This is a genomic window from Streptomyces sp. NPDC054813, from assembly GCF_053611365.1.
The window spans coordinates 143084-199270 of sequence record NZ_JBSHAF010000011.1; the positions used below are offsets into that span (position 1 = coordinate 143084).

50 protein-coding genes and 2 pseudogenes (1 of these 52 running past the window's edge) are annotated in these 56187 nt (G+C 70.7%); 30 read left to right on the forward strand and 22 right to left on the reverse strand.

The genetic code is table 11. The features are described 5' to 3' along the window. Positions 1-133 precede the first annotated feature (133 nt). Positions 134-430 (reverse strand): (2Fe-2S)-binding protein, encoded by a 297-nt coding sequence (locus ACWGJB_RS23445; RefSeq protein ID WP_351317863.1) that lies wholly within the window; start codon positions 428-430, stop codon positions 134-136. 302 nt (positions 431-732) lie between these two features. On the opposite strand from ACWGJB_RS23445, the gene ACWGJB_RS23450 reads away from it, so the two are divergent. From ACWGJB_RS23450 to ACWGJB_RS23465, 4 genes are read left to right on the forward strand one after another with little or no spacing between them, the layout of a single operon-like run. After that, a complete protein-coding gene (locus ACWGJB_RS23450) occupies positions 733-1770 on the forward strand; it encodes a helix-turn-helix transcriptional regulator (protein WP_453382071.1) in 1038 nt (345 codons plus the stop codon). Beyond that, entirely contained in the window at positions 1767-2024 is a 258-nt protein-coding gene (locus ACWGJB_RS23455) for a hypothetical protein (protein ID WP_453382072.1), read from the forward strand. The genes ACWGJB_RS23450 and ACWGJB_RS23455 overlap by 4 nt, the downstream gene beginning before the upstream one ends. Next, positions 2024-2209 (forward strand): hypothetical protein, encoded by a 186-nt coding sequence (locus tag ACWGJB_RS23460; RefSeq protein WP_453382073.1) that lies wholly within the window; start codon positions 2024-2026, stop codon positions 2207-2209. The genes ACWGJB_RS23455 and ACWGJB_RS23460 overlap by 1 nt, the downstream gene beginning before the upstream one ends. Further along, the gene (locus ACWGJB_RS23465; protein WP_453382074.1) at positions 2206-3186 is read left to right on the forward strand and encodes a LuxR C-terminal-related transcriptional regulator; all 981 of its coding nucleotides are present in this window, start codon (positions 2206-2208) and stop codon (positions 3184-3186) included. The genes ACWGJB_RS23460 and ACWGJB_RS23465 overlap by 4 nt, the downstream gene beginning before the upstream one ends. On the opposite strand, the gene ACWGJB_RS23470 is transcribed toward ACWGJB_RS23465, so the two are convergent. Continuing rightward, positions 3149-4201, reverse strand: a complete 1053-nt coding sequence (locus tag ACWGJB_RS23470) for a LuxR C-terminal-related transcriptional regulator (RefSeq protein WP_453382075.1) — start codon at positions 4199-4201, stop codon at positions 3149-3151. The two genes, ACWGJB_RS23465 and ACWGJB_RS23470, sit on opposite strands and share 38 nt — an antisense overlap. Positions 4202-4594: 393 nt before the next feature. Between ACWGJB_RS23470 and ACWGJB_RS23475 the strand changes: the two genes are divergently transcribed. The 3 genes from ACWGJB_RS23475 to ACWGJB_RS23485 are packed head-to-tail and all read left to right on the forward strand — an operon-like array spanning position 4595 to position 7915. Then, a complete protein-coding gene (locus ACWGJB_RS23475; protein ID WP_453382076.1) occupies positions 4595-6142 on the forward strand; it encodes a circularly permuted type 2 ATP-grasp protein in 1548 nt (515 codons plus the stop codon). After that, complete coding sequence (locus tag ACWGJB_RS23480; RefSeq protein ID WP_453382077.1) at positions 6139-7071, forward strand: alpha-E domain-containing protein; 933 nt, start codon at positions 6139-6141, stop codon at positions 7069-7071. The genes ACWGJB_RS23475 and ACWGJB_RS23480 overlap by 4 nt, the downstream gene beginning before the upstream one ends. 1 nt (position 7072) lies before the next feature. After that, entirely contained in the window at positions 7073-7915 is an 843-nt protein-coding gene (locus ACWGJB_RS23485) for a transglutaminase family protein (protein WP_453382078.1), read from the forward strand. 60 nt (positions 7916-7975) lie between these two features. On the opposite strand, the gene ACWGJB_RS23490 is transcribed toward ACWGJB_RS23485, so the two are convergent. Continuing rightward, positions 7976-9088, reverse strand: a complete 1113-nt coding sequence (locus ACWGJB_RS23490; protein ID WP_453382079.1) for a sugar ABC transporter substrate-binding protein — start codon at positions 9086-9088, stop codon at positions 7976-7978. Between the two features lie 294 nt (positions 9089-9382). On the opposite strand from ACWGJB_RS23490, the gene ACWGJB_RS23495 reads away from it, so the two are divergent. Then, complete coding sequence (locus ACWGJB_RS23495; RefSeq protein WP_453382080.1) at positions 9383-11800, forward strand: PA14 domain-containing protein; 2418 nt, start codon at positions 9383-9385, stop codon at positions 11798-11800. Positions 11801-11858: 58 nt separating this feature from the next. Here ACWGJB_RS23495 and ACWGJB_RS23500 read toward each other — a convergent pair whose 3' ends face one another. From ACWGJB_RS23500 to ACWGJB_RS23520, 5 genes are all read right to left on the reverse strand, one after another. Next, complete coding sequence (locus tag ACWGJB_RS23500; RefSeq protein WP_362574813.1) at positions 11859-12320, reverse strand: heat shock protein transcriptional repressor HspR; 462 nt, start codon at positions 12318-12320, stop codon at positions 11859-11861. A gap of 5 nt (positions 12321-12325) precedes the next feature. Next, positions 12326-13501: a molecular chaperone DnaJ gene (gene dnaJ / locus ACWGJB_RS23505; RefSeq protein ID WP_453382081.1), complete on the reverse strand. Its 1176-nt coding sequence runs from the start codon at positions 13499-13501 to the stop codon at positions 12326-12328. Between the two features lie 36 nt (positions 13502-13537). Further along, on the reverse strand, positions 13538-14194 hold the full coding sequence (gene grpE, locus ACWGJB_RS23510) for a nucleotide exchange factor GrpE (protein ID WP_453382082.1): 657 nt from the start codon (positions 14192-14194) through the stop codon (positions 13538-13540). After that, complete coding sequence (dnaK, locus tag ACWGJB_RS23515) at positions 14191-16032, reverse strand: molecular chaperone DnaK (protein WP_453382083.1); 1842 nt, start codon at positions 16030-16032, stop codon at positions 14191-14193. Before dnaK ends, grpE begins: the two co-directional genes overlap by 4 nt. A gap of 94 nt (positions 16033-16126) precedes the next feature. After that, a complete protein-coding gene (locus tag ACWGJB_RS23520) occupies positions 16127-17146 on the reverse strand; it encodes an MraY family glycosyltransferase (RefSeq protein WP_453382084.1) in 1020 nt (339 codons plus the stop codon). A 244-nt stretch (positions 17147-17390) separates the two neighbouring features. Here ACWGJB_RS23520 and ACWGJB_RS23525 point away from each other — a divergent pair, with 244 nt between their 5' ends. Continuing rightward, on the forward strand, positions 17391-19673 hold the full coding sequence (locus ACWGJB_RS23525) for a (Fe-S)-binding protein (protein ID WP_453382085.1): 2283 nt from the start codon (positions 17391-17393) through the stop codon (positions 19671-19673). 70 nt (positions 19674-19743) lie between these two features. Here the strand turns inward: ACWGJB_RS23525 and ACWGJB_RS23530 are convergent, their stop codons facing one another. Next, positions 19744-19959, reverse strand: a complete 216-nt coding sequence (locus ACWGJB_RS23530) for a DUF4177 domain-containing protein (protein ID WP_352222334.1) — start codon at positions 19957-19959, stop codon at positions 19744-19746. 117 nt (positions 19960-20076) lie between these two features. Continuing rightward, positions 20077-20508, reverse strand: a complete 432-nt coding sequence (locus ACWGJB_RS23535; RefSeq protein ID WP_453382086.1) for an organic hydroperoxide resistance protein — start codon at positions 20506-20508, stop codon at positions 20077-20079. Between the two features lie 198 nt (positions 20509-20706). Between ACWGJB_RS23535 and ACWGJB_RS23540 the strand changes: the two genes are divergently transcribed. After that, the gene (locus ACWGJB_RS23540; RefSeq protein WP_453382087.1) at positions 20707-20940 is read left to right on the forward strand and encodes a hypothetical protein; all 234 of its coding nucleotides are present in this window, start codon (positions 20707-20709) and stop codon (positions 20938-20940) included. A gap of 44 nt (positions 20941-20984) precedes the next feature. Then, entirely contained in the window at positions 20985-21554 is a 570-nt protein-coding gene (locus ACWGJB_RS23545; RefSeq protein WP_453382088.1) for a CGNR zinc finger domain-containing protein, read from the forward strand. On the opposite strand, the gene ACWGJB_RS23550 is transcribed toward ACWGJB_RS23545, so the two are convergent. Next, entirely contained in the window at positions 21499-22140 is a 642-nt protein-coding gene (locus ACWGJB_RS23550) for a TetR/AcrR family transcriptional regulator (RefSeq protein ID WP_453382089.1), read from the reverse strand. The two genes, ACWGJB_RS23545 and ACWGJB_RS23550, sit on opposite strands and share 56 nt — an antisense overlap. A gap of 137 nt (positions 22141-22277) precedes the next feature. Here ACWGJB_RS23550 and ACWGJB_RS23555 point away from each other — a divergent pair, with 137 nt between their 5' ends. After that, positions 22278-23048 carry an SDR family NAD(P)-dependent oxidoreductase gene (locus ACWGJB_RS23555; RefSeq protein WP_453382090.1) on the forward strand — a complete coding sequence of 257 codons (771 nt, stop codon included), beginning with the start codon at positions 22278-22280 and terminating at the stop codon, positions 23046-23048. Between the two features lie 13 nt (positions 23049-23061). On the opposite strand, the gene ACWGJB_RS23560 is transcribed toward ACWGJB_RS23555, so the two are convergent. The 3 genes from ACWGJB_RS23560 to ACWGJB_RS23570 all read right to left on the reverse strand — a co-directional run bounded on the left by ACWGJB_RS23560 (position 23062) and on the right by ACWGJB_RS23570 (position 26321). After that, positions 23062-24198: a sugar ABC transporter substrate-binding protein gene (locus ACWGJB_RS23560; RefSeq protein WP_453382091.1), complete on the reverse strand. Its 1137-nt coding sequence runs from the start codon at positions 24196-24198 to the stop codon at positions 23062-23064. 334 nt (positions 24199-24532) lie between these two features. Beyond that, on the reverse strand, positions 24533-25450 hold the full coding sequence (locus ACWGJB_RS23565; protein ID WP_453382092.1) for an AraC family transcriptional regulator: 918 nt from the start codon (positions 25448-25450) through the stop codon (positions 24533-24535). A gap of 4 nt (positions 25451-25454) precedes the next feature. Further along, entirely contained in the window at positions 25455-26321 is an 867-nt protein-coding gene (locus ACWGJB_RS23570; RefSeq protein WP_453382093.1) for a phytanoyl-CoA dioxygenase family protein, read from the reverse strand. Positions 26322-26567: 246 nt separating this feature from the next. Between ACWGJB_RS23570 and ACWGJB_RS23575 the strand changes: the two genes are divergently transcribed. The 10 genes from ACWGJB_RS23575 to ACWGJB_RS23620 all read left to right on the forward strand — a co-directional run bounded on the left by ACWGJB_RS23575 (position 26568) and on the right by ACWGJB_RS23620 (position 39950). Further along, a complete protein-coding gene (locus tag ACWGJB_RS23575) occupies positions 26568-27674 on the forward strand; it encodes a LacI family DNA-binding transcriptional regulator (RefSeq protein WP_453382094.1) in 1107 nt (368 codons plus the stop codon). Beyond that, on the forward strand, positions 27671-28597 hold the full coding sequence (locus ACWGJB_RS23580; protein ID WP_453382095.1) for an ABC transporter permease: 927 nt from the start codon (positions 27671-27673) through the stop codon (positions 28595-28597). The genes ACWGJB_RS23575 and ACWGJB_RS23580 overlap by 4 nt, the downstream gene beginning before the upstream one ends. Then, positions 28597-29478 carry an ABC transporter permease gene (locus tag ACWGJB_RS23585; protein ID WP_453382096.1) on the forward strand — a complete coding sequence of 294 codons (882 nt, stop codon included), beginning with the start codon at positions 28597-28599 and terminating at the stop codon, positions 29476-29478. Before ACWGJB_RS23580 ends, ACWGJB_RS23585 begins: the two co-directional genes overlap by 1 nt. A 49-nt stretch (positions 29479-29527) precedes the next feature. Beyond that, positions 29528-31066, forward strand: a complete 1539-nt coding sequence (locus ACWGJB_RS23590; RefSeq protein WP_453382097.1) for an ABC transporter substrate-binding protein — start codon at positions 29528-29530, stop codon at positions 31064-31066. Next, on the forward strand, positions 31063-32097 hold the full coding sequence (locus ACWGJB_RS23595) for an ABC transporter ATP-binding protein (protein WP_453382098.1): 1035 nt from the start codon (positions 31063-31065) through the stop codon (positions 32095-32097). The genes ACWGJB_RS23590 and ACWGJB_RS23595 overlap by 4 nt, the downstream gene beginning before the upstream one ends. Then, positions 32094-32930, forward strand: a complete 837-nt coding sequence (locus ACWGJB_RS23600) for an ATP-binding cassette domain-containing protein (protein ID WP_453382099.1) — start codon at positions 32094-32096, stop codon at positions 32928-32930. Before ACWGJB_RS23595 ends, ACWGJB_RS23600 begins: the two co-directional genes overlap by 4 nt. Then, entirely contained in the window at positions 32927-35086 is a 2160-nt protein-coding gene (locus ACWGJB_RS23605) for an MGH1-like glycoside hydrolase domain-containing protein (RefSeq protein ID WP_453382100.1), read from the forward strand. The genes ACWGJB_RS23600 and ACWGJB_RS23605 overlap by 4 nt, the downstream gene beginning before the upstream one ends. Then, a complete protein-coding gene (locus ACWGJB_RS23610; protein ID WP_453382101.1) occupies positions 35083-36696 on the forward strand; it encodes an FAD-dependent oxidoreductase in 1614 nt (537 codons plus the stop codon). Before ACWGJB_RS23605 ends, ACWGJB_RS23610 begins: the two co-directional genes overlap by 4 nt. 134 nt (positions 36697-36830) lie before the next feature. Next, positions 36831-37727 carry a dihydrodipicolinate synthase family protein gene (locus tag ACWGJB_RS23615; RefSeq protein WP_453382102.1) on the forward strand — a complete coding sequence of 299 codons (897 nt, stop codon included), beginning with the start codon at positions 36831-36833 and terminating at the stop codon, positions 37725-37727. Between the two features lie 90 nt (positions 37728-37817). Next, on the forward strand, positions 37818-39950 hold the full coding sequence (locus ACWGJB_RS23620) for a golvesin C-terminal-like domain-containing protein (protein ID WP_453382103.1): 2133 nt from the start codon (positions 37818-37820) through the stop codon (positions 39948-39950). 24 nt (positions 39951-39974) lie between these two features. Here ACWGJB_RS23620 and ACWGJB_RS23625 read toward each other — a convergent pair whose 3' ends face one another. Next, on the reverse strand, positions 39975-41126 hold the full coding sequence (locus ACWGJB_RS23625) for a lactonase family protein (protein ID WP_453382104.1): 1152 nt from the start codon (positions 41124-41126) through the stop codon (positions 39975-39977). Between the two features lie 139 nt (positions 41127-41265). After that, on the reverse strand, positions 41266-42108 hold the full coding sequence (locus tag ACWGJB_RS23630) for an alpha/beta fold hydrolase (RefSeq protein WP_453382105.1): 843 nt from the start codon (positions 42106-42108) through the stop codon (positions 41266-41268). Positions 42109-42394: 286 nt separating this feature from the next. Here ACWGJB_RS23630 and ACWGJB_RS23635 point away from each other — a divergent pair, with 286 nt between their 5' ends. The 3 genes and pseudogenes from ACWGJB_RS23635 (at position 42395) to ACWGJB_RS23645 (ending at position 45314) form a co-directional block, all read left to right on the forward strand. After that, a complete protein-coding gene (locus ACWGJB_RS23635; protein ID WP_453382106.1) occupies positions 42395-43102 on the forward strand; it encodes a type 1 glutamine amidotransferase domain-containing protein in 708 nt (235 codons plus the stop codon). A gap of 7 nt (positions 43103-43109) precedes the next feature. Beyond that, a pseudogene (locus ACWGJB_RS23640) lies at positions 43110-44490 on the forward strand (NADP-dependent succinic semialdehyde dehydrogenase). 20 nt (positions 44491-44510) lie between these two features. Beyond that, positions 44511-45314, forward strand: coding sequence for a maleylpyruvate isomerase family mycothiol-dependent enzyme (locus ACWGJB_RS23645; RefSeq protein WP_453382107.1), 804 nt, complete (start codon positions 44511-44513; stop codon positions 45312-45314). Positions 45315-45337: 23 nt separating this feature from the next. On the opposite strand, the gene ACWGJB_RS23650 is transcribed toward ACWGJB_RS23645, so the two are convergent. Both ACWGJB_RS23650 and ACWGJB_RS23655 read right to left on the reverse strand, forming a co-directional pair. Next, positions 45338-45583, reverse strand: coding sequence for a hypothetical protein (locus ACWGJB_RS23650; RefSeq protein ID WP_453382108.1), 246 nt, complete (start codon positions 45581-45583; stop codon positions 45338-45340). A 43-nt stretch (positions 45584-45626) separates the two neighbouring features. Further along, positions 45627-46136: a DinB family protein gene (locus ACWGJB_RS23655; RefSeq protein WP_453382238.1), complete on the reverse strand. Its 510-nt coding sequence runs from the start codon at positions 46134-46136 to the stop codon at positions 45627-45629. A gap of 476 nt (positions 46137-46612) precedes the next feature. Between ACWGJB_RS23655 and ACWGJB_RS23660 the strand changes: the two genes are divergently transcribed. Beyond that, a complete protein-coding gene (locus tag ACWGJB_RS23660) occupies positions 46613-48343 on the forward strand; it encodes an eCIS core domain-containing protein (protein WP_453382109.1) in 1731 nt (576 codons plus the stop codon). A gap of 109 nt (positions 48344-48452) precedes the next feature. Here the strand turns inward: ACWGJB_RS23660 and ACWGJB_RS23665 are convergent, their stop codons facing one another. Beyond that, positions 48453-49292: a DUF1206 domain-containing protein gene (locus ACWGJB_RS23665; protein WP_453382110.1), complete on the reverse strand. Its 840-nt coding sequence runs from the start codon at positions 49290-49292 to the stop codon at positions 48453-48455. A 179-nt stretch (positions 49293-49471) separates the two neighbouring features. Between ACWGJB_RS23665 and ACWGJB_RS23670 the strand changes: the two genes are divergently transcribed. Beyond that, entirely contained in the window at positions 49472-50308 is an 837-nt protein-coding gene (locus ACWGJB_RS23670; RefSeq protein WP_453382111.1) for an RNA polymerase sigma factor SigF, read from the forward strand. Positions 50309-50530: 222 nt separating this feature from the next. Here ACWGJB_RS23670 and ACWGJB_RS23675 read toward each other — a convergent pair whose 3' ends face one another. Continuing rightward, positions 50531-50686: a DUF6131 family protein gene (locus ACWGJB_RS23675; protein WP_453382112.1), complete on the reverse strand. Its 156-nt coding sequence runs from the start codon at positions 50684-50686 to the stop codon at positions 50531-50533. Positions 50687-50777: 91 nt separating this feature from the next. Next, positions 50778-52928, reverse strand: a complete 2151-nt coding sequence (locus tag ACWGJB_RS23680) for a protein kinase domain-containing protein (RefSeq protein WP_453382113.1) — start codon at positions 52926-52928, stop codon at positions 50778-50780. 442 nt (positions 52929-53370) lie between these two features. Between ACWGJB_RS23680 and ACWGJB_RS23685 the strand changes: the two genes are divergently transcribed. Beyond that, complete coding sequence (locus ACWGJB_RS23685) at positions 53371-53919, forward strand: DUF4232 domain-containing protein (RefSeq protein WP_453382114.1); 549 nt, start codon at positions 53371-53373, stop codon at positions 53917-53919. A 175-nt stretch (positions 53920-54094) separates the two neighbouring features. Here ACWGJB_RS23685 and ACWGJB_RS23690 read toward each other — a convergent pair whose 3' ends face one another. Further along, the gene (locus ACWGJB_RS23690; protein WP_360492481.1) at positions 54095-54448 is read right to left on the reverse strand and encodes a PRC-barrel domain-containing protein; all 354 of its coding nucleotides are present in this window, start codon (positions 54446-54448) and stop codon (positions 54095-54097) included. Positions 54449-55449: 1001 nt separating this feature from the next. On the opposite strand from ACWGJB_RS23690, the pseudogene ACWGJB_RS23695 reads away from it, so the two are divergent. Beyond that, positions 55450-56042 (forward strand): annotated as a pseudogene (locus ACWGJB_RS23695) (TIGR03557 family F420-dependent LLM class oxidoreductase); the annotation flags it as partial. Next, positions 56037-56187 carry the 5' portion of an HAD family hydrolase gene (locus tag ACWGJB_RS23700; RefSeq protein WP_453382239.1) on the forward strand. 35 nt of this gene lie beyond the right edge of the window, so only the first 151 of its 186 coding nucleotides appear in the window; it begins with the start codon at positions 56037-56039; the stop codon falls past the right edge of the window. The pseudogene ACWGJB_RS23695 and the gene ACWGJB_RS23700, both read left to right, overlap by 6 nt.

The following is a 56187-nucleotide window of genomic DNA, read 5'->3' on the forward strand; positions in this document are numbered from 1 at the left end:
TTTATTGTCCCCCCCCCTCCCCCCCCCACCCACTCACCCCACCACGCCGCGGCCGCTCCCGTTTTGTCTGTGCCCCCGCCCACCAGCTGCGGGGGGAAGTACCTGAGCGATCTTTTACGACGGGGGAATCGCGTCAGGCACTGCGGGGGGTGGCCGAGATGGTCCTCACGTCCGGGACGTCCGGCTCAGCCAGCCGGTGGTCCCGTTGGTCCAGATTCACAAAAATCATTCCGTACCGGACGGCGCACCGCACGGGCTGCGGCGCACCCCGGGGCTTGCGCAGGCACCGGTAGGCCCGTACGTCCTCGTCCTCGTCCCGCGTGACGACGACCGGCTCACCGAAGACGGTCACCATCAGCGAGTCACCGCTGTGGGGGATGGCGGTGACCAGGTCGATGAAGTGCCAGCCGGAGCGGTAGGCGGTGGCCATTTCACGCCGGAAGGATCGGTCGTCGGGTGGGGTGGTCACGTCAGCTCCCGGTTCCTTCCACGGTGTCCACTGCAACACTCGGCCAGCTGGTATTTGCCCGAACGTCACCCTTCGCGTCGACAGCACCACTCCACGCAACAAGGGCCGCGACGATGGAGCAGGCGGCGACAAGCACCGACCGAAGCAATTTCCCGCGCATGTTCGGCTTCGTCCTCACTTGAAGGTCCCTGCTCCTTCGTCTTGTACGACGATGGCTCATTCGGGCACGTCGTGGCCACACAATCAATGCATCATGTTCCTGCATGTTCAGGACCCTGGGGGGTGGAGATTTGATAACGAATCAGACAAAGGAGACGCATCCCCACGCAGTGACAGAACTGTGTGAGGACGGTGCCCGCATCTACTCCACAGCTCTGCGCGCGGGACGCGTCGCGCGTAGGGATGTGGAGGCTGTCCCCTGCCTGATGGAGTTCGCCCTGCTCCACCCGGATCCGGACGACCCCGACTGGCTGCGTCCGGTGCCCCCTGCGGTGGCTCTGGCAAGGCGGCTCGGCCCTCTCGAACACGAGATCTCCGAGCGTCGGCGTCTGTCGACCGAGTTGGCCGAGACATTCGAGCCCTTCATGACGCTCAGCACACAGGTCATGGCGACCAGCGACTCGATCGCCGTCCTCGAAGGCGGCGAACGTATCAACGCGGCGCTCAACCTGGCGACAGCACAGTGCCAGACGGAGGTGCTCAGCGTCCATCCGAGCGAACGCGTCTCCGAGCGCAACGTGCTGCGCGGAATGGAGCGTGACCGGCCTCTCATCGAGCGAGGGGTCCGTATCCGCACCCTGTACCAGCACACGGCCAGGCACAACCCGGAAAAGCTGGCCTACGCCGCCTATCTCGCGGACGGCAAGGCGGAGTACCGCACGATCGACGAAGTCGTGGAGCGCCTGATCATCTGCGACGAGACGGTCGCCTTCATCCCCATCCGGGACGACCAGCAGGTCGCACTCGAAGTACGCCACCCCGGCCTCGTTCGCTATCTGATCAAGGTCTTCGAGTTCATGTGGAGCCGCGCGGTGCCCCTGAACATCGACGGGCCGTACGAAGCGGCACCCGACGGCATCACAGAGATTCAGCATTCCATCGCGAAGCTGCTGGTGGAGGGCCATGTCGACGAGGCCATCGCCCGCCGGCTCGGCATGAACGTCCGCACCTGCCGCGCCCATATCGCCAAGCTGGCCCAGGCACTGGGCAGTGGCAGCCGTGCCCAACTCGGGTACCTGATCGCACAGTCGGGGATTCTGAACAGTGGCAGCCCTCCCGCCGGTCCGGAGGGCGATCGGTGACCCCGGAGGCAACTCCCCCGCCACCGCATCCGAATCACGCCGTCGCCAAGTTGGGCGAGGCCGGTGCCGGGCTGTACGAGCAGGCGCTACGCCAGGGCCACATGGACGCCGCCACGTCCGCCAGGTCTTCCTGCCTGGTCGAGACCGGGCTCGCGGATGCCCACCGCCGCGACAGCCTCCTGGTGGACACGTTCGAGCCCCTGCTCCGGCTGGACCACAACCCGATCGCCGACACCGGCACCGGCTTCCGCTGATGCGGCTCCACACCGGCACGGCGCGCATCAACGACGCCCTCACCAGCGCCATGTCCGAGGGGGACCAGGAACTGCTCTGCCTCCACCTGGCCAAGCTCGCCACCACCCTCGGCTGCGACAGCCACGCCCAGCTCTGCTGCCTCATCGGCCGGTCAGGAATCCTCAAGCCGGAGGCAGGTCCATGACCCACTACGAACACAGTGTCGAGGAGCTGTGCCCGACCGGGACGAAGCTGTACGAACGCGCCGTGCGCGTGGGCGGCATCAGCACCGCGGATGCCGTGGACGCGCCCTGCCTCACCGACTTCGGCCTCCTCCACCCGGCCCTGGACGACCCCGGCCGGCTGGAGCCCGTCGCCCCCGCCGCAGCCCTCACCCGGCTCCTGCGCGGCGCCCGCGCCCGCGTCGCCGCCGAATGGCGACTGGAGGAGCGGCTGGTGGATCTGTTCGAACCACTGACGCACATCGAAGGCCAGACCGGCGCGACGACGGACTCCCCAGCGCTACGCCTGCTCAGCGGCACCCGGCGGATCAACGAGGCCATCGGCGAGGCCATGCCGGACGCCCAGCGGGAGGTCCGCTGCGTCCAGCCCCACGCGGGTATGGTCGGCGAGCGCGGCGAGATCGCCAACTCGACCTCCTTCGCACGCGACCAGGCCTTCCTCGAGCGAGGGGGCAGCATCCGGGTCCTCATCCAGCACTCCATGGTCCATCTGCCGGGTGTCCTGGCCTACAACGAGATACTGACCGGCGACAACGAGGTACGCGGTCTGGACGAGTCCCCGGACCGGCTGATCGTCATCGACCGCACCGTCGCCTTCATCCCGGCGGGCGAAGACGGCAGCCTCGCCCTCGAAATCCGCCAGCCCTCCCTGGTCACCTACCTGGCCACGGTCTTCGATCGCCTCTGGCGACTGGCCGCCCCCGTCTACCCGCACCGCGAACAACGCCCCACCGTCAACGGCATCACCCCCCGCCAGCAGGCCATCGCCGCCCTGCTCGTCGAAGGCCACACCGACGCCGTCATCGCCGAACGCCTCGGCATGAACATCCGCACCGCCCGCGTCCACATCGCCAAGCTCGCCACCACCCTCGGCAGCGAAAGCCGCGCCCAGCTCGGCTACCTCATCGGACGCTCGGGGATCCTTGATCAGGAAGGCTGACCCCGGCCGGCGCCCCGCTCGCCCCACCCGGCGGCCGGTCCAGACCCACCTGCGCTATCCGCACGCCCAGTTGGGTACGGCTGGCCGCGCCCAGCGTCTCGGAGAGGCGGGCGATGTGGGCACGGCAGGTACGGACGCTGATGCCCAGGCGTTCGGCGATCACCGCATCCTGGTGGCCCTCCGCAAGGAGCGCAGCAATGGATTGCTCCCTGTGCGAGATGCCCTCGATACCGGTGTCGGGAAGCGGGGCGGTGAGGGGGATCGCGAGGCGCCACAGGCGTTCGAAGACGGTGACGAAGTACTCGACCAGGGCGGGGTGGCGCAGCTCCAGGGCCATCGTGCGGTCGGCGTTGGCGGGGATGAAGGCGACCGTGCGGTCGAAGAGGATGAGGCGGTCGATGACCTCGTCGAGCGTCCGGGCCTCCACCGCGTCGCCCATCAGCTCCAGGTAGTTGAGCAGGCCCTGGCCGTGCCGGGCGACATGGGTGTACAGGTCCCGCATGCGCACGCCCCGGCCGCGCAGGGCGACCGCCCGGTGCAGTCCCTCGGTCAGCTCCGACTCACGGCGGATACCGCCCGGCTGCACGGTCAGCACCTCACTGGTGCACGCCTCCGTCGCCTCGTCCATCGCCGCCTGGATCCGTGACAGCCCGTCCAGGACCCGGATCGCCGCCGTGCCCTCGGCGGAGGCCGACGCGACCTGCAACTGCCGTCCCAGACCGGCGTACCACTCGAAGGCCGCGACCGCCGAGCCCACCCGCCGCTGGCTGTCGGTGACCTCGTCGTAGACCCCGCGCAGCAGCCGGGTCATGACCTCCTGCGGGGAGGTCGGCACCAGCCAGTCCATGTCGTCGGGGTCCGGGTGCAGCAGCGCCAGCTCCAGCAGACAGGGCACCGCGTCGGCGTCCGTGCGCGGTACCCGGCCCCGGCGCACGGCACGGGAATACACGCGATCCCCGGCGGCGCACAGTCGGTCGGCACCGTGTGGATGCTTGTCCGTCCCGTGCCCGGCCATCGCCCATTCCACCCCCGGTTTGCTGCCTCTTCCGCAGCGCAACTATGAGCGGTCCGGACCGGGTCCGCAACACGGCTCTCCTCGCACCGGGCGTCGTAATCCACGCATACGCCCCGCTATCTCCCGGCCTCCGCAGCCCGCACTGCAACAAGATGACGGTGTTGATGGAGGGGCCGGAGGGGCATCGTGGACACCGCTTCCCACGGGTGTTCGCCGGACACCCGGAGGGGCCCCGGTCCGGCCGCCCCCGATCGGCTCCGGGGCCCCCGCAACGCGCCCACGGGGGAGGCGCGTTGCGGGAGGGCCGCTCGCGGGCACGTACGCGGAGGACCTGGCGAATCCCCGAAATCCGCCGGTGATCACCGCGTTACGTGCCCGCTCTAACGTCCCTTCATGGCGGACATATTTGACGCGTACGCGTTGGCCGACGCGTGGGACGAGATGTTTGTGCGGCCGGGTGAGGTCAGGACCGCCTACGAGCCGGTACTGGCGGCACTCCAGCCGATCGAGCCGAGTGAACTGCGCTTCCGGGCCGACCAGATGGCCCGTGCCTTCACCGACCGCGGTGTGACCTACGCCTTCGCGGGCGAGGAGCGGCCCTGGCCGCTGGACCTGGTGCCCAGGATCCTCGACGCCCTGGAATGGGATCTCGTACGAAGAGGCGTCGCCCAGCGTGTCAGAGCCCTGGAAGCCTACCTCGCGGACGCCTACGGGCACGCCCGGGCCTTCGAGGACGGGGTGGTGCCCTGGCGACTGCTGCTGTCCTCGCCCCACTTCCACCGGGCGGCGCACGCGGTGGAACCCCCCGGCGGGGTACGCATCCACGTGGCCGGAATCGACCTGGTGCGGGACGAGGCCGGCGAGTTCCGGGTCCTCGAGGACAACGTACGGGTGCCGAGCGGGGTGTCGTACGTCATCGAGAACCGGCGGGCGATGACCCGGATCCTCCCCTCGCTCTTCGCCGAGCAGCACGTGCTGCCGGTCGACGGGTACGCCGGTCGACTGCTCGCCGCGCTGCGCGCCGCCGCGCCCGGCGGGGCGGCGAGCGACCCCCGGGTCGTGGTGCTCACCCCGGGGCCCGGCAACGCGGCCTACTTCGAACACGCCCTGCTGGCCCGCCTGATGGGCGTGCAGCTGGTCGAGGGCCACGACCTGGTGTGCCGCAACAACCGGGTGTGGATGCGGACGACCCGCGGCGAGGTGCCCGTGCACGTCGTATACCGGCGCCTCGACGACGACTTCCTCGACCCGCTCCATTTCCGCCCCGACTCGGTGATCGGCTGCCCCGGCATCCTGAACGCCGCCATCGCCGGTCACGTCACACTCGCGAACGCCGTGGGCAACGGCATCGCGGACGACAAACTGCTCTACACATACGTCCCCGACCTCATCCGCTACTACCTCGGCGAGGAACCGATTCTCCCCAATGTGGAGTCCTACCGACCTGATGAACCGGGCCAGTTGGCGGCGGTCCTGGACCAGCTCGACCAGCTGGTCGTGAAGCCCGTCGACGGCGCCGGCGGACAGGGCATCGTGATCGGGCCGAAGGCCGACGCCGAGACCCTGGAACGCACTCGCAAAGCCGTCATCGCCGACCCGCGCGGCTTCATCGCCCAGCGTCCGGTCGCCCTCTCCACCTCCCCCACCCTCGCGGGTGAACGCATGGCACCCCGCCACATTGACCTGCGCCCGTTCGCCGTGAACGACGGCGACGACATCTGGGTGCTGCCCGGCGGACTGACCCGGGTCGCCCTCCAGGAGGGCAACCTGATCGTCAACTCCAGCCAGGGCGGCGGCTCCAAGGACACCTGGGTGCTGGCCGAGGGCCCCGCCGAGCGGCCCGCGCCCGCCCCGGCCGGCGCGGTCCCGGAGATCGCCCCGCGCCGCCTGGGCCCCGACGGCACCCGTCCCGACGTACCGGAAGGAGCGCACCAGCAGTGAGCGACGTGATCCTGTCCCGTATCGCCGAGGCACTGACCTGGACCGGACGGTACGTCGAGCGCGCCGACGCCACCGGCCGCATCCTCGACGCCTACCTGCACCGGATGCTGGAGGACCCCTGGCGCGACGAGGACACCGCCTGCCGGTCGCTGTACGCGATCCTCGGTGTCGACGCCGGCCCGGAGCCCGTGGACATGCAGCAGGTCCTGGAGCAACTCGCCTTCGACGCCCGCTCGACGGGCGCGATCGAGGGGGCCCTGGGCGGCGCCCGCCGGAACGCGCGCAGCGCCCGTGAGGCCGTCTCCTCCGAGATGTGGGAGTGCCTCAACTCCACCTGGCACGCCCTGGCCGGGCAGCGCCTGGCGGCCCGCCGCACCGGCCCGTACTCCTACCTGGAGCTGGTACGGCGCCGGGCCGCCCTCTTCTTCGGCCTCGCCGACTCCACCATGAGCCGCGACGACAGCTGGCGGTTCGTCGTCCTCGGCCGCAGCCTGGAGCGGGTGGACATGACCGTACGGCTGCTGTCGGTGCGCGTGCTGGACGCGGCGCACGCGCCGGACTGGCCGACGCTGCTCAGCGCGAGCGGCGCCGACGAGGCCTACGCGCGGGTGCACAGCGGGTTCGGGGACACCCCGAGAGTGGCCGGGTTCCTGCTCCTGGACCGGGACTTCCCGCGCTCGGTGCTGCACGCCCTGACCACGGCGGAGGAGTGTCTGGCCGCGCTCGGCCGGCCGCGCCAGGATCCGGCGCGGTCGCCGGTCGGGCGGCTGCGGACCCGCCTGGAGTACCTGGACACGCACACCCTGGAGGACCAGCTGCCGGTGCTGCTGCGGGATCTGCAGCAGGCCTGCATGGCGTCCGCCGATGCGGTGGCGGAACGGTTCTTCCCGTACCAGGGGCCCGTCGAGTGGGCCCAGGAAGGAGCCTGACATGGCTCGTCGCCTCCGGATCCGGCACGTCACCCGCGTCGCGTACGCCCGGCCCGCGGCCTCCTCGCACAACGAGGTCCGGATGACCCCGCTGACCCTGCCGGGGCAGACCACGCTGGACGCGCGGGTCACCGTCACTCCGGCGACCACCGTCTGGTCGTACTGGGACTACTGGGGGACCCAGGTCACCGGGTTCGATCTGCTGGAGCCGCACGAGGATCTGACCATCACGGCGTCGAGCCTGGTGGAGACCTCGGCGCCGGGGCCGTTGCCGGAGCCGCCGGCCTGGGCGGAGGTGACCGAACGGGCGGGCGGGTCACGCCTGTCGGAGTTCGTGACCGGGACGTCCCGGACGACGGTGCCGAAGAAGCTGGTGAAGAAGGCGCGGGAGGCCGCGGCCGGGCTGGGGCCGCACGAGGCCGCGGCGGCCGTCTCCGGGATGGTGGCCGACCGGGTGACCTACCTGCCGGGGGCGACCAGTGTGAACACGTCACCGGCCGAGGCGTGGGCCCAGCGGGCGGGGGTGTGCCAGGACATCACGCATCTGACGATCGCCCTGCTGCGGGGGCTGGGGCTGCCCGCCCGGTACGTGTCGGGGTATCTGCACCCGGAGCGGGAGGCGGAGCTGCACCGTCCCGTCGCCGGGCAGAGCCATGCCTGGATCGAGTACTGGGCGGGTGACTGGTGCGGCTACGACCCGACGAACCGGGTGCGGGTCGACGAGTCGCACGTGGTGGTGGCCCGGGGGCGGGACTACGACGACGTCCCGCCCCACAAGGGGATCTACCGAGGGGTCCCCGGCGGAGCTCCTGAGGTGACGGTGGAGTTCACCAGGGTCGCTTAGCGGTCCGCGGGCCGGGCGGGGGCCGGTGTGGGCCGGGCCCGCCCGCGGCCGCGGCGGGGCCTACTTGAGGCCCGCCGCCGCGCACGCCGTCTTGTAGTCGGCCGTGCAGATCTGCGAGATCTTGTAGATGCCGTCCGCGACGACGGTGTCCTTGATCTTGCTCTTCGTCACGGCGTTGACCTGCACCAGCTGGGCCGGGATGTTCTTGTTGGTCGGGCTGTCGACCTGGTCCTGGGTGAGCGCGTCGAACTGGATGTCCTTGCCCTGCACCTTGTAGACGGCCATCTGGGCGGCGGCCTCGGCCTCGTCCGGGTAGGGCTTGTAGACGGTCATGTACTGCTCGCCGGCGAGGATCCGCTGGATGGCGTCGAGGTCCGCGTCCTGGCCGGTGACCGGCGGCAGGTTGGTGATGCCGGCCGCCTTGAGGGACTTGATGATCTCGCCCGCCATCGCGTCGTTCGCGGAGTAGACGCCGGCGATGTTGTCCTTGCCGATCGCGTCGACCGCCTTGGTGGTCTCCTTGCCGGCGGTCGGCGGGTCCCAGTCCTTGGTGTCGAACATGGCGTCCTTCGGAATCGTCACCTTGCCGGTCAGCTCGGACAGCGCACCTGTCTTGAACTGCTTGGCGTTCGGGTCCGTGGGCGAGCCGTTGATCATGATGATCTTGTCGGAGGTGTCGACGTTCTGCCCGAGACCCTCCAGGAGGGTACGGGCCTGCACCTCGCCGACCAGCTCGTTGTCGAAGGAGACGTAGGCGTCGATCGGGCCCTCGGCGAGGCGGTCGTAGGCGATGACCGGGATGCCCGCCTCCTTGGCCTTCTTCACCGTGGGCGCGATGGCGTGCGAGTCGACCGAGTCCAGGATGATGACGTCGACCTTGTCGTCGATCATCTTCTGCATCTGCTCGGCCTGCTTGGAGGCGATGGACCCGGCGTTCTCGTACGCGATCCGCCCCTGCTTGTTGGTGAGCTCCGCGATCTTGGCCTTCATGATCGGGTAGTCGAAGTTCCGGTACCGGGTGTTGATGATGTCCGGCATCAGCACCCCCACGGTGATGTCGTTGCCCTTGGTGGGGCTCGCGGTGGTCGACGATCCCGTCGCGTTGAACACGCCGCAGCCGGCGAGCGAGAGGGTCATCGTGGACGCGGCCACAAACATGGCTATACGACGCATTCGGGGGCTCACTTCAGGTGCGTTCCGGACATGGGGCTGCTTGCGACCCAGATGTCTGAAAAGCCAACGCGTACGCCACACCCGGCGTCAAGCGGAACTACTTAACGAGTGCGCAACACTACCCTCCGCTGCACCTGTGAAGGTGAAGCGGAATCGCCTCCAAACACCCTTTACGGACCCTCCATCCAAAGGGAGTTCATGGGCAGGCAAAGATCAGTACAACCAACTCCTTTCCTCATGAGTCGACATCGGTAACGGCCATCTCCGTCGTAACGGAAACGACCAGAGGATCGAATGAAGCCAGCCAGACGCACCGCGGCCGGCGCCGTGGTGCTCGCCACCGCCGGCACCCTGCTCGGCGGCGCCACCGTGTCCGCCTCGGCGGCCACGACGACCTGCACCGCACCGGTCTACAAGCGGCAGCTGTTCGCGAACACCACGTTCAAGGGCACACCGAAGAAGACGGCCTGCGACTCCGCGATCAGCGAGAGCTGGAGCGGCGCCCCCGCTTCCGGCCTGCCGAAGGACAACTTCGGCGTCCGCTGGAGCGTGACCCGCGACTTCGGCTCCGGCGGCCCCTTCGCCCTCGCCGCCTCCGGACTCGACGGCATCCGGGTGTACGTCGACGGCAGTCGCAAGGTCGACCTGTGGAAGAACACGACCAAGACGGTGACCAAGACCGTCAACGTGACGATCCCCAAGGGCCGGCACACCCTGCGGATCGACTACGTCAACTGGACCGGCGCCGCCAAGGTCAGGTTCACGTACACCCCGAGGACCTCGGCCGCCGTCGACAAGGTCAAGCCGCTCGCGCCGAGCGGGACATCGGTCTCGTACGACACGGCCGCCGGCAGGGCGAAGCTCACCTGGTCGAAGAACAAGGAGCTGGACCTCGCCGGGTACCGGGTCTACCGGCGGATCAAGGGCGGCTCCTTCGGCAGCAAGCCGCTGGCCACGACCGCCTCCGCCACCTACACCGACACCCCGCCGAAGACCGGCGCCACCTACTACTACGAGGTCCGCGCCCACGACAAGGCGGGCAACCAGTCCCCCGGCAGCGCCGACCTGGGCGTCACGACCCCCGACAAGACCCCGCCGGCCGCGCCGTTCGTCGAGATGGACGGGTGCCCGTCCGACCAGCCCTACGCGGCCCCGGAACTCGTCACGACCGCGGAGAACGCGGCGGACATCGCGTGGTACGAGATGCAGCGACGGAACCCCGTCACCGGCGCTTGGACCACCGTGTACACCGGCGCCAAGGGCGCCGTCTGCGACACCGGTTACCCGGCCGACGGCAGCAAGGTGACCTACCGGGGCCGGGCCCGCGACGCCGCCGGGAACTGGTCGGTGTACTCGGCCGCCACCACGTTCACCACCAGCGACCTGACGCCTCCGGCGACCGCGGCCGACGCCCGGTCCGGGTACCGCTCGGGCGTGCCCCACCTGGTGTGGTCCCCGGTCGACGGCGCCGCCTCCTACCAGGTCCTCCAGTACGACCCGGCGACCGGCGGCTATGTCGACGCCCTGCCCGGCACCGGCACCGCCGTCCACACCACGAAGGACACCGACGTCGTCCCGCTCCAGCAACTCGCGGTCGCCGACAGCTACCGGTACGCGGTGCGCTCGGTGGACGCGCAGGGCAACGCGGCCGCCCCGGTGGAGGTCACGCTGACGATGGCGGACCGCACCGAGGCCGTCCCCGCCTTCCGGACCACCGCGAACCGGTTCGACGAGGGCGTGATGGTCGAGTGGAGCAGCGCAGACCCGTGGACCTTCGGCGAGGACCGGCCGCTGCTCACCTACCGGATCGTCCGCACCGACAAGGCGACCGGCGTCAGCAGCACCGTGACCGGGTGTAAGCCGAACAGCTCGCAGGACCTGCCGCTGGCGGATCCCGAGACGTATTGGACCTGGTCCGACGACGACGCCCCCGCGTACGCCGGGGACCGGCAGATCAACGGCCTCTGCTGGGACGTCTCCGGCGCGTCCGAGACGACGTACGACTACACGGTCGTGACGATCGACCCGTACGGCCATGAGTCGCGGCCCGGTCCGGCCGCCACGGCGACCACGCCGGACACCGTGCGCCCGGCTCCGGTGGAGAACCTGACGGCCGAACCCGTCCCCCTGGGCGTCCGCCTGACCTGGACACCGCCCGCCGACGACGACGTCACCGAGTACTACGTATGGCAGGGCATGACCGACCCGGACACCGGCGAGACGGTCTGGAAGAAGAACTGCTGGACCTCGAACTCCGCAGCCACCGGGATCCTCTGCCCGACCGTCCCCGACGGCGCCACCCACGTCTACCGCGTGGCCGCCGCGGACGGTTTCCACCTGTACGAGAACGAGGGCCCCGACTTCTTCCACACCACCACCGTCTCGGTCGCCCTGCCCGACACCCGGCCGCCCGGCTGGACAAAGACCGAGATCCGTGCGGACCGTTACCCGGAGCTGTACGTGAACTGCTCCGCGAGCTCCGGCCTCGGCGACTGCTCCCGGTTCGCCGCCTACCGCGTGGAGCGCTGGGACCCGGCCGCGGCCGCCTACGTCACCCTGTCCGAGGGCCCTACGGGCAACACCGCGTACTACATGGACACCACGGTGGCCGGGGACTCGCTGGGCCTCTACTACTACCGCGTCGTCCGCCTGGACGCCTCGGGCGCCGAGGCGTCGGTCACCTCGACGGCTTACGGCATCTGGGACTACTGACCACATGACGAAAGGGGCCCGGAGGACATGTCCTCCGGGCCCCTTCGCGCAGGTACCGCTAGTCCTTGGCCTTCTTCGGCCGCCACACCACCAGCGCGCTGGTCTGCTGGACCTCCTGGTACGGGACCAGGTCACGGCGGTACGAGGCGTGTACCGCCGCTTCGCGCTGGCGCATCGCGGCCGCCGCGCCGTCCAGGGCCGCTTCCATCTCGGCCACGCGGGCCTGGAGCGCGGCGACCTGGTTCTCCAGTTCGATGATGCGCTTGATGCCGGCCAGGTTGATGCCCTCGTCCTGCGACAACGCCTGCACCTGGCGGAGCAGTTCGATGTCGCGGGCCGAGTAGCGCCGGCCCCGCCCGGCCGTGCGGTCCGGGGAGACCAGGCCCAGGCGGTCGTACTGGCGCAGCGTCTGCGGGTGCAGTCCGGAGAGCTGGGCCGCCACCGAGATGACGTAGACCGGGGTCTCCTCGGTCAGTTCATAAGGTCCCCGAAAATTGTCACTGCGTCGACGGCCGTCCATCTCTGTCATGCTCCCTTCGCGGCCTCGAACAGCTCGGCCCGCGGGTCCTCGTCCGCGGTCGCCTCGCGATACGCCTCCAGCGCGTCACGAGCATTCCCCGACAGGTCCTTCGGGACACTCACCTCGACGGTGACCAACAGGTCGCCGCGGGTGCCGTCCTTGCGGACCGCGCCCTTGCCACGGGCGCGCATGGTACGGCCGTTGGGCGTGCCCGGGGGCAGCTTCAGGGTGACCGGCGGGCCGCCCAGGGTGGGCACCCTGACCTCGCCGCCGAGCGCCGCCTCGGTGAAGGTCACCGGGACGGTCACCGTGAGGTTGTCCTCCTTGCGGCCGAACACCGGGTGGGTGTCGACGTGGACCATGACGTACAGGTCGCCCGCCGGACCGCCGCGCTCGCCCGGTGCGCCCTTGCCGCGCAGCCGGATCCGCTGGCCGTCGGTCACCCCGGCGGGGATGCGGACCTGCATGGTCCGGGACGACTTGGCGCGGCCGCTGCCCTTGCAGTCGAGGCAGGGGTGCTCCGCGATCAGGCCGCGGCCCTTGCAGTCCGGGCAGGGGTCGGTGAGCGAGAAGCCGCCTCCGGATCCCCGCGCCACCTGGCCGGTGCCGACACAGGTCGGGCACACGCGCGGTGTACCGTTCTTGTCGCCGGTGCCCGAACAGGCCTTGCAGGGGGCCTGCGAGGACATCCGCAGCGGGACCGTGGCGCCCTCGATTGCCTCCGTGAAGCTGAGCGTGACCTCGGACTCGATGTCCTGGCCGCGCCGGGGCTGGGTGCGCGTGCCCGCGCCGCCGCCCCGGTTGAACAAGCCCCCCAGGACGTCGCCGAAACCGCCGCCGAAACCGCCCCCGCCCTGCTGTTGCGCGTTGCCCCCGAAGAGGTCGCCCAGGTCGAAGTTGAAGTTGCCGCCGCCCGCGCCCGGCCCCGGGCGGAAGCCGCCGTTGCCGAAGAGGGCGCGTGCCTCGTCGTACTCCTTGCGCTTCTTGGGGTCGCCGAGGATGTCGTTCGCCTCGGAGATCTCCTTGAAGCGCTCCTCGGCCTTGGCGTTGCCCTTGTTGGCGTCCGGGTGGAACTCGCGGGCGAGCTTCCGGTACGCCTTCTTGATCTCGGCCTCGGTGGCGTCCTTGGGGACGCCGAGGACCTTGTAGTAGTCCTTCTCGATGAAGTCCTTGGTGCTCATCCCCGACGCCCCTCCTTCCGCTCGGTCCTTATTACGTCAGCCCTCCTCAGGGCCGTTGTCCTTCTCGTCGCCCGCCGCGGGGGCCTCGTCGGTCCCCTCGGCCTTCGCCGGCGTCGCTCCCGGCTGCGGTTCGGCGACCGCCACCCGCGCGGGGCGGATGGTGCGCTCGCCGAAGCGATACCCGGGCTGCAGAATCGCCACGCACGTCGTCTCGGTGACGTCCGGCGCGTAGCTGTGCATCAGCGCCTCGTGGATCGTCGGGTCGAAGGGCTCGCCCTCCTTGCCGAACTGCTGGAGTCCCATCTTCGCCGCGACCGTTTCGAGCGATTCGGCCACCGACTTGAAACCGCCGACCAGTTCACCGTGTTCCCGGGCGCGGCCGATGTCGTCGAGCACCGGCAGGAGTTCGGTCAGGAGGTTCGAGATGGCGATCTCCCGGACCGTGATCCGGTCGCGCTCCACTCGCCGGCGGTAGTTCTGGTACTCGGCCTGGAGGCGCTGGAGGTCCGCGGTGCGCTCGCCGAGCGCGGTGCGCACCTGGTCCAGCTGTGCCGTCAGACCGGCCAGTTGTGCGTTTGCGTCCCCGGCCGGGGCCGCCCCCTGTGCGGGAGCGGCCTTCGGCTCGGCGTCGTCGGAGGTGGCGCCGGAGGGGACGTCGGGCTTCTCCTCGAAGCCCGGGGTCTCCTCCGTCACGCGGCACCGTCCTTGCGCTCGTCGTCGACGATCTCGGCGTCCACCACGTCGTCGGCGTCACCGGCGGCCGCACCGGCAGGACCGCCGGCGGTGGCCTGCGAGGCCTGGGCGTCGGCGTACATGGCCTGGCCCAGCTTCTGGGAGACGGCCGCGACCTTCTCGGTGGCGGTGCGGATCTCGGCGGTGTCCTCGCCCTTGAGCGTCTCCTTCAGCTCGGCGATGGACTCCTCGACCTCGGTCTTGATCTCGCCCGGGACCTTGTCCTCGTTGTCCTTGAGGAACTTCTCGGTCTGGTAGACGAGCTGCTCGCCCTGGTTACGGGTCTCGGCGGCCTCGCGGCGGCGGTGGTCCTCCTCCGCGTACTGCTCGGCCTCCTGGCGCATCCGGTCGACCTCGTCCTTCGGCAGCGAGGAGCCGCCGGTGACGGTCATCTTCTGCTCCTTGCCCGTGCCGAGGTCCTTGGCCGTGACGTGCATGATGCCGTTGGCGTCGATGTCGAAGGCGACCTCGATCTGCGGGACACCGCGCGGGGCCGGCGGCAGACCGGTCAGCTCGAACATGCCGAGCTTCTTGTTGTACGCCGCGATCTCGCGCTCGCCCTGGTAGACCTGGATCTGGACGGAGGGCTGGTTGTCCTCGGCGGTGGTGAAGATCTCGGACCGCTTGGTCGGGATCGTCGTGTTCCGCTCGATGAGCTTGGTCATGATGCCGCCCTTGGTCTCGATACCGAGGGACAGCGGGGTCACGTCGAGGAGCAGGACGTCCTTGACCTCACCCTTGAGGACACCGGCCTGGAGGGCGGCGCCGATGGCGACGACCTCGTCCGGGTTGACGCCCTTGTTGGCGTCCTTGCCGCCGGTCAGCTCCTTGACGAGCTCGGCCACGGCGGGCATACGGGTGGAGCCGCCGACGAGGACGACGTGGTCGATCTCGCCGAGCTGGATGCCGGCGTCCTTGATGACGTTGTGGAACGGCGTCTTGCAGCGCTCCAGGAGGTCCGCGGTCAGCTGCTGGAACTGGGCGCGGGTGAGCTTCTCGTCGAGGTGCAGGGGGCCCTCGGCGGAGGCGGTGATGTAGGGCAGGTTGATCGAGGTCTCGGTGGAGCTGGACAGCTCGATCTTGGCCTTCTCGGCGGCCTCGCGGAGGCGCTGGAGAGCCATCTTGTCCTTGCCGAGGTCCACGCCGTGGCCGGCCGCGAACTGCTTGACCAGGTAGTCGACGACGCGCTGGTCCCAGTCGTCACCACCGAGGTGGTTGTCGCCGTTGGTGGCCTTCACCTCGACGACGCCGTCGCCGATCTCCAGGAGGGACACGTCGAAGGTGCCGCCACCGAGGTCGAAGACGAGGATCGTCTGGTCGTCCTTGTCGAGGCCGTACGCCAGCGCGGCGGCGGTGGGCTCGTTGACGATGCGCAGGACGTTCAGACCGGCGATCTCGCCGGCCTCCTTCGTCGCCTGGCGCTCGGAGTCGTTGAAGTAGGCCGGGACGGTGATGACCGCGTCGGTCACCTTCTCACCCAGGTAGGCCTCCGCGTCCCGCTTCAGCTTCTGCAGGATGAACGCGGAGATCTGCTGCGGGTTGAAGTCCTTCCCGTCCAGCTGGATCTTCCAGTCGGTGCCCATGTGACGCTTCACGGACCGGATGGTGCGGTCCACGTTGGTGACCGCCTGACGCTTGGCGACCTCGCCGACCAGAACCTCGCCGTTCTTGGCGAAGGCGACGACGGACGGCGTGGTCCGGGCACCCTCGGCGTTGGTGATGACGGTGGGCTCGCCGCCTTCAAGAACGCTGACGACAGAGTTAGTCGTGCCCAGGTCGATGCCGACCGCACGTGCCATGGTGATTTCCTCCAGCTGACTTGAGTGGAACGGACTCAAGTGTGCATCAAGCCTGGCCATGGGTCAACAGACCTGAGTCGTCCAGACTCAACTCTTATCCGCTCCTTACACGCAAGTGCCCGCTGACCTGCGTGGATTCCAGACGTCGGGGCCCATACACCGACACCCGAAGGAGTAGCAGCACGACGCTGACGGTGACGCAGGCGACGCATGTGGCGCCTGTCCGCCCGACCCAGCCGCCATGCACGAGCACCCCCACGAGCACCCCCGCGAAGGCTCCGGCGCCGAGGACGACGGTCGCGCCCGGCGGGGTGAGCCCGAGCCGCCGCAGCCGGTGGGCGAGATGGTCGGGCCCGCGCCGCAGCACCGGCCGCCCGGCGAGCAGCCGCGACAGCACGACGAGCAGGACGTCGGCGCTCGCGACGGCGGTGAGCGCGAACAGCACGCCCGCGCTGGCGCCGGGGTCGTACCCGGTCCGGGTGATCAGCGCGGCCGCGGCCAGCACGAACCCGGCGAAGAGCGAGCCGGTGGCGCCCAGCGCGATCCGCGCGGGATGCCAGTTGTGCATCAGGAACCCGGTGAGCGCGGCCGCGAGCACGCTCAGCAGCACGGCCAGCCCGTCCATGACCTCGGCGGCGGCACAGGCCCCCACCCCGAAGGCGGTGATCACCCCCACGGTCCCGGCCAGCCCGTCCGCGTGGTCGAGCCCCTTGAAGGCGACGGCGACGAAGGCGATCCATCCGACCCCGAGCACCCCTTCGACCACCCCGAACTCCCCGTACGGCACCACACACGCGGCCGCCACCGCCGTACCGATCAGCAGGAACCGGGTCTTCAGCCGCCACACGTCGGCGACCAGCCCGAGCAGCGACACGGCTCCCCCGGCGATCAGCAGCTCCCCGACCCCGGTACCGAGCGGGGCGACCCCGCTCCAGTCGCCGGCACCGGCGACCAGACAGGTGGCACCCACGACGGCGAACCCGCCGAGCACCGGGACGGGGCGCGCCCGCCGGCGGTCGACGAGCCCCAGCCGCAGCGCGAGCGGCCGGATCAGCGCGGCGAGGACGGCGGCGAGCAGCAGGGCGGTGGTGGCGGCGGCGATCCCGTAGAGCACAGGTCTAAATTAGACCTAAATGTAACAATTCCTTACGAGTAACACGAATAACACGATCACTTTGCCACCGCAAGGCGGCGGCAGGTCAGGCACACCTCAGCGATTCAGATCACCCCGCACCTGACTACAGTGCGAGTAAAGATGCGGGTAGTCTCAGACCGACTGCATAAGTTACCGCTTAGTAATTTCGGGCACCCTCGCGTAGAGACCCGAAGAGACCCCTCGCAGGCCCGAGGAGCCCCCCATGCAACTCGCCGCGATCATCGTGTCGCTGGTTCTGATCGTGGTCGGCGTGGCGTTGTTCGCCCGCGCCGTCCTGCAGATCTACAACTTCATGCGGCTCGGCCAGAACGTGCCCGCCGGCACCCGTACCGACGAGCCCGTGCAGCGGACCGTCACGGTGGTCAGGGAGTTCCTCGGCCACACCCGGATGAACCGGTGGGGCATCGTCGGCGTGGCGCACTGGTTCGTCGCGGTCGGCTTCTTCTCGCTGCTGCTGACGATCGTCAACGCCGTCGGCCAGCTGTTCCAGGCCGACTGGCTGCTGCCGGTCATCGGCGAGTGGGCGCCGTACAACGTCTTCGTCGAGTTCATCGGCACCATGACGGTCCTCGGCATCCTGGTGCTGATCGTCATCCGCCAGCTGAGCAAGCCGAACCGGCCGGGCCGCAAGTCCCGCTTCGCCGGTTCCAACTTCGGCCAGGCGTACTTCGTCGAGACGGTCATCCTGATCGTCGGCGTCTGCATCTTCATGCTGCACGCCCTGGAGGGCGCCCAGCACCACGTGGACTCCTACGAGGCCTCCTTCTTCATCTCCTACCCGGTGGTCTCCTGGCTGCGGGGCATGGACGTCTCCACGCTCCAGAACCTCACCTACTTCTTCGCCGGCCTGAAGATCGCGACCTCCTTCATCTGGATGATCGTGGTCGCCCTCAAGACCGACATGGGCGTCGCCTGGCACCGCTTCCTGGCCTTCCCGAACATCTGGTTCAAGCGCAACGCCACCGGTGAGACCTCGCTGGGCGCCCTGCTGCCGATGACCTCCGGCGGCGAGCCGATCGACTTCACCGACCCCGGTGACGACGACGTCTTCGGCGTCTCCCAGGTCGAGCAGTTCTCCTGGAAGGGCCTGCTGGACTTCTCCACCTGCACCGAGTGCGGCCGCTGCCAGTCGCAGTGCCCGGCCTGGAACACCGGCAAGCCGCTCTCCCCCAAGCTGCTGATCATGTCGCTGCGCGACCACGCCCACGCCAAGGCGCCCTACCTGCTCGCGGGCGGCGGCAAGACCATGGAGGGCGAGGAGAAGGCGAGCGAGGAGCAGCTGGCCGGGGTGCCCGCCGCCGCCCTCGCCGAGGCCGAGCGGCCGCTGATCGGCACCGCCGAGGAGAACGGCGTCATCGACCCGGACGTCCTGTGGTCCTGCACCACCTGCGGCGCCTGCGTCGAGCAGTGCCCGGTGGACATCGAGCACGTCGACCACATCGTCGACATGCGCCGCTACCAGGTGATGATCGAGAGCGCCTTCCCCTCCGAGGCGGGCACGATGCTCAAGAACCTGGAGAAGAAGGGCAACCCCTGGGGCCTGGCCAAGAAGCAGCGCCTGGAGTGGCTCAAGGAGGTCGACTTCGAGATCCCGGTCGTCGGCAAGGACATCGAGGACCTCACCGAGGTCGAGTACCTCTACTGGGTCGGCTGCGCCGGCTCCCTCGAAGACCGCGCCAAGAAGACGACGAAGGCCTTCGCCGAGCTCCTCCACATCGCGGGCGTCAAGTTCGCGATCATGGGCGGCGACGAGAAGTGCACCGGCGACTCCGCCCGCCGCCTCGGCAACGAGCCCCTGTTCCAGGAGCTCGGCATGGAGAACGTCATGGCGCTGAACATGGCGTTCGGTGAGGAGACGGACGACGACGGCAAGGTGACCGAGGAGTCCCGCAAGCCGAAGTCGGCCAAGAAGATCGTCGCCACCTGCCCGCACTGCCTCAACACCATCGGCAACGAGTACCCGCAGCTCGGCGGCGACTACGAGGTCATCCACCACACCCAGCTGCTCCAGCACCTGGTGGACGAGGGCAAGCTGGTCCCGGTCACCCCGGTCGAGGGCATCATCACCTACCACGACCCCTGCTACCTGGGCCGCCACAACAAGATCTACACGCCGCCGCGCGAGATCATCGCCAGCGTCCCGGGCCTGCGCAACGAGGAGATGCACCGCCACAAGGAGCGCGGCTTCTGCTGTGGCGCCGGCGGTGCCCGGATGTGGATGGAAGAGCGCATCGGCAAGCGCATCAACAACGAGCGTGTTGATGAGGCACTGTCCCTCAATCCCGACATCATCTCTACGGCCTGCCCGTTCTGCCTGGTGATGCTCACCGACTCGGTCAACGGCAAGAAGAACGATGGCAAGGCCAAGGAGTCCATCACGGTGGTCGACGTGGCCCAGTTGCTCCTCGACTCCGTGAAGACCCCGGTCGACCCGGCGGGCGAGGCGGAGCAGGAGAGCGCGCCGGAGCCGGAGCCGGTGAAGTAACCCGTTCACACGAGGAGCGCCCCCCGACCCACTACGGGTCGGGGGGCGCTCCTCATGTGCTCCGGATCGGTCAGCCGCGCGGGCGCTCGAAGGTCAGCAGCAGGCCCTCGACGGCACCGGGACCTATCCGGCCCTTGACGTCGGCGGAGGTGATGGCCTTGAGGCCCCAGCCGTCCTCGGCGTGCTTGTTGAGGACCTTCTCCAGCTTGTCGCTGTCCAGCGCGTCGCCGATCAGCGACTCCCGGAAGGTGACGACCTTGTACTCGTACGCGTAGGCACTGCTCATGACTGAGGGATCCTCCTGCCGGCCGGGGCCGGGTCGGGACGGGGTTGCCGGGGCCAGACAATCACCCCGGGGCACCGCCGGACACCGCGGGACCGGAATTACCGGGCGCCGGTCGCGTCAGGCCGCGGCGGCGGTGGCGTTGACGGTGACCGGGATGTTGCCGCGCGTGGCCTTGGAGTAGGGGCAGATCCGGTGGGCGGCCGCACCCAGCTCGACTGCGGTGGCCTGGTCGACGCCGCCGAGTTCGAGATCGAGTACGGCGGCCAGGCCGAACTCCCCGTCGTCACCGTGATGGAGGGTGATCTCGGCGGTGATGGCGGTGCTCGTCAGCCGGACCTTGCGCTCGGCGGCGGCGCGGCGCACGGCGCCCAGGAAGCAGGCCGCCCAGCCCGCCGCGAACAGCTGCTCGGGGTTGGTGGCGTCGCCGGCGCCGCCCAGCTCCTTCGGGATGGCCAGCGTGGTGTGAAGGAGCCCGTCGGCGGAGTGGACCCGGCCGCCGTTGCGGCCCTCTCCGTCGACGTTCACGACGGCGGTGTAGCTGACTGCCATGACAGTTCTCCCTTGTTCGTCACCTGTCGAAGCGGTGATCGGATACTTGCAGGCTCCTTCGTCACCCGTCAAGACGGTGACGAATAGGAAGAGCAACCGGCCCACACGGCCACCCCTCGAGATTCGTCACCCTCTTGACTGGTGATGCCCTCCGTGCGACAGTCACTGAGCATCGAGTCGGACGAAGGGAGTTCAGCGATGGAGAGCCGGAACACCACGGACTTCACGGGCGCTACGGGCGCTACGGCCGCCAGGGACGACGCGGCGGCGGCGCTGCGGCGGGCGCGGTTCGGGGCGCTGCCCGCGCGCATCCGCTACGAGGACATGGTCGAGGAGCACACCGCCACCCCGGCCGACCCGGCCCGCTACGCCTACGACCCCGAGGGGTCCTGGACGTCCTTCTCCTGCCTCGCCGCCGACCTGGGCCTCTGAAGGCCGGCCTTGATGGCAGGCGAGTCACCCGTCAGAATGGTGATGTGAACCTCGACAGTGCCTCCCATGTATTCGTCTGCGGAAACCCGGCCCTCGACTTCGCCGCCACGCTCCGGGCGCGCCGTTCGGTGCGCTTCGAGATGTTCGTGACGCCGGACCGGCTGAACGCCTGGTACGTGGAGTCGGGCATCGTCGACGCGGTCTCGCCCGGCGAGGAGGCCGACGTCGAGCAGGCGAGAAACGTGCGTGAGGCCGTCTACCGGCTGGTGACCGCCCGCCGGCTGGGCGAGGAGTACGACGGGGCTGCCCTGACCATCGTCAACAACGCGGCACGCAAGCCGCCCGCGGTGCCGCAGCTCACCCCGTCGGGGCGCTGGACGCAGGCGACGCCGGAGGAGGCCCTCTCCCTGGTGGCGCGGCACGCCGTCGAGCTGCTGAGCGGGCCGGACGTGCCGCTGCTCAAGGAGTGCGAGAACCCGGAGTGCACCCGCACCTACATCGACCGCTCCCGGGGGATGCGCCGGCAGTGGTGCGGGATGGAGTCCTGCGGCAACAGGATCAAGGCAGCCGCGTACCGGGCTCGCAAGAAGGCCGCACCTTCGGCGGCCCGCTGACGCGCAGGTGCTCGATGCCGGTGTCGAGGGCCGCCTTGAGGTGGGTCGAGTCACCGGTGGACATCATGATCGAGACACCGCCCTGGATGCCCGCGAGCAGTGCGGCGGAGGTGCGGTCGACGTCGAGGTCCGGTGACACCATCCCGTTCGCCTGGAGGGCGCGTATGCCGCGGGCCAGCTGCTGCCGCCACTGCCGCATCAGCTCCGTGACGATCGCCCGGGCGCCGGGGCTGGACCGCCCGACCTGGAGGAAAAGCGAGCCCAGGGGGCACTGGTCGCCCTGAAGTTCGTAGCGTTCCACCACCACGTCCCGCCACTGCCGCCAGGACTCCCAGGAGTCCAGCCGCCCCAGGTGCGGCTGCTGGTCCGCCAGGACGCGGTCCGCCTCGAACCGGGCCACCGCGAGCAGCAGGGCGTCCTTGCCGTCGGGGAAGTAGTGGAAGAGCTGGCTCTTGCTGGTGCCGGTGCGGCTGCGGATGTCGTCGAGCGTGGTGGCGGCGACCCCCTGCGCACGCAGCACCTCGGCGGCCCCCTCGACGATCCGGGCCCGGGTGGCCCGCCCCTTCGCGGTCAGCGTTTCCGACATCCGGCTCCTCCCTTCGGACTCCGGTGGCGTGGAGCGCCCCGACGGTCGAATTTCTGGACTTGCTGGTCCATTTTATGCGACGCACAGTGGACCGCACACCGCCCGTCGCGGGACAACGGACTTAGGGAGACGGCGTCATGAGTGAACGGCTGCGGAACAAGACGGCCCTGGTCACGGGGTCGACCAGCAACATCGGGCAGGCGATCGCCGAGGCGCTCGCCGCCGAGGGGGCACATGTCATCGTGTCCGGGCGCAATGCGGAACGGGGCGCACAGGTGGTGGCGGGGATCCGCGCCGCCGGCGGCCGGGCCGACTTCCTGGCGGCGGACCTCGACGGCAGCCCGGGGGCTTCCCGGGACCTGGCCGCCCGGGCCCGGGAGAGCCTGGGCGGGCGGATCGACATCCTCGTGAACAACGCCGGCATCTATCCGTCCCCGGGCACCACCGCCACCGACGAGAAGACGTTCGACCAGGTCTACGCGGTCAACGTCAAGGCGCCGTTCTTCCTGACCGCCGCCGTCGCCCCGGCGATGGTGGACGCCGGCGGCGGGGCGATCATCAACCTCGGCTCGTGGATCGCCCGGCTCGCCGTCCCCGTCGGCGCGCTCTACAGCTCCACCAAGGGGGCCATGGAGACCCTCACCCGGGCCTGGGCGGCGGAGTTCGGCCCCCAGGGGGTGCGGGTCAACGCCGTCTCACCGGGCGTGATCCTGCCCCCGACCCCGCCGGGCGCGGAGCCCCACCCGGGCGAGGTCATGATGAAGGGCACCCCGGCCGGTCAGGTCGGCACCCCGGACGCCATCGCCCATGCCGTGGTCTGGCTGGCCGGCGACGAGGCGTCCTTCGTGCACGGGACGGTGGTCGATGTGGACGGCGGCAGGACCGGGGTCGCCGTCGTCGCCGCGTAGCGCGGCCGGTCCGTCACTTCAGACCGATCGCCGCGCAGTCCGCCGCGTACTTCGGGGTGCAGATCTCGTCGACGGAGTAGACGCCGTCCGCGACCACCGTGTCCTTGATGTTGTCCCTGGTGAGGGAGACAACCGGCACGAGGGTCGCGGGGATCTTCCGCCCGCTCGCGCTGTGGACCGTGTCGCGGGTCAGCGCGTCGTACTGGATGTCCTTGCCCTGCACCCTGTACACCGCCATCTCGGCGGCCTGGGTGGCCTCGTCCAGGAACGACTTGTAGACGGTCATGTACTGCTCGCCCGAGACCACCCGCTGCACCGCGTCGAGGTTGGCGTCCTGCCCGGTGACCGGCGGGATCCGGGTGGCCCCCGCTGCCTTCATCGCGTCGATGACCGCGCCCGCCATGCCGTCGTTGGCCGAGTAGACGGCGGCGATGTTCTTGAGGCCGACGGTCCGGATCGCCTTCTTCATGTTCGCCCCGGCGACCGCCGGCGACCACTTGTCGGTGTCGTACGCCTTGGCTATCCGGACCTTGTTCCGGAGCTCGTCGAGGGCGCCGTCCTTGAAGCTCGCCGTGTTCGGGTCCGCGGGGTCGCCGTTCATCATGACGATCTCGCTGGTCTCCGCCTTGCTGCCGAGCGCCGCCGTGATGGCACGGCCCTGGACCTCCCCGACGAGCTCGTTGTCGTGGGAGACGTACGCGTCGACCGGGCCCTGGGCCAGGCGGTCGTAGGCGATGACGGGGATGCCGGCGTCCTTCGCCTTCTGGACCTCCGGTGCGATGGCCTTGGCGTCGACCGCGTCCACCAGGATGATGTCGACCTTCTGGTCCACCATCCGCCCGAACTGCCGGCTCTGAGTGGCCGGGCTCGCCTCGGCGTTGGCGTAGACGACCTTGCCCCTGCCGTGGGTCAGGGAGGCGACCTCCTTCTTGAAGATGGGATGGTCGAAGGCCTCGAACCGGGCGGTGTCCTTGTCGGGCAGGAGCAGACCCACCGTGATGTCGTCGCCCTTCGTGGCGGTCGCGGAGTCACCGCTCCCGTCGATGCTGTCGACGACGCCGCACGCCGTGAGGGCGAGAGCGGACGTGGAGACGGCCAGGGCCAGGGCGATACGGGGCACGGCGGTGCCGAAGAGGACAGGAGCGCTCACATCAGGCGCCTTCCGAGTGGGGGAACATCATGCGCAACCGATGATGTGAAGGAAGCAAACGCGGAGCGGCCGGGCACGTCAAGCCGCGAGAGCAGCGGGCCTGTTGGGTGGTAGAGGGTACGGCGGGGCGGCAACGGGCGACAGGGCGACGGTTGTTGCTGGTCAGGGCGGTGCGGACAGGAAGGCGGGAGGCAGGTCGCCGAATGTGCGGATTTCGGTGGGCCCGAGCCAGGGATCGGTGAAGGCCGTGTGACGCCCGGCCCTCTTCGCGGCCGCTATCGCCGGTAATCAGCCCCTCTCCGGGCTCGGCGGTCACCTCCGAGCCCGGCGCGAACTACCCGGACGCGGTGTGTGCGGGCGGCGCCAGGGCCTGGAGCGCGGACAGCGCGCCGTTCGTGATCGGGGACGGTGGCGCCGACTCGGGCGGGACGGCACGGAAGGCGCTCGGGGGCAGGCCGTAGACCGCGCGGAACCGGCGCGAGAAGTGGTACGCGTCGGCGAAGCCGCACTCGACCGCTATGGCGCGCAGCGAGAGGTTGCTCAGCCACAGCAGCGGCTCGGCCCGCGCCAGACGCAGCCGCTCCAGCGCTTCCACGGGGCCGGCGCCGAGTCGCCGCCGGCAGATACGGCACAGCGTGCTCTCCGAGACCCCGGCCGCCCGCGCCAGCCGCTCCAGGGCGAGCGGCCGGGCGACACCGTCGGACCAGTGGGCCCGGACCGCCGTCATCATGGCGACCAGTGGCGGGGGGAGCGTGTCCGCGCCGGTCTCGGGGCCGGGGCCGTGCACGAAGGTGAGGAGCAGCAGCCGCAGGGTCTCCTCGGCGTGCCGCTCCCAGGCCGGCGGGCGGGCCGCGCCGAGCGTCAGGAGGTACCGGCAGAGCGCGGCCATCGGATCGCCCCGCCCCGTGAGGTCCCGGACGACGGGCCAGCCGGTGTCCTCGGGGGGCTTTGCGCCCCGTGCGGCCGGGGGCAGCCGGAAGTGCGTGTAGCCGTGCCGGGTGGGCCGGTTGGGATCCCAGTGGAAGGTGTCGCGCATCCCGGGGCGTACGAGCAGCAGCGCGCTCGGCGTCAGCGGCACGGTCAGATCACCGCAGACCCAGCGGGCGCTGCCGTGCAGCAGCCAGACGAACTCGTACGACCCCGCGTCCCGGGGGCCGAAGACCGACCCGGGCGGGTAGTCGGCGACGGCGGGGCCCAGCCGGGCGAGGAGTGCGGGAGCCAGGAGCGGGACGGACCCGGAGTCCTCCGTCATGGCCTCACCGGTCGCAGCCCCCGGACCGGTCGCGGCGTACCCGGGGTGTGCGGATGTCGGTGGTGCCCTTGTAGGCGTACGGGTCGCTCCCGGCGACCAGCACGACGTCCCGGAAGTCGGCCTGGGCCATGGGTGTTCCGGCGTCCGGGGGCGCCCAGGGGAGCAGCGACGAGGCGCTCATGTAGTGGTTGACCAGGGCCCGCCGGAAGCCTCGCCGGCCGGTGTTGGGCAGCGACTTGTGCAGCAGGTAGCCGTTGAAGAGCAGCACCGAACCGGCGGTGATCTCGACGGGTACGGCGTCCGTCTCCTCGTACGGGAAGCCGTAGGACCGGACCGTGCAGTCGTAACGGGCGTCGTCGTGCTCGCGGTTGGGGTAGATGACGCCGGGCCGGTGCGAGCCCGGCAGGACCCACAGGCAGCCCTTGTCGACGGTGGCGTCGTCCAGGGCGAGCCAGGCGGCGGTCAGGGACCGGTCCCGGGTGGGGATGAACATCTCGTCCTGGTGCCACGCCTGGCCCGGCCTGCCCTCGGACTTGACGAACAGCATCGACTGCATCGACTTGACGTCGGGTCCGATCACCTCGGTCAGCGGCCCGACGACGGCGGGATGGCGCATGGTGTCGAGCATGAGCGCCGACAGCTTGTGCGGATAGTGCACGCACAGGAACCGGCGCACGGTGTCGTCGTCGCTCTCGCCCGCCACCGGCGCCGGCGCCCCCTCGACGGCGCCCCGTTCGCCACGGCAGATGCGCACGGTCTCCGCGCGCAGCTCCGCCACCTCGTCCGGCGTCAGGGCGCCCGGCAGCACGGCGTAACCGTCCCGTTCGAAGCGGGCGGCGAGATCATTTTCCACAATGGCCCGGACGGTCATCGCATTCCCTTTCCTGCCGGAGCATCGGCGGCACGACGGAGAACGGCCGTGATTCCGATGTTCCTGAACGGCCCGCCCGCCTGCCATGGCTCGCCCGCGCACGGGGATGGCGAATCCTGTCACCCGGCATGATCGAAATACCCGGGAAACGGTCCCGACAAAGGGAGTTCACGCGTCTTGACGCGTTTCGCGGCGCCCGAGTAGCGTCATTCGGCACTTGCTAATACGTATTAACCGGGGGTGCTCATGGTCCCTCCCGAACGGCGTAGACGCTCCACCCAGCGGGACATCGCCCGGCACGCCGGCGTCTCCCAGGCAACGGTGTCACTGGTGATCAGCGGCGGTGCGGCCAGTGCGCAGATCGCGGAACCGACCCGCCGGGCCGTGCTGGCGGCGGCCGAGGAACTGGGCTACGCGGCCAATGTCGCCGCACGCAGTCTGAAAGGCGGCCGGAATCGGCTGCTCGGGCTGTACACGTTCGAGTCGGTTTTCCCGACCGACCAGCGCGATTTCTACTACCCATTTCTGCTCGGCGTGGAGGCGGAGACGGCACGGCAGGGATACGACCTGCTGCTGTTCTGTTCCGGCGGGGGCGGATCCGGTCCTTCGGCGGCCGAGCGGTCGATCTACGTCGGCGGGGCCAACCGGCTGAAGATCGCGGACGGTTGCGTGCTGCTCGGCCGGAGCGTCCGCCGCGAGGAACTCTCCGCCCTGGTCCGGGAGGACTTCCCCTTTGTCTTCGTCGGCCGCCGCGAGGTGGACGACGGCGAACTCTCCTACGTGGCCGCCGACTACGTCTCCGCGACCGCGGCACTCGTCGCCGAGCTGGCGCTCCTCGGCCACCGGCGGATCCTGTATCTGCGGGCCCTGGAAGACAGCGAGCCCACCCGGGACCGCGAGGAAGGATACCGGCGCGGGCTCGCCGAGGCAGGCATCGCCGTGGACGAGGCGCTGATCCGGAGCCTGGCCGACCCGGCGGACCTGACGGTCGAACACGTCGAGGGCTGGATCGGCGGGCTCGGGATCACCGCGCTGCTGGTCGAGCCGACCGAGGACAACCGGCTCACCGAGGCGCTGGCGACGATGGCCGGCACGGAGCGCATCCGGTTCCCGGCGGACTGCTCACTGGCCCTGCTGGGCGATCCGCCGTCCTGGACACCGGAGTTGCGGAACTGGACCCGGTTCTCCCTGCCCCGCGCCCAGATGGCGGGTGAGGCCGTACGGCTGCTGATCGAACTCCTCGACCAGGAGACCCGGGAGACCTGCGAGCCACGACAGCTGACGGTGCCCTGTGAGTTCGTACCCGGCGACTCGATCGGACCGGCCCGTACGGGCGGGAGGCCCGGCGCATGATCCGGATGATCGTGCACCGGCTGCTCGTCGGCGTCTTCGTGATGTGGGGCGCCGCCTCGCTGATCTTCCTCATCGTCCGGGCCGCGCCCGGCGACCCCGCGACCGTGCTGCTCGGACCGGACGCCGACCAGAGCCAGATCGACAGCCTGCGCGCCTCGCTCGGACTGGACCGGCCGCTCGGCGCGCAGTACCTGAGCTATCTCGGTGACGTCTCCCGCCTTGACTTCGGCGAGTCTCACCGGCTCGGCAGGCCCGCCATGGACGCGGTCCTCGACCGGCTGCCCGCCACCGTCGACCTCACCCTGACGGCCACCGTGATCGCGGTGCTCGTGGGACTGACGCTGGGCATGCTGGCCGGCGGACGGCCGGGCGGAGTGGTGGACCGGGTGGTGTCGGCCTGCACGATCGCCCTCCAGTCGTTCCCCACGTTCTGGATCGGCATCATGCTGGTGCTGGTCTTCGCCCTGGGCCTGCGCCTGCTGCCCAGTTCCGGGTCCGGCACGCCCCAGCATCTGGTGCTGCCGGCCGTCACCCTCTCGTTCCCGTTCATCGCGATCATCGCCCGGCTGACCCGGACGAGCCTCGCGGAGACGATGCGCGAGGGCTACATCCAGACCGCGCTCTCCAAGGGGCTGACCAGGCGTCAGGTGCTGCTCGGGCACGCCCTGCGCAACTCGCTGATCCCGGTGGTGACCGTGGTGGGCGTCCAGGTCGGGGCGCTGGTCGGCGGCGCCGTGATCGTCGAGAACGTGTTCGCCTGGCCCGGCCTCGGCTCGCTGGTGGTGGACGCGGTGGCCAACCGCGACTACGCCGTCGTCCAGGGCGCCACCCTCCTGGTCGCCGGCATCGTCGTCGTCCTCAACCTGGTGGCCGACCTGCTCATCGCCCAGCTGGACCCGCGGATCCGGACGGGAGCCGTCTGATGGCCGACCTCGCCACCGCCCCCCAAACGCTGCCGGCGGCCCCGCCGCGGGCGCGGCGCCGCGGGCTGCTCTCCCGGGTCCCCGCCGTGGTCGTGGGCTGTTACCTGCTGGTCGCCGTCGTGGGGCCGCCGCTGATCCACTACGACCCGGTGCACACGCCCCTGGACGACCGGCTGCTCTCCCCCGGCTCCCGGACCTCCACCGGGGGCACCGCCTGGCTGGGCACCGACGGGCTCGGCCGTGACCTGCTGGCCCAGATCGTCTACGGGGCCAGGACGTCGGTGCTCATCGGCGTGTCCACGGTCGCCCTCTCCTGTCTCGTCGGGGTCCTCCTCGGTGCCGTCGCCGGTTACTTCCGCGGTGCCGTGGACGCCGTACTCGCCCGGGTCTTCGACATCCTGCTGGCGTTTCCCGCGATCCTGCTGGCGATCGTGATCGCGGGCGCCTTCGAACGCAGTGTCCTGCTGGTCGTCCTCGCGCTCTCGGCGACCGGCTGGATCACCTTCGCCCGGGTCACCCGCGGTGTCGCGCTCTCCCTCAGGGAGCGGCCCTGGGTCGACGCGGCCCGGGTGCTGGGGGTGCCGGGCCGGAAGATCCTCGCCCGGCACGTCCTCCCGTTCACGGCGGGGCCGATCGTGGCCCTCGCCACCCTCGAGTTCGCGCTGGTGGTGCTGGCGGAGGCCGGTCTCAGCTTCCTCGGCATCGGGCTGCCCCTGTCGACCGTGTCCTGGGGGCAGACCATCGCCAACGGCAAGGAGTACCTCGAAACGCAGTGGTGGATCTCCACGCTGCCCGGCATCGCCCTGTCCTTCCTGATCATCAACGTCGGCATCCTCGGTGACCAGCTCACCGCCCGCTACGGGCGGGGCCGCTCCGACTGAACCTCCCGGACTTCGCGCACCGCTCTCGTTCCCAGACAGGAGCACCTCCATGACCAAGACGCGTGCGTACGGGCGGAGCCGGCTGATCCGGCTCGCCACCACCTGCACGGCGGCCGCGGCCCTCCTCGCCGCCTGCTCGACGACCTCCGGCGGCGACGACAACGGGGGCGGGGCCCCGGGCGAGGTGACGGTCGCGGGCACCTATCCGATCGAGAGCCTGGACCCGCACGGTGCCCAAGGGGCCTCCACCGGAACGCAGTTGGCCGCCCAGGAGATCTTCGGCAGACTGGTGAAACCCGACGCGGACGGCACCCTCAAGGGCGACCTCGCCACCGCCTGGAAGCCCAACAAGGACGTCACGCAGTGGACGTTCACGCTGCGCTCCGGCGTGACCTTCTCCGACGGCTCCCCGCTCGACGCCGACGACGTGGTGGCGTCCTTCCAGCGGATGATCACCCTGAACGGCCCCAACGCCGGCAACTTCCCCGGCTACACCATGACCAAGGTCTCCCCCACCGAGGTGGTGCTCAAAAGCCCCGCGCCCGACGCGTCCGTCCCGGGCAAGCTCGGCACCTTCTACGTCCTCCCCTCCGGCGTCGGCAAGGAGGACACCGCCTTCTTCAACCACCCCGTGGGCTCCGGCCCGTTCACCGTCGACGGGTTCACCCCGGGGCAGTCGCTGGTCCTGGTGCCCAACAAGAAGTACCGGGGCACGAAGCCCGCGCTCCACCGGGTCACCGTGCGCAACGTCCCCGACCTGTCGGCGCGCCTGACCGCGCTGCGCACCGGCGAGGTGGACGTCGTCTGGGGCATCCCCGACGACCAACTCGCCTCGCTGAAGGGCGACAAGGACCTGACCGTGCGGACGGTGCCGAGCAGCGCCGAGTTCACCATGTGGTTCAACTCCTCGACCCCCGCCCTCAAGGACGCCAAGGTACGCAAGGCGATCTGGCAGGCGGTCGACTTCAAGACCATCATCGCCAAGCTCTATCCGGAGACCGGCAAGCCGGCCGACGCGCCCGTGACCGGCGTCGTCCTCGGCCACGTACCGCAGACGCCGGTGGCCTACGACCCGGCCGCCGCCAAGGCCGCGCTCACCGCCGCGGGCTTCGACTTCTCCAAGAAGCTGCGGCTCCAGTTCGCCAACGACGAGTTCCGGCCCTTCATCCAGGCCGTCGTCTCCGACCTGCAGAAGGCCGGCGTGCGGGCGGACCCGCTGGAGAAGGAGCAGGCCACCTTCACGGAGGACCTGATCGCCCTCAAGTGGGACATCAACTTCCAGCAGCTGGCCACCCCCAGCTACGACGCGGCCAGCAACCTCGGCCGCCTCTACACCTGCGCCGCCAACCGGATGGGCTACTGCAACAAGCAGCTGGACGGGCTGCTGGCGTCCGCAGGCGCGACGGCCGACAAACAGCAGCGCACCGACCTCTACGGCCGGGCGAGCCAGATCATCTGGCGGGACGCCGTCGGGATGTACCCGATGTCGGTGAGCATCGCCTACGCCTGGAACAGCGACCTGAAGGGCTTCGTCCCCGACGCCAGCGGCCTGCCGGACTTCGCCACCGTACGGACCGACGGCTCGTGACCCCCGCCGGAACCGCACCCGAACGCGGGGCCGCCGCACCGGCCCCGCCCGCGACCGACGGGCCGCCGCTGCGCGTCGACGACCTGGTGGTGGAACTGCCCGGCCCGCACGGCACCCGGGTACGCGCGGTGGACGGCGTCTCCTTCGACGTGCCACGCGCCACCACCGTGGGGCTGATCGGCGAGTCGGGCAGCGGAAAGACCATGACCGCGCTCGCGGTCCTGGGCCTGCCGCCCGAGGGCGCCACCCTGGCGGGCCGGCTGCTGTGGCACGGCGAGGACCTGATCGCCGCCGACCCGGCCCGGCGCCGTACGGTACGCGGCCGGGAGATCGCAATGATCTTCCAGGACCCGCTCGCCGCGCTCAACCCGACCCAGCGGATCGGCCGCCAGGTCGGCGAGATCCCCCGCCGTGACCGGCTGCCGCGCCCCGAGGTGACCCGGCGGGTCGTCGAACTCCTCGACCGGGCCGGCGTGCCGGAGCCGGAGCGGCGGATGCGCGCCTACCCGCACGAACTCTCCGGCGGCCTGCGCCAGCGCGCCATGATCGCCATGGCGTTGGCCGGCCGGCCCACCCTCCTGCTCGCCGACGAGCCCACCACCGCGCTCGACGTCACCGTGCAGTCCCGGATCCTGCGGCTGCTCGCCGACATCCAGACGGCCGACGGCCTGTCGATGCTGCTGGTCAGCCATGACCTGAGGGTCGTGTCGCACGTGGCCGAGCAGGTCGTGGTCATGTACGCGGGGCGGGTCTGCGAGCGCGGCCCCGCCCGCGACGCACTGCGCCGCCCCGCCCACCCCTACACCGCCGCCCTCGTACGCAGCGTGCCAGCCGTCAGGACCCGCACCGCACTCGCCGACCCGCTGCCGGGCGCCCCCGCGACACCGGCGAACCGGCCGGCCGGCTGCGCCTTCCACCCACGCTGCCCGCTCGCCCGCGCCCGCTGCCGCGCCGAAGTACCGGAGGTGCGGGAGGTGGCGCCGGGCCGCCAGAGCGCCTGCCACTTCGCGGAGGAGGTGCTGGGTTCGTGAGCACGAGCGAGGACCCGCTCCTCGATGTGCGTGATCTGCGCGTCAGTTACGGCGGGCGGGGGCCGGGCCGCCGGGGCGGTCCGGTCGCCGTCGACGGGGTGAGCCTGTCGGTCGCACCCGAGGAGACGCTCGGCCTGGTCGGCGAGTCCGGCTCCGGCAAGACGACCGTGGCCCGGTGCGTGGCCGGACTGCTGCGCCCCGGCGCCGGAACACTCACCTTCGACGGCCGGCCGCTCACCCGCGCGGGACGCAGGCCCCCCGAGTTGCAGCGCGCGGTGCAGATGGTCTTCCAGGACCCGCGTTCCTCCCTGAACCCGCGGATGACGGTCGCCGCGATCATCGCCGAGGTGTGGAGCACCCATCCGGTCACCGCGCCCGAGGGCGACCGCACCGAAGCCCTGCACCGGCTCCTCGCCGACATGGGGCTCGACCCCGAGGTGGCGTCACGGCGCGCGGGGGACCTGTCGGGCGGCCAGTGCCAGCGGGTCAGCATCGCCAGAGCGCTCGCGGTACGGCCCCGGCTGCTGGTCTGCGACGAGGCGGTGTCGGCGCTCGACGTGTCGGTGCAGGCCCAGATCCTGCGGCTGCTGGTGGACCTGCGGGGCAGGCACCGGCTCGCGATGCTGTTCATCTCCCACGACCTGGGGGTGGTGCACCAGATCGCCGACCGGGTGGCGGTGATGCACCGGGGCGTGCTCGTGGAGGAGGGCCGGACCGCCGAGGTGCTGACCGCGCCACGGCACGCGTACACCCGGGCCCTGCTGGACGCGGCCCTGGACCTGGACGACTCGGTGCCCGGTGACGGCACCGCCGACGACAAGGCGGTCATATGAGCGAGAGGCCTGCCGCTGTGACTCCGGCGCCGGCCGGCTGGAACACCTGGGACGTCCGTACGCACACGGGTATGAGCAGGCTGCCGGCCGGCCCACGGGTGCGGTTCGGCGTCCTGGGCCCCGACGGCCCGGTCCTCGACGGCTTCACCTGGCGCGACGGTCTCGACCGCCTGGGCCCGCACACCGTGGACGGCAGCTACGCCGAGGTGACGGTACGCGCGGCGGGCCATCGGCTGCGGCTGGTCTTCGCGGGCGGCCCGGGGGACGTACTGGACGCGCGGGCCGAGAGTACGGGCGTGATCGTGCTGTCGGTGGGGGACTTCGACGCCATCGAGGAGCTGACGGACGTGACCTCCATCGTCCGCGTGGGCGGGACCCGTTGGACGGTCACCACCTCAGCGCCGGCCCGCAGGATCGAGGGCCGGGCGGACACACTGACGCTGGCATTCGACACCGAGGCAAGCGACAACGTGGAGTTGCGAATCACGCCGGCCACACTGGCGCCCCAACGGGGCGCGGGGAACTGCGCGACCAGCCACGATGGCGCCGCAGCCGAAAGACGACACATCGCGGCCCGCACAGCGCAGCGCACCTCGCTCCGCTCCACCGGCTGGCTAGGCGAAGCCGCATCCGCCCTGACCAGGGCCGTCACCTGGAACACCATCTACGCCCCGGACATCGGCCGAGTCCTCACCCCCACCTCGCGGGACTTCGTCTGCGCCGAGCGGAAGGGCTTCTACGGCACCTGGGCCCTGCACGCCTGGGACACCTTCTTCACCGGCCTCGCCGCCTCCGCGGTCGACCGGGACTACGCGCGCGGCATCTTCGGGCAGATCCTCCCGTACGCGGACGCGGCCGGGATGATCCCGAACCGGGTCTCGGACGAGCGGGGCCGCACCGACGACCGTTCGCAGCCACCGGTCGGCGCACTCACGGTCCACCAGGCCTATCTGGCGGGCGGCCTGTCGCCCGAAACCCGCGACACGACCCTGCTCACCGACACCTTCCCGGCGCTTCTGGCCTGGCACGACTGGTGGCCCCGGGCCCGGCGCGGGCCGCACGGGCTGCTCGCCTGGGGTTCCGACCCGGTCCCGGACGACCCCGCGTCGGCGACCCTGGACCGGGCCAAACGGGAGTCGGGACTGGACGATTCACCGATGTACGACGAGGCCCGCTACGACGCGGCGACCCACACCATGGACCTCGCCGACGTCGGCCTGAACGCCCTGCACATCGCCGACGCCGAGGCCCTGGCGGAGATCGCCGGCATCCTGGGACAGGAGGCGACAGCAGACCGGCTGCGCGCCGAGGCCGCCACGGCCAGGGCGGACGCCGACCGGCTGCTGTGGGACGAGGAGCACCGCGGCTACCGCAATCTCACCTCGGCGGGCGCGCACGATCCGCATGTCTCGCCGACGATGCTGTACGCGCTGCTCGGCGGGTTGCCGGACGCCGACCGTGCGGCGGCCATGGCCACCGACCTGCTCCGGCCCGACGTGCTGGGCGGTGCACGCCCGTTGCCCAGTGTGGCCCGCAACGACCCGGGTTTCGCGGCCACCTACTGGCGCGGCCGGATCTGGGCGCCGATGGCCTATCTCGCCGTACGCGGGCTACGGCGTTACGAACTCACCGAGCTGAGCCGGCCGGTGGTCGGGGCCCTGCTGCGGCTGTTCCTCGACGAATGGCGGGAGTACGGCCATGTCAGGGAGAACTATCCGGCCGTGGCCGGCGAGAACCTGACGGGTCTCCGGAAACGGTCGGACGGCCTGATGGCCTGGGGCGGGCTGCTGGCGTATCTCGCCTTCGGCGAGCTGGCCGACGCGCGGACCGACGGCTGGCGGTTCGCGCACCCGGGCGAGCCGGCCGAGCTGTGCAACCTGCCGCTCGGCGAGGGCCGCCTGGACGTCCGGGCGGCCGACCGGCTCACCGTCGGCCTCGACGGACGGGTGCTGCTCGACATGGCGCCCGGGGTCGTCGTACGCGGCTACCGGCTCACCGGCAGCCAGGTGAGCGGGACCGCGGAGGGCGTCGGGGACGTCCTGGTCACCCCGCCGGGCGGTGGCCCGCCCGTGCCGGTGGACGTGAGGGGTGCACCCCGGAGCTTCGTGTTCGGCCCGGACGGCGGGCGTGACGCACAGGACGGGAGCGGGACATGAGCGCGGAGACGTCGGCGGCCACGGACATCCTCGTGGTGGGCGGGGGCCTCGGTGGCGTGGCCGCCGCGCTGGCCGCCCTCGACCGGGGGCGGTCGGTCCTGCTCACCGAGGAGACCGAGTGGATCGGCGGTCAGCTCACCAGCCAGGGCGTACCGCCCGACGAGCACACCTGGATCGAGCAGTTCGGCGCCACCCGCACCTACCGGGCGCTGCGCGAGGCGATCCGCGACCACTACCGGAGGTGGTATCCGCTCACCGAGGAGGCCAGGCGGCGCCGGTATCTCAACCCGGGTGAGGGGCGGGTCAGCGCGCTCTGCCACGAGCCGAGGGTGGCCGCCGCCGTACTGGAGGCCATGGTCGCGCCGTACGTGGCGGCCGGCCGGCTGCGGATCCTGTACGGGCACCGGCCGGTGGCCGCCTCCGTGGACGGCGACCGGGTGCGGTCCGTGCTGGTCGAGGGCCCGGACGGGGCCCGGGTCGAGGTGTCGGCGCCGTACGTCCTGGACGCGACGGAACTCGGCGACCTGCTGCCGCTGACCGGCGCCGAGCACGTGACGGGCTTCGAGTCACGTCGGGACACCGGGGAGCCGAGCGGGCCGGAGGAGGCGCAGCCGGCCAACGTGCAGGCGTTCTCCTGGGTGTTCGCCGTCGACCATCTGGCCGGCGAGGACCACACCGTCGACCGCCCGGCCGGTTACGACGCCTGGGCCGACTACCACCCCCCGCAGTGGCCGAACCGGCTGCTGAGCCTGAGCGCGCCCGACCCGAGGACGCTGGAGACCGTGGAGCGCGGCTTCACGCCGAACGCCGACTCGGGGCCGGTGGTCGCCGATCAGGGCAAGGACGCGGGGGACAAGGAGCTGTGGGAGTTCCGGCGGGTGGTCTCCCGGAAGCTGTACCGGCCGGGCTTCGCCGCGAGCGATGTGACCATCGTCAACTGGCCCATGATCGACTATCTGCCCGGACCGCTGATCGGGGTGGACGACAAGGAGCGGGACCGGCATCTGGCGGGGGCCCGCGAGCTGAGCATGAGCATGCTCTACTGGCTGCAGACCGAGGCACCCCGCCCCGACGGCGGCACCGGCTGGCCGGGGCTCCGGCTGCGCGGCGACGTGTTCGGTACGGCCGACGGGCTGGCGAAGGCGCCGTACATCCGGGAGTCCCGGCGGATCGTGGCCCGGCGCCGGATCGTCGAACAGGACCTGTCCCTGGCCGTCCGGGGCGAGCGGGGCGCGGTGCGCTACCCGGACTCCGTCGGCATCGGGATGTACCGGATCGACCTGCACCCCTCCACCGGCGGCGACACCTACATCGACGTCGCCAGCAGCCCCTTCCAGATCCCGCTGGGCGCCCTGCTCCCCGTACGGCTTCGCAATCTCCTGCCGGTGTGCAAGAACATCGGCACCACCCACATCACCAACGGCTGTTACCGGCTGCACCCCGTCGAGTGGAACATCGGCGAGGCGGCCGGATCACTGGCCGCGCACTGCCTCGACAACCGCCTGGAGGCCGACCAGGTGTACGAGGACGCCGAGTTGCTGAGCCGCTTCCAGACCGAACTCACCCACGCCGGAGTCGAACTGGCCTGGCCCGAGGTCAGGGGGTACTGATGGGCGGGGAAGGACGAGGTTCGGGCGAAGCGCCCCAAAGGGGCGCGGGGCTGCATCAATGTGCGGCTTCGCCGCGGGGCGCGACCAGCCACGACGGCGCAGCAGCCGAACGACGGCAGCTCGACGGCCGCGCGTTGCTGACCGGCGTCACCGTCCCCCTGGTCACGCCGATGGACCGCCCGGGACGACCGTCGGTCCCGGCCGCCGACGCCCTGCTCGGCGCGCTGGCGGCGGCAGGCGCCCGCGGCCTCATGCTCTTCGGCAGCAACGGCGAGGGCCCGCTGCTGCCCACGGCGGAACTGGCCGAGTTCGCCACGGGGGTGGCCGAACGCTGGCGCCAACTGGTTCACGGAGGACCGGTGCTGGTGAATGTCACCGCTCCCGGCACCGCCGGGGCGCTGGCGCGGGCGGAGGCCGTTCTGCCCGCCGCACCGGACGCGCTGGTGCTCAGCCCGCCGATCTACTTCCACCACCGGCACGACGAGATCGTCGCCCACTACGCGGCCCTGGCCGGCCTCGGCGTTCCCGTCGTCGCCTACAACGCCCCCCGCTACAGCAATCCGCTGACCCCCGACCTGCTCGACGAACTGACCGGCCTCGCCCACCTCGTGGGGATCAAGGACAGCTCGGGCGACCTTGCGCTGTTCGGCCACGCCCTCGCCGCGGCCCGGCGGCGCGACGACTTCGGGGTCAGCCAGGGCGCGGAGCGGCAGGCACTGGACGCGCTGCGCCTCGGGGCGGACGGGGTGGTCCCCGGGGTGGCCAACCTGGCGCCGGGCGCTGCCGTGGAGCTGTTCCGGGCCCACCGCGACGGCCGGGACGGTGACGCGCGCCGCGCGCAACAGCTGCTCGACCGGGTGCTGGCGCTGCACACCGTACGACCCGGTGTGCCGGCGGTGAAGGCCGTCCTGGCCGCCCGAGGGCTGTGCCCGCCGCATGTCGCGGCCCCCTTCGCCCCGTGCTCCGACGAGGAACGACACGCCCTGCTCGACCTGCTCGCGCCCCTCGACGCACAGCTCATACGCGCCTGACCCGGCACGCTCCCCGCTCCCGACCGGTACCTGCCGGCTCCCGTCCCGCCGTACCGCCTCCTCCAGACCGCCCGAAAGGGGTGGCCCACCATGTCCGACAACGGACCGCAGCGCACCGCCATGAACCGCAGGTCCTTCGCCCTGGGCGTGGCCGGTGTCTCCGCGGCCGCCGCGTTCGGCCCCGCGGCCCTCGGTTCCCCGGCCCACGCCGCCGACCGGTCCTCCGGGGCCGACCGGCACGGCGCCTTCTTCGAGGAGCAGACCCTCTGGGACTCCGTCGAGGGACCGCTCGTGAACTACCACGTGCACGCGCTGGCCGTGCTGCCCGACGACACCGTCCTGGCCGTCACCGAGGGCCGGCACGAGGTGTGCGACGCCGGGCCGCGGGATCTGCTGCTGCGCCGCAGTACCGACGGCGGCCGGACCTGGGAGGAGAGCCGCACCCTGGTCGCCTCCGTCGACGGCGAGTCCTGGGGCAATCCGGCGCTGGTCGTGGACCGGCGGACCGGGGAGGTCTTCCTCTTCTACATGCTCTCGCTCCGGCTGCCGGAGAACACCTCCTGCTCGGGCGACTCGGGCGACCTCTACCTGATCTCCAGCCGGGACAGCGGCCGGACCTGGGGCGAAGCACGGCACCTGGCCGGCCTGTTCGACGGGTTCCCCTACAACTGGGCGCTGCACGGCCCCGGCCCGGGCCACGGACTCCAGTTGAGATCCGGCCGGCTGCTGCTCAACTGCCTGCACCGCAGGGTGATCGTCGGCAACACGGTGGCCGAGCGGTACTACGGCGTGGCGCCGGTCTATAGCGACGACCACGGCGTCACCTGGCAGGCGACCGGCGAGGTGCCCGTACAGGTCGCCTACCCCGTCAACGAGGCACGGATGGTGCAGCGCGCCGACGGCAGCGTGCTGGTGAACGGCCGCGCGGCGGCGGGCGGGGAGGGCCAGCGGATCGTCTCCGTCAGCTCGGACGACGGCCTGACCTGGTCGCCTCCGGCGCTCGACGGGGGCACCGGCTCGCTCAACGCGGTGGACGCGAGCCTGTTGCGCCACACCGGCGGCCCCGGCGGCCACGACACCGACCGGGTACTGTTCAGCCGCCCCGACTCCCCCGTCAGACGCAACATGACGGTGTCGGTCAGCTACGACGAGGGCTACTCGTACCGCTACTCACGGGTCGTCAACGAGAACCGTGCCTTCTACTCGGATCTCGCCCATCTCTCCGACGGCACCGTGATCCTGCTCTACGGCTGCCACGGCGACTCGGCGAGCGTCCCGCTCCGGGTCAACGTCTGCCGTTTCTCGCTCGACTGGCTGACCCGCGGCCGTGACAGCCTGCGCCACGGCCCCCACTACCGGGAGACCGTCGTCGCCCTGGCCGCCACGGACCGCGAGGTCACGGGCGGCGGCTCCGTGACGACCGTCGGCGACCCGCTGGCGCGCGGCGGCGAGCGACTGGCCTTCACGCCCGCACAGGTCGGCGACACGGTCCGGTTCGCGATCCGGGTGCCGCGCACCGGCGAGTACGAACTGCTCCTGCGCCACTACCGCCCGGCGGACGGCGGCCTCGTCACCGTCACGGTGGACGACGGCACCGGGCTGCCCGCCTACGCGATCGACACCACGGCCCAGACGGCGGCCGGCTTCGACCTGGCCCACCTCGGCACCGCCCGGCTGCGCGCCGGACGGCACACCGTGCGGTGCGCGGTGGCGGGGCCCGGCAGGGGCGGCGGAACCCTGCTCGGCCTCGACTCGCTCAGCTTGATCGAGGCGCCGGGCTCGGCCGACGTCCGCGCGGAGGTGGTCGTGGACAACGACCGGCTGGGCTTCGAGGTGGTCTCCGGCAGCTGGCCGACGGCGACCGCGGACCCCGGCTTCTGGTCGGGCAACTACCGCACGGCACCGGCCGGTTCGGGCACCCGGAAGGTGCGCTGGCGGCCGGTCGTACCGCAGGACGGCGAGTACGAGATCCAGGCGTCGTATCCTCCGGCGGCCACCCGCGCGAGCAACGCCCCGTACACCGTCGTGCGGGCGGACGGTACGACCACCACCGTCCGGGTCGACCAGCGGACGGCGGGGGCCGCCGATCCGCGCGGCGGCACCTGGGTCTCCCTCGGGGAGTACCACCTGGCGGCCGGTCTCGGCACGTCGGTCGAGCTGACCAACGACGCCGACGCGACGGTGGCCGCCGACGCGATCCGCCTGCTGGGCCCGCGGAGCTGACGTCCCGGGGCACCGCCGGGGCGGCTACAGGGCCACGATGCCCTCGCCGCCGACCGCGTCAGGGACGGTGACCGAGCCGATCGCGGTCAGTGAGCCGTCGTGGTTCACCCGGAACTCGTCCACGACGCCCTTGGCGCCGGTCTGCGCGTAGAGGTAGCGGCCGTCCGAGGAGACGGCGGCGTCGACGGTGCCGCCGTCGGTACCGGTGTCGCCGAGCGGGACGAGGCCGTGCCGGCCGCCGGTGCGGAAGCCGGACAGGCTGCCGCTGCCGGCGTTGGAGGCGTACAGGTGGCGCCCGTCCCTGACGATCCAGCAGGTCGCCGCCTGTCCGGTGGCGGCGGGGGCGCCGACCGGGGTGACCTTGCCGTCGCGGGCCACGACGTAGGTCGCCACGGTGTTGGTGCCGGCCTGGGTGACCTGGAGGCGGCCCTTGGCGTCGAAGACGAAGCCGAAGGGCACGGTGCCGGGCTCGGAGTTCACCACCGGCTCGCGGGCCGGGGCGCCGGAGCGGTCCAGGGGGAAGACGTCGATGCTGTTGGCCGCGGCCTTGGTGGTGACGACCAGCCGGGTGCCGTCGGGCGTGAACGCGATCTGGCCCGGCGTGTGGGTGAACTGGGGCGTGGCCGTGGGATCCAGGCCCAGGCCGCGGTTCCAGGAGTGCACGGTGGTCAGGCGGTCGCCGACCCGGACGAACCCCTGCACGGAGCCGCCGTCCAACGCGTTGAGGACATAGACCCGGTCGCCGTGGACGGCGATGCCGACCGGGAAGGAGCCGCCGGAGGCCACCTGCTGGGTGCGCGTCAGCCGGTCGCCGTGCACGGCGAACACGGTGACGGTGTCGCTGCCCGCGTTCACGGCGTAGAGGAGCTGGTGCGCGCGGTCGTAGGCGAGCGAGCCCTGCGAGGCGAGGTGATCCACCACCGAGCCGGCCAGGCTGCCGCCCAGGCCGCCGGTGGGGTAGCGGCCCGCGGCGGTGAGGGTGCCGTCGGCGTCGCGGTCGTAGGCGACGATCGCGTTCCCGGAAGGGCTGTCGGTCTGCACGAAGACCGTGGAGTGGTGGCGCGCGTTCTGGTGCGAGGCGGCGGCGGCCGGGACGGCGAACGCGGTGGCCACGGCGAGCGCGGCGGTGCCGATCGAGGCGGCGATACGGACGGTGCGGGCAGGCGTCATCGTCATTCTCCGTGTGTGGGACGGAAGTTCGGAATGACTGAGACGTTAGGTCGCCCGGGCTCGCGACAACCGGACCAATCCGGCATACCGCCTGGACGTCCGCGACCCGTAAGGATTGCCGACCGGGCCGCGCCACCCCTGCCGCTTACCGCTGTCCGGAGTTCTGGGCCGCGCTCACGATGAGGGCCGTGACCTCCTGGGGGTGGGAGATCAGGGACACGTGCGAGGAGTCGATCTCCACGGTCTTGCGCGCGTGTGCGCGCCTGGCCTCGTACCTCTCCAGGCTCGGGTTGATCGCCCGGTCCTGGTTGCCGACGAGCACGTAGACCGGCTTGTCCCGCCAGGCCGCCTCGGTGAGTTTGTCGGTGAACGCGGACTGCGCGATCGGGCGCTGCGTCGCCGCCAGGACGGACGCCTGCTGCTGCGGGAGGTCCTGGGCGAAGGTCGCGTGCAGCTTGCCGGGCTGGATGTACACGTCCGTGCCGGTGGTGCCGTCGCCGTTACGGAACGGGACCGGCTGGAACGCGTTGGTGAGCGGAACGGGCGGGAACTTGCCGGAGAGACTGGCGAACGACTCGCCCTTGTCCGGCATGATCGCGTTGATGTAGACCAGCGCCTTGACGTTGTCGAGTCCGGCGGCCGCCTGCGAGATCACCTCGCCGCCGTAGGAATGTCCGACCAGGACGATCGGCCCCTTGATCGTCTTCAACAGGCTGTTCAGATACGTGGAGTCCTGGGGTATGCCGCGCAGCGTGTTGGGCGGGGCGATGACCTGGTAGCCGTCGGCCTGGAGGCGCTGCACCACGCCGTTCCAGCTGGACCCGTCGGCGAACGCTCCGTGCACGAGGACCACGGTCGGTTTCCGGCCCTCCGGAGGCGCGGCGACGCCGTCCGCCGCGTGCGCCGGCACCACGGTCAGGGCGGCGAGCACGGCCACCGCGAGGGCCAGTCCGCCCTCGCGTGATTTCAAGATCCCAGAGGCGGTCATGTGCTTCCACTTCCTCGACGTGCAAAGTGAGAACAGGAAGGCCGATATCGGGCGCCAGATCAGCCTAGTCCTGTATCGGCGGCGGTCAAACGGAGAGGATGCCCCTGCCGGGCAGGTGGCAGTTGAATTCCGGTCCGCACAATTTCGTTCCACACAATTACGTTCCGCACAATTACGTTCCGCACAATTACGTTCCGTTCCCGCAGACCATGAGTTGCAGCCGCCGAGAGGCCTGCTCAGACTTGTTGTATAGGCCTAATCACCCACGGCACTTCCGGAGTTTCCCATGGCCAAGATCCTGTGCGTGCTGACCGGCGCCAGCTACTGGACCCTGAAGGACGGGCACCGACATCCGACCGGCTACTGGGCCGAGGAGTTCGTGGCGCCCTACCGCGTGTTCACCGATGCCGGACACGACGTCACCGTGGCAACTCCGCACGGTGTCGTCCCTGTTGTGGACACGATGAGCCTGGAACCGCGGATGGCGGGCGGCGAGGAGAACTCCCTCCGGGAGGAGGCCGTCATCGAGTCGGCGGACGAACTGCGGCACCCGGTCTCCCTCGAGGACGTGCGCCTCGAGGACTACGACGCGGTCTACTACCCCGGCGGACACGGCCCGATGGAGGACCTCTCGGTCGATGCCGAATCCGGGGAACTGCTGCGCAGAGCACTCGCTTCCGGCAATCCACTCGGCATCGTCTGTCACGCCCCGGCCGCTCTCCTCGCGACCCGGGACGCGAACGGCGACACGCCTTTCGCGAACTACCGTCTGACGGGTTTCTGCAACGAGGAGGAAGTCGGTGTCGGTTTCGCCGACAAAGCCAAGTGGCTGCTGGAGGACGAGCTGAAGAAGCTGCCCACCGAGTATTCGCGGGGCCCCGCCTGGGAGCCGTACACGGTCTCGGACCGCAACCTCTACACCGGGCAGAACCCTGCCTCCTCGGGCCCGCTCGCCGAACAACTCGTCAGCGTCCTGTCCGCAGCGAACAGGTGAATGATTCATGGCTGTCGCGACGACAAGTCCGGTGACAGGTGAGGTCCTCAGGACGTTCGACGAACTGACCCCTGAGGAACTGGAGGACAGGCTCGCCCGGGCGGCGGCCGCGGCCGCCTCGTACCGGTTGACGAGCATCGAGGAACGGGCGGGATGGCTGCAGCATGCGTCCGAGCGCCTGGAGAAGGAGGTCGAGAGCGTCAGCCGGATGATCACCGAGGAGATGGGCAAGACCTTCCGCGCGGCGGAACAGGAAGTGGCCAAGTGCGTGCACGGGCTGCACTTCTACGCCGCCGAAGGCCCCGGGTTCCTGCGGGACCTGGACGGTGACGCCGAACGCGTACAGGCGAAGCGGACGTTCGTGACGTACCAGCCGATCGGTGTGGTGCTCGCGGTGATGCCGTGGAACCTGCCTCTGTGGCAGGCCATGCGGTTCGCGGCGCCCGCCCTGATGGCGGGAACGTGGGCCTGCTCAAGCACGCCTCGAACGTGCCGCAGTGCGCTCTGTACCTGGAGGAGCTCTTCCGCGACGCGGGCTTCCCCGACGACGTGTTCCAGACCCTGCTGATCTCCTCGGGACGGGTGGAGCAGGTGCTGCGCGACCCGCGGGTGGCGGCCGCGACGCTGACCGGCAGCGAACCGGCGGGACGGTCGGTGGCCGCCATCGCCGGCGACGAGATCAAGAAGGTGGTCCTCGAACTCGGCGGCTCCGACCCGTTCATCGTCATGCCCTCCACGAACCTGGACCGGGCCACCGATGTCGCGGTGAAGGCGCGGTGTCTCAACAACGGGCAGTCCTGCATCAACGGCAAGCGGTTCTTCGTCCACCAGGACATCGGTGACGCGTTCATCGAGATGTTCGTGGCGAAGATGGGCGCGCTGGCGGTGGGCGACCCGATGGACGAGGGCACCGACGTCGGCCCGCTGGCCACCGAGTCCGGCCGACAGGACGTGGCGCCTACGTCGACGACGCCGTCGGCAAGGGCGCGACGGTGCTGCTGGGCGGCCGGGTCCCGGACGGACCGGGCTGGTTCTACCCGCCCACCGTGCTGACCGACATCACACCCGAGATGCGGATGTACCACGAGGAGGTCTTCGGCCCCGTGGCCCAGGTGTGGACGGTCGCGTCCCTGGAGGAGGCCCTCCGGGAGACCAACGGGCACCCCTACGGCCTCGGTTCGAACCTGTGGAGCGAGGACCAGGCCGAACGCGACCTGTTCGTCCGTGACGTGCAGTCGGGCATGGCCTTCATCAACGGCAACACGACCAGCTATCCCGAGATCCCCTTCGGCGGTGTCAAGCGCAGCGGCTACGGCCGTGAGCTGTCCGACCTCGGCATGCGGGAGTTCATGAACGCCAAGACGGTCTGGATCGGCCAGGACGCCTGAGACCCCCGGAGGAAGGAACCATGACCCGTGCCGGTGTCGCCGCCGCGCGTTCGAGCACGGCGGACCTGGCGGAGATCGTCCTGCGGACGGACGACGAGCAGTGGGAGCTGCCGTCGGTATGCGCCGGCTGGCGTGTCATCGACGTGCTGGCCCACCTCGCGGCCCTCGCCTCCGAGGCGGTGCACCCGCCGCCGCCCGACCCCTCGCTGCCGAAGAACCGCGAGCGCTACCACGACCTGCGCGTCGACGAACGCCGGGGCCTGAGCCATGCGGAGGTCCTCGACGAGTGGCGGCACAGCACCCCCCTCCAGCTGGACCTGCTGGAAGCGGCCCAGCAGCCGCCCGGCGCCGACGAGCCGGTCGAGGTGGCCGGACTCGGCACGTATCCGCGCCACCTGCTGGCGAACACCATGGCGTTCAACGTCTTCTGCCATCTGCGCAACGACCTGCTCGCCCCGGACGGCCCGCTCCCCTTCGCCCTGCCGGAACCGACCGACGACCTGGTCGCCCCGGCCGTCGACTTCATGCTCGCCGGGCTCCCCCAGATGCAGGGCCCCGAACTCACCGCCACCGTCGGCGAGCCCCTCGTCCTCGACCTGGCCGGTCCGGGCGCCACCACGGTCACCGTCCTCCCCGCGGCCGGGCCGGACGGGCGGCTGACCGTGGCCCCAGGCACGGACGCGGACGCGACGACCCGGATCCACAGCACGGCACTCGACTTCATCGCCTGGGCCACCACCCGCAAACCCTGGCGCGACCACTGCCGCATCACGGGAGACGCCGCCACCGCGACACCGTTCCTCGACTGCCTCGACATCGTCTAGCAGCGGCCGCGCCCCGACCGGGATCATTCGCCGCCCAGGTCCAGCACCCGCCGGCCGGCCACTTCCCCGGCGCGGCGCACCGCGTGCAGGGCGACCGGCAGCGGCTCGGCGAGTACGGCGCGACGCGGGTCGAGCCCGGCCGGCAGCACCCGTACCCGGTCGGCGGGCACGACGAACCGCTGGGCGAAACCGCCCTGGACGTGCGGCCTCCGAGCGGCGCTGCCGAGACAGCGGGCGTGACCGCACACGTTGCGCCGGTCGCGTGGCACGCCATGCAGAAACCGGCGGCGCGCCGGGCCACCGCCCGGGCGGTCAGGCTCCCACGCTCCCGTCGATGCCCTCCCGCAGAAAGTCGGCGTGTCCGTTGTGGCGGCCGTACTCCAGCAGGACGTGGGTCATCACCATCCGGAGCGACACCTCCTCCTCCCACCTCGGCTGGTATCCGGCCTGGTCCAGGGAGCCGGCCTCGCGCTCGATGCGGCGCGAGGTCTCCACCTCCGCCTCCCAGGCCGTGAACGCCTCGTCCCGGGTCGACCCGCTCGCGTCGTAGGCCGCCTGGAAGTCGATCTCGTCGGACCAGACCATGGGCGCGTCATGGTCCTCGAACACCCGCCGGAACCAGGCCCGTTCCACTTCCGCCAGGTGCCGCACCAGACCGAGCAGCGAGAGCGTGGACGGCGGCATCGACTGCTGCCGCAACTCCTCGTCGGTGAGCCCTTCGCACTTCATGGCGAGGGTGGCCCGGTGGTAGTCGAGAAAGGCCCGCAGCATGTCGCGTTCGCTTCCGAAGGCGGGCGGTCCTGTGCGCTTGTCGCTGGTCACCGGCAACTCCTCGTCCGTTCCGTCGTCCGGGCGCGGCAGCGTCGCCCGGAAAAGATCATCCAAGGGCCCCCACCACGTCGCAGGCAAGGCCCGGACGAACACCGGTCGCACCGGCCGTACGGCGGCGGGCTCCCCCGCTCCCCGGGTTTCCACGACCCCTGTACCGGGCCGCCCCGCACCATCACTTACCCTTCGCTTACTTGCCACGCGCGGTCCACGGTTCGTACACGTCGGACGCAGGGGTGGCACCTGCTCACTTTCGTTCCGGGGGGGGTTCGACACCGTGCGTCTGCGCACTCTTCCGGCCGCAGCGGCCACGCCCGGGTCCGCTCCCGCCCTCACCGGTGCCCGGGAACCCGGACGTACCGTCGTACCGTCCCTCATGGCTGCCCCGGGAACTGCCCTCACGGACCTGTGGGCGACGGCGGGGCTCCGGTAAGGATGGACAGGCAGCAGTACGGGGCGAAGGGAACGTCATGCACGCGCGGGGAGAGCGGGACCGGTCGTCGGACGAACGGGACACCGCCCAGCGTGTGATCCGGCCCAGTGCGCTGGTCCAGCGGATGCTGGACCTCCAGCAGACGGCGGGCAACACCGCGGTGGCCCGCATGGTCGAGCAGGAGCGGCACCAGCACGGCCCGGGATGCGAGCACGCGGACCCGGCCGTCCAGCGCCGGGAGGCCCCCGGGCACAGCCACGAGCACGACGGTGCCGAGGAGACCCACGCGGCAGACCATCGCAGCCTCATCGACGCCGCGATGGCCACGCCGAGCAGCCCGCTCCCGGGCCCCTTCCTCACCAAGGCGAAGGCGTTCTACGGCAACGACGCCCTCTCCGCGGGCCGCGTCCACGACAACGCGACCGCCCAGCGCGCCACCGCGGCGCTGGGCGCGCAGGCCATGACGATCGGAAGCCACATCTTCCTCGGCTCGTCGGCCGTCGGCGACACCGAGATCCTCGCCCACGAGACCAGCCATCTCGACAAGAACCTCCGGGGAATCCGCGAGACGGGCAACGACAACGGCGCCGGTGTCACGGTGACCGACCCGGGACAGGGCTCGGAGCGCGCGGCCGTCGCCGACGGCGCCGCCTTCACGGCGGGCGCGGCCACCGCGCCGTCGGCCGTCGCGCAGCGCGCGGTCGCCCAGGAGGCGGACGGCGCGGAGCGGACGGCCCAGCGGGTCCCGGACGCCGGGGCGGTCGAGGTACGGGACGCCGGGCCGCACGGCAGCCCGGCGGTCCAGCGCACGGTCTGGGAGTTCGACCAGGCCGCCAGCTTCAACGACCCCCGCCTGGGCCAGGAGACCCGGTGGCGCGACAGGGGCAACCCGGACGACGTCCGCACCGCCACCCAACTGGGCATCAACGGCCAGGGCACACCGCGGCACGGGGACATCTACGACGACGCGACCCAGCAGGTGCACAGCAGCGCGAACGCGAGGTTCTCCAAGAAGGGCACCATCCCGGATCGGGAGTACCCGCAGCGCGAGTCCCGGACCCGCCGGGCCCTGGTCGAGGCGAAGCAGGCCATCTCGACGGCCCTCGCCCTGCTGACGGCGGCGGGAAACGCGCCGGGCGGTCAGCTGCTGACGGCACTCCAGTCGGGCTTCCCGGCGTTCCGGGCCGCGACACCCGGGCAGGTCGCCGCCTTCCTGCCGCGGATCGTCGAGGTCGTGCGGCGCATCCAGGCAGGACTGAACGCCCAGGGGGCCGAGATCGCCCTGGTGGGCGAAGGCAACGTCCCTCGCGGAGTCGCCGGTTGGGTCGGCTCCAGCTGGTACGACGTGTACAACCGCGTGACCAACCCGGACCAGCAGAAGAGCGAGGACCTTCCGACCCTGGACACCGGCCGCAGCGGCCCGATCAACCTCACGGACGAGGGCCAGAACGCCTGGTACATCATCCACGAGGCGACGCACCGGTTCGCCGGCACGCTGGACTACCAGTACAGCCCGCGCGCCTCGGAGTTGCAGGAGGAGGAGTACAACGCCGAGATGGCCACCGTCGTCCCCGACGCGGCGGCGGCCAGCGACGCGGCCACGCTCGCCAAGCGCGCCCTGCGGGACCCCTCCGGGTACAGCGGTGAGAACAACGACTCCAGCCGCCAGCCGAACTGGTACTCCATGGGCCGGCGCGCCCTGATGAACGCCGATTCCTACGCCCAGTTCATCGTGACCGCGTCGGGAGCCCGAGCCCCGCGGTTCTGACCCGCGACCCCTCTCCGGCGAGGCGAGGCGCCGATTGCGGCCGGATCCTCGAGCGGGACGGCGCCCACCCGGGCCTCCTCTGCCGGGCGTGTGCCGCGTCCACCGCCCGTCAGACCTTGCGCCAGCGCGCGTTGGCCCAGGAGAAGACCCCGAAGGCCATGAGGCCGACCGCTATCAGCGCCAGCAGCCAGGGGCCCGCGGGGGTGTCGGCGAACGTACGCAGGGTGTTGTCCATGCCCTTGGCCTTGCCGGGCTCGTGCTGGACGGCCGCGGCGATGGCGAAGCCGCCCGCGGTGGCGAAGACGACGCCCCGGGCCGCACCGCCGAACACCCCGAGGAAGGAGACGACTTTACGTGTCTTCTCCGACATCTCCGACATCCTGAGGTGCTTCTCGAACTTGCGCAGCACGGCCCGGACGGCGATCCAGATGCCGGCAGCGGTCACCGCGGCACCCGCGACGCCGACGATCCACTGCCCGCCGGGCCAGTCCAACGCCTTCGCCGTGACGTCCTGGGAGTTCCTGTCGGAACTGCCGCTGCCGCTGCCCTTGTCCCCGGCAGCGTAGGAGAGCACGGAGTAGGCGACGAATCCGTAGAAGACACAACGGCCCGCGGCCGCCGCCCTCTTGCCCAGCTTGCCGCCGTCGGGACCCGCCTGCCCGAAGGCGGCCTCGGACAGCCGCCACAGGGCCATCCCGGCCAGGGCGATGCCGAGCAGCCACAGCAGTACGGCACCGAAGGGCTTCTGGGCGATCTCGGCGATCGCGCCGCCCCGGTCGGCCTGCCGGCCCCCGCCGGAGAAGGCGATCCGTAGGGAGAGGACGCCGATCAGGGCGTAGATGACCCCGCGGGCGACGAAGCCCGCACGCGCCGCTGCCGCGACCGCTCTGCTGTTCGCGGCACGTTGAACCTGCCCGCGTCCGCCTGCCGTTGCCGATCCAGTAGCCATGCCCTGCCGGGTGCCCCCGAAGGACGAGCCCATCCCGGACGGCTGAGAGCGCTTGGCGCCGACGGTGAGGCCGGCGGAGAATGACGTGGGTTCAGGAATGCCGGACGGCAGCCGGGGTAGGCGCGTGCTTGCCGGGACGGACCGGCGAGGACGAGGGCGACCGACTGGGAGGGCGCATCATGCCGACGACGACCTTGCAGACCGCCGGGCGGGCGGTGGAAGTTCCGGAGATCGCGGATCCTTCCAAGGTCGCGCCGAAGGACGCACGGGAGTTGTCGAAGCTGTTCTTCGACCAGCTGGCGGTGGTGGCGGAGGGCACGCCCGAGCACCAGTACGCCCGCAACACGCTGATCGAGATGAACATGTCCCTGGTCCGCTTCGCGGCCGGCCGGTTCCGCAGCCGCGGGCCGGAGGAGATGGAGGACATCGTCCAGGTCGGCATGATCGGCCTGATCAAGGCGATCGACCGCTTCGACCTCTCCCGGGAGGCCGAGTTCACCTCCTTCGCGATCCCCTACATCGTCGGCGAGATCAAGCGCTTCTTCCGCGACACCTCCTGGGCCGTGCACGTCCCGCGCCGGCTCCAGGAAGCCCGTGTCCAACTCGCCCGCGCCACCGAGGAACTCCGCAGCCGCCTCGGCCGTACCCCCACGGTCAAGGAACTCTCGGACCTGATGAGCCTGCCCGAGGACGAGGTGCGCGAGGCCCGCCTGGCCGCCAACGGCTACAACTCGTCTTCCCTGGACGCCACGATCAACGCCGGCGAGGACGGCGAGAGCGCCCTGCAGGACTTCATAGGCGCCGAGGACACCGCGCTGGAACTGGTCGAGGACTTCCGGACCCTGGCCCCGCTGATCGCCGAACTCGACGAACGCGACCGGCAGATCATCCACATGCGGTTCGTGGAGGAACTCACCCAGGCCCAGATCGGCGAACGCCTCGGCGTCTCCCAGATGCACGTCTCCAGGCTCCTGTCCCGCACCCTCGCCCGCCTGCGCGAAGGCATGCTCGCCTGATACCCAAGGGATGGCGGGCCTGCGCAGACGGAGGTGAGCGACGACCTGTCTGCCGGTGTCCCGTGCGACCGTGTGCAGCCGGCCGCGGAGCCGGATGACCAGGCGCAGGCCATCCGGTTCGTTCACCCGCGGTCGCCCGGCCGCGCGCCGGCGGCTGGTGCCGCCCCCGGGGCAGGAGGGCGGCACCGAGGACTGGTACGGGCCGGAGGTGCCGTGCATGCGTCACCAATAGTGGCGACGACCGCCCACCGCGTGGCCCACGGACCCCAGGACCCACAGGACGAGACCGATGACCAGCAGGACGATGCCTATCGTCCAGAGGATGCCGATTCCCGTGAGGAATCCGACGACGAGCAGAATGACACCGAGAGCGATCATGACTCCTCCAGTGGGTAATCTTCGCGGCCCACCGAGTACCCGTCCTCCGAGGATGTACGCGGCCGGAGATGCCTGCCGGGAGGGATGTCCGTCAGGTGGGTCCGTCCGGGCTCCGGGAGAAGGCCGTGTCGCCGGCCATCGCCACGATCGCGTCCTTGACGAACAGCACTCGCGGCGGGTACCCCTGCGCCTTGTCCCCGGGGTCGTCCAGCGCGGAGGTGCGCCAGACCTCCGCTCCGGTGCGGCTGTCCAGTGCCAGCAGACGGCCGAAGCGGTTGGAGAAGTAGACCCGCTGGTACGTCGCCGACACCGCGGGCGCGGACAGGCTCTCCACGTCCGTCATCTTGTGCCAGAGTTGTCTGCCGCTGCCCGCCGACACCGCGGTGACCGACCCGTCGGACCGGACGAAGTAGACGACACCGTCCACCAGGGTGGCCGCGCCGGTCAGCGGATGTGCCAGCGGTATCCGTCTGACCTGCCCGGTTTCCGGAGCCACCCGCAGCAGTGCGTTGTACGGCCGTTCGTACCCGGCTTCGTACACGTCCTTCGCAGTCTGAGGGGCGAGGAAAAGGGGCTGCCCGCCGACAGCGCCGAGCGCCTCCGCCTTCTTGGGCAGTGTGGCGGTTTCGGTCAGACTGCCGGGTCCGAGCTTCATCAGCTCGACCGGGGCCTTGCCGGGCTCGGTGCCCTCCGAGCACAGGGCGTAGGGGACGCCTCCCAGCGCCGACGGAGTGCAGTACTCGTCCAGCGAGGGCGCCTGCCACAGTTCCCTGCCGGAAGGCCCGTAGGCCACGAACGACGAGTAGTCGGGAGACAGGGTCAGCAACCCGCCGTCGTACAGGACGGCGGCCTCGGACTTGTTGATGTCGCGTTGCCACCGCCGGTGCCCGGTAGTGGCGTCGAGGGCCACCACGCGCCTGGTCCTGTCGTCCGGATCCTCGTACACATAGACCAGCCCGTCGCGGACGCCGATCGGCTGCGCCCCCTGAGGCCGGGTACCGGTCCGCCACAGGGTGCGGCCGGAGGCCGCGTCGATCCTGGCGGCCGTGAAGCCCGTACCGCCGCAGAACAGGGCGCTTCCCTCTGTCACGCATCCGGGGCTGTCGTAGTCGAGAGGAACACCCTTCACGTCGTACCGCAGCTCCTTCTGCCACGGCCGCCAGCCGGCGGGCAGTGACGCGGCACGGGCGGTGGCGTCCGAGGCGGAGGTCCGGGAGGTGGTGGTGTCCGGATCGGAGACGAAGACGCCCACCCCGACAGCCAGCCCCGCAACGGCCAGCGCCGCACCGAGGCCGGTGAGCAGTGTCCGGGCTCGACGTCGCTTTCCGGTGCCGGTGCCGGTCGCGGCGCCCGTGGAGGCGGTGGCCGCGCTCCGAGAAGCGGGGCGGACCCGGGGTTCCGCGGACCGGGTCCCCGGGGACCCGGTGGCGTCGGATTCCGGCAGCGCCTGGAGCATGTTCTGTATGTCCGTCAGTTCCGGCCGTACGGCCGGGTCCTTGTCCAGGCAGCGCTCGACGATGCCCAGGAACGCTTCGGGCACCCCGGCGAGGTCAGGGGTCCCGTGCACCACCTGATAGCCGGTTATGTACGGGCTGTCGGCGTCGAACGGTCCCGTGCCGACGGCCGCGAACACCAGCAGTGACCCCAGCGAGAACACGTCCGAGGCCGGGGTGACGTCCCGGGGCGAGGCCAGTTGTTCCGGCGACATGAAGGGCGGAGTGCCGATCATTCGCCCGGTCGTGGTGAGGTTCTGGTTGTCGGAAGCGCGCGATATGCCGAAGTCGATGACGCGCGGCCCGTCCTCGGTCATCAGGACGTTGCGCGGTTTGAGGTCCCGGTGCACCAGGCCCGCCCGGTGGATGTCGCGCAGCGCCTCGGTGAGCCCCAGCCCCAGCGCGCGCAGTTCCGGCCGGCTCAGCGGGCCGTCCTTCTCCACGACTTCGGCGAGGTTGAGCCCCGGCACGTAGAGCGTCGCCATCCACGGCCGGTCGGCGTCCGGGTCGGCGTCCACGACCGGCGCGGTGAAGGCGCCGCTCACTCTGCGCGCTGCCGCGATCTCCTGCCGGAAGCGCGTCCGGAACTCCTCTTCCTGGGCGTACGGCCCGTGCACGAGCTTGACCGCGACCTGCCGTCCCGAGGCGGAGACTCCCAGATAGACGACTCCCATGCCGCCCGTCCCGAGCCGTCCGAGGAGGGTGTACCCGCCTATGGACTCCGGGTCCCCGGTGCTCAGGGGCGTCATCGCCGATCATCCTTCCCAACGCCTGCCTGCCTCACGGGGATCAGAGTAGGCCCTGCCGTTCCGGAAACGGAGCCGCGCCCGAGCCGAAGCCGATGTCGAAGCCGACGCCGAAGCCGGCGGTCCCGTCAGCCGCCAGCACGGTCCCCCGTTCCATTCGGCATCCCAGTAAGACCACGTTTCTGCAGCTCAGAGCCGGTGCGGGCATTCCAGCATCCCGAAACTCCCGAGGGGAATGGCGGACGGAACGCCGCATGGCACAGGCTTCGGTCATCGAGAACGGCGCCACACCGGACAGGGCGATCGTCCTCACTCGACCCCGCGTTCACGCCCGCACTTCCGGCGCGCCCACGCACACCACACGCAGCACACCAGGACAGGACCGTCCGGCACAGCTCACAACCGGAAGAACATCTTCCGGATATTCGGAGAAAGCAGCTCACTCATGCGTATCGCCACCCGTTTCGTCTCCCGCGCGGCCGCCTCCTCCATGGTCGTCGCCGCCGCACTCGCCCTCGTCGGCTTCCAGGCCACCGAACAGACCGCCTCCGCCGCCACCAAGAAGGCCACGTCGGTCGTCACCTGCACCACGGCGAACACCAAGCTGACCGTCACCGAGGTGTCCCGCCCGATCAACCACCTGCTGCTCAAGGCCACCAACACCGGCACCAAGCCCTGCTACGCCTACATCGCCCCCTACCTGAGGGCCGGCGCCGACGCCCAGGCCCCGCTGCCGTGGGCCGAGGACACCACGCCGCAGGCGGTGGTGACGCTCGAGCCCGGCCAGTCCGCGTACGCGGGCATCACGACGTCCACCCCCGAGGGCGAAGGCGGAGCCAAGGAGAAGACCCTGGGCGTGTTCTTCGCCGACCGGAAGGGCAACGCGACCAACAAGGAGAAGACCCTGAAGCTGCCGAAGGCCGGTGTCTTCTTCAACAGCGCCGCCACCGTCACCTACTGGCAGGACAACGCGAGCGACGCCCTCTCCTGGTAGCAGCCCTGGCGGGGGGGGGGGGGGGCCCCCCCCGCGCGCCCCCCCGCCCCCCCCCCCGGGCGCGGCCCCCCCCCGGGGGGCGCCACGGCGGCGGCACGGCGGCGGCACGCAAATGCGGGGGCCGGCCGCGGTGTTCCGCGGCCGGCCCCCGCCGGGCCGGGTTCGGGCTGAGGAGTCAGATGCGGCGCTGGTCCGTGTAGTAGCTGCCCACCTGCTCGTGGTAGCCCGCGTCGCCCACGTGCTTGTCCTTGTCGAACTCCGGCGAGTTCTTGATCTCGTCCTTGGTGAGGTCGACGAAGATCTTCCGTTCGGCCTGGTCGACGGTGCGCACGGTGCCGGCCGGCAGCAGAACGTGCTTGCCGAAGATCCAGACGCCGGTGTCGACCACCAGATACGAGGAGTTGACGTCGTCCGAGTGCTTGTCGACCTTGCCGATGGCACCGTCCGTGGCTTCGACCTTGTACCCGATCAGGTCGATTCCTGTGGTGTGGCCGGAAGTCGGCTGGTAGCCCCAGATGTTGTCACTCATAAAACTACTCCCTCATAGAGATTTCACGACAGACATTTCACGACAGAGATTTCATGCTGAACAGTCGAAACCGCGCAGCAGATCAGCGACTCTTTGATATTCGGATACGCTCTCTCAAAACAGCGGGTGCCCATGATCCGAAATCCCACACATCGGCACGGCAGGAAATCCAAAAGAGCGCCGGGATGGCGGAAATATGTCCCCCCGGGGGTCGCGTCAGCCCAAGTCACCTCCTGTGCGGGCGCAGTGCGTCAGCCTCCGCCGCACCTGCCGACCTCCCCCTCTTCGGCCCGCGGAGGCGTGCTGCCGGCATCACGGTGACCACTTCTCGCCCGACGACGTAGGGCGGCGCTGACGGTACAGATCGAGCCACCGTCCCATCGATCAACGGAACTTACGTACCGGGGGTGTCATCCCGTGCGTTTTCCAAAAGAGCACCATGGGTCGGATATCTCGCGCTTGATATCCGTCGCTCTGACCGTCATCCCCCGAGGCTTCGCCACCCACTGCGCGTGACGGCAGAGCGTCGACGCGTGCTCCGCGTGCTCCCCCTGGGTTCGGTGTTTCGTGGCGGACACGGATGGGGCGGTGACGCAACGTGTGTCGCGTTCTTCCGCCGGCCCGGGCCGTACCGCCGAACATGCCGAAGAAGACTGAAGGCTGAAAAGCGTTGACGGGGGCACTCGGTTTTCTGCGGCACCGATGAGTGCCGCCCCGCTAAGGAAGGAGAAACTCGTGTACATAGGTCTGGGTACCATCGTCATCATCATTGTCATCGTCGTCGTCGTCATGATGCTGCGCCGCTGACCCCCGCGCCTCGTGCCGCCCGACCAGCCATGATCACGGGCCGCGCCGGATGGCCTTTCCCCTCCCCGCCAGGCATGCGGCGGACCACCTCCCCGCAGGAGCGCCCCGAGGTATGGCGTTGGCCATGGAAGGGAGTGACGACCTGCCCAGGGAACAGCCGCGGCCACGTCGCTGTGGATCAGCTCCGTGAGGCCCTGCTCTCCCAGGGGCGCTTCCGCCTCGGACTCGGCTCCGGGAGAACCTCAACGGGCATGTGGTGGGCGGCGGCCGGCCCGTCGCCCGCGTCCGGCTGGAGAGGCTGGAAGAGGCCGTCGAGATCACCCGCGCACTCTTCGCGGGCGAGAACCTCAACCACCACGGCGCCCACTTCGACGTGGAGAACGCCAGGTTGTGGGATCTGCCCGGCGCGCCCCCGCCGATCGGCGTCGCCGTCTCCGGCGACCGTTCGTGCGAACTCGCGGGCCATCTCGCCGACTTGGTGATCGCCACCGAGCCCAGGCCGGAACTGATCTCCGCGTTCGACCGGCACGGCGGCACGGGCAAGCCCAAGGTCGGCCAGCTGCCGATCTGCTACGACACCGACCGCGACGCGGCGATCGCCCGCGCCCACGACCAGTTCCGCTGGTTCGGCGGCGGCTGGCCGGTCAACTCCGAACTCCCCGGACCCGCCGCCTTCGAAGCCGCCACCCGGTTCGTCCGGCCCGAGGACGTGGCCGAGAGCATTCCCTGCGGCGACCACCTGCAGGCGGTCGAACTCGCCGGCGTACCGGGCGAACGAGCCGTGTTCGTCGGTGACACCGTCTGGGACATGAAGGCCGCCGTACGGGACGGAGTGGTCCCGGTGGCGGTGCTGTCCGGCGGGATCCCGCGCGCGGACCTGGAGGCGGCCGGCGCCCGCACGGTGTACCGGGACCCCGCCGACGTCCTCGGAC

What these genes read in the sequence shown, in the direction of transcription:
- dnaJ (WP_453382081.1), bottom strand. Translation starts at nt 13,501, where the DNA reads ATGAGCACCAAGGACTTCATCGAGAAGGACTACTACAAGGTCCTCGGC.
- ACWGJB_RS23550 (WP_453382089.1), bottom strand. Translation starts at nt 22,140, where the DNA reads ATGTCGGAAACGCTGACCGCGAAGGGGCGGGCCACCCGGGCCCGGATC.
- ACWGJB_RS23445 (WP_351317863.1), bottom strand. Translation starts at nt 430, where the DNA reads ATGGCCACCGCCTACCGCTCCGGCTGGCACTTCATCGACCTGGTCACC.
- ACWGJB_RS23580 (WP_453382095.1), top strand. Translation starts at nt 27,671, where the DNA reads ATGATCCGGATGATCGTGCACCGGCTGCTCGTCGGCGTCTTCGTGATG.
- ACWGJB_RS23630 (WP_453382105.1), bottom strand. Translation starts at nt 42,108, where the DNA reads ATGACCGCCTCTGGGATCTTGAAATCACGCGAGGGCGGACTGGCCCTC.
- ACWGJB_RS23670 (WP_453382111.1), top strand. Translation starts at nt 49,472, where the DNA reads ATGCCGACGACGACCTTGCAGACCGCCGGGCGGGCGGTGGAAGTTCCG.
- ACWGJB_RS23470 (WP_453382075.1), bottom strand. Translation starts at nt 4,201, where the DNA reads ATGGCCGGGCACGGGACGGACAAGCATCCACACGGTGCCGACCGACTG.
- ACWGJB_RS23535 (WP_453382086.1), bottom strand. Translation starts at nt 20,508, where the DNA reads ATGGCAGTCAGCTACACCGCCGTCGTGAACGTCGACGGAGAGGGCCGC.
- ACWGJB_RS23610 (WP_453382101.1), top strand. Translation starts at nt 35,083, where the DNA reads ATGAGCGCGGAGACGTCGGCGGCCACGGACATCCTCGTGGTGGGCGGG.
- ACWGJB_RS23540 (WP_453382087.1), top strand. Translation starts at nt 20,707, where the DNA reads ATGGAGAGCCGGAACACCACGGACTTCACGGGCGCTACGGGCGCTACG.
- ACWGJB_RS23660 (WP_453382109.1), top strand. Translation starts at nt 46,613, where the DNA reads ATGCACGCGCGGGGAGAGCGGGACCGGTCGTCGGACGAACGGGACACC.
- ACWGJB_RS23645 (WP_453382107.1), top strand. Translation starts at nt 44,511, where the DNA reads ATGACCCGTGCCGGTGTCGCCGCCGCGCGTTCGAGCACGGCGGACCTG.
- ACWGJB_RS23605 (WP_453382100.1), top strand. Translation starts at nt 32,927, where the DNA reads ATGAGCGAGAGGCCTGCCGCTGTGACTCCGGCGCCGGCCGGCTGGAAC.
- ACWGJB_RS23485 (WP_453382078.1), top strand. Translation starts at nt 7,073, where the DNA reads ATGGCTCGTCGCCTCCGGATCCGGCACGTCACCCGCGTCGCGTACGCC.
- ACWGJB_RS23555 (WP_453382090.1), top strand. Translation starts at nt 22,278, where the DNA reads ATGAGTGAACGGCTGCGGAACAAGACGGCCCTGGTCACGGGGTCGACC.
- ACWGJB_RS23620 (WP_453382103.1), top strand. Translation starts at nt 37,818, where the DNA reads ATGTCCGACAACGGACCGCAGCGCACCGCCATGAACCGCAGGTCCTTC.
- ACWGJB_RS23530 (WP_352222334.1), bottom strand. Translation starts at nt 19,959, where the DNA reads ATGAGCAGTGCCTACGCGTACGAGTACAAGGTCGTCACCTTCCGGGAG.
- ACWGJB_RS23490 (WP_453382079.1), bottom strand. Translation starts at nt 9,088, where the DNA reads ATGCGTCGTATAGCCATGTTTGTGGCCGCGTCCACGATGACCCTCTCG.
- ACWGJB_RS23500 (WP_362574813.1), bottom strand. Translation starts at nt 12,320, where the DNA reads ATGGACGGCCGTCGACGCAGTGACAATTTTCGGGGACCTTATGAACTG.
- ACWGJB_RS23575 (WP_453382094.1), top strand. Translation starts at nt 26,568, where the DNA reads ATGGTCCCTCCCGAACGGCGTAGACGCTCCACCCAGCGGGACATCGCC.
- ACWGJB_RS23590 (WP_453382097.1), top strand. Translation starts at nt 29,528, where the DNA reads ATGACCAAGACGCGTGCGTACGGGCGGAGCCGGCTGATCCGGCTCGCC.
- ACWGJB_RS23495 (WP_453382080.1), top strand. Translation starts at nt 9,383, where the DNA reads ATGAAGCCAGCCAGACGCACCGCGGCCGGCGCCGTGGTGCTCGCCACC.
- ACWGJB_RS23450 (WP_453382071.1), top strand. Translation starts at nt 733, where the DNA reads ATGTTCAGGACCCTGGGGGGTGGAGATTTGATAACGAATCAGACAAAG.
- ACWGJB_RS23475 (WP_453382076.1), top strand. Translation starts at nt 4,595, where the DNA reads ATGGCGGACATATTTGACGCGTACGCGTTGGCCGACGCGTGGGACGAG.
- ACWGJB_RS23570 (WP_453382093.1), bottom strand. Translation starts at nt 26,321, where the DNA reads ATGACCGTCCGGGCCATTGTGGAAAATGATCTCGCCGCCCGCTTCGAA.
- ACWGJB_RS23585 (WP_453382096.1), top strand. Translation starts at nt 28,597, where the DNA reads ATGGCCGACCTCGCCACCGCCCCCCAAACGCTGCCGGCGGCCCCGCCG.
- ACWGJB_RS23665 (WP_453382110.1), bottom strand. Translation starts at nt 49,292, where the DNA reads ATGGCTACTGGATCGGCAACGGCAGGCGGACGCGGGCAGGTTCAACGT.
- ACWGJB_RS23685 (WP_453382114.1), top strand. Translation starts at nt 53,371, where the DNA reads ATGCGTATCGCCACCCGTTTCGTCTCCCGCGCGGCCGCCTCCTCCATG.
- ACWGJB_RS23565 (WP_453382092.1), bottom strand. Translation starts at nt 25,450, where the DNA reads ATGACGGAGGACTCCGGGTCCGTCCCGCTCCTGGCTCCCGCACTCCTC.
- ACWGJB_RS23675 (WP_453382112.1), bottom strand. Translation starts at nt 50,686, where the DNA reads ATGATCGCTCTCGGTGTCATTCTGCTCGTCGTCGGATTCCTCACGGGA.
- dnaK (WP_453382083.1), bottom strand. Translation starts at nt 16,032, where the DNA reads ATGGCACGTGCGGTCGGCATCGACCTGGGCACGACTAACTCTGTCGTC.
- ACWGJB_RS23625 (WP_453382104.1), bottom strand. Translation starts at nt 41,126, where the DNA reads ATGACGATGACGCCTGCCCGCACCGTCCGTATCGCCGCCTCGATCGGC.
- ACWGJB_RS23680 (WP_453382113.1), bottom strand. Translation starts at nt 52,928, where the DNA reads ATGACGCCCCTGAGCACCGGGGACCCGGAGTCCATAGGCGGGTACACC.
- ACWGJB_RS23690 (WP_360492481.1), bottom strand. Translation starts at nt 54,448, where the DNA reads ATGAGTGACAACATCTGGGGCTACCAGCCGACTTCCGGCCACACCACA.
- ACWGJB_RS23460 (WP_453382073.1), top strand. Translation starts at nt 2,024, where the DNA reads ATGCGGCTCCACACCGGCACGGCGCGCATCAACGACGCCCTCACCAGC.
- ACWGJB_RS23525 (WP_453382085.1), top strand. Translation starts at nt 17,391, where the DNA reads ATGCAACTCGCCGCGATCATCGTGTCGCTGGTTCTGATCGTGGTCGGC.
- ACWGJB_RS23465 (WP_453382074.1), top strand. Translation starts at nt 2,206, where the DNA reads ATGACCCACTACGAACACAGTGTCGAGGAGCTGTGCCCGACCGGGACG.
- ACWGJB_RS23635 (WP_453382106.1), top strand. Translation starts at nt 42,395, where the DNA reads ATGGCCAAGATCCTGTGCGTGCTGACCGGCGCCAGCTACTGGACCCTG.